This is a genomic window from Proteus columbae, from assembly GCF_002777965.1.
GTDB lineage: Bacteria > Pseudomonadota > Gammaproteobacteria > Enterobacterales > Enterobacteriaceae > Proteus > Proteus columbae.
Genome location: NZ_NGVR01000030.1, coordinates 1 through 57,671, shown reverse-complemented (window position 1 = coordinate 57,671; position 57,671 = coordinate 1). Strand labels below are relative to the sequence as shown.

The 57,671-nt window shown below is 36.4% G+C and carries 46 protein-coding genes and 1 pseudogene; 9 read left to right on the top strand and 38 right to left on the bottom strand.

Annotated features, from left to right (window positions below; all coding sequences use genetic code 11):
- Nucleotides 1-220 precede the first annotated feature (220 nt).
- Nucleotides 221-1,093 carry a pirin family protein gene (locus CBE70_RS16055; RefSeq protein ID WP_100160108.1) on the top strand — a complete coding sequence of 291 codons (873 nt, stop codon included), beginning with the start codon at nucleotides 221-223 and terminating at the stop codon, nucleotides 1,091-1,093.
- A gap of 77 nt (nucleotides 1,094-1,170) precedes the next feature.
- Here CBE70_RS16055 and CBE70_RS16050 read toward each other — a convergent pair whose 3' ends face one another.
- Entirely contained in the window at nucleotides 1,171-2,076 is a 906-nt protein-coding gene (locus tag CBE70_RS16050; RefSeq protein WP_100160107.1) for a LysR substrate-binding domain-containing protein, read from the bottom strand.
- Nucleotides 2,077-2,600: 524 nt separating this feature from the next.
- On the opposite strand from CBE70_RS16050, the gene CBE70_RS16045 reads away from it, so the two are divergent.
- On the top strand, nucleotides 2,601-4,073 hold the full coding sequence (locus CBE70_RS16045) for an anion permease (protein WP_100160106.1): 1,473 nt from the start codon (nucleotides 2,601-2,603) through the stop codon (nucleotides 4,071-4,073).
- A 106-nt stretch (nucleotides 4,074-4,179) separates the two neighbouring features.
- On the opposite strand, the gene CBE70_RS16040 is transcribed toward CBE70_RS16045, so the two are convergent.
- The 10 genes from CBE70_RS16040 to CBE70_RS15995 all read right to left on the bottom strand — a co-directional run bounded on the left by CBE70_RS16040 (nucleotide 4,180) and on the right by CBE70_RS15995 (nucleotide 13,307).
- The gene (locus CBE70_RS16040) at nucleotides 4,180-4,422 is read right to left on the bottom strand and encodes a helix-turn-helix domain-containing protein (RefSeq protein WP_332835637.1); all 243 of its coding nucleotides are present in this window, start codon (nucleotides 4,420-4,422) and stop codon (nucleotides 4,180-4,182) included.
- Nucleotides 4,423-4,512: 90 nt separating this feature from the next.
- On the bottom strand, nucleotides 4,513-5,487 hold the full coding sequence (locus tag CBE70_RS16035; protein WP_100160104.1) for a fimbrial protein: 975 nt from the start codon (nucleotides 5,485-5,487) through the stop codon (nucleotides 4,513-4,515).
- The gene (locus CBE70_RS16030) at nucleotides 5,468-5,761 is read right to left on the bottom strand and encodes a helix-turn-helix domain-containing protein (protein ID WP_100160103.1); all 294 of its coding nucleotides are present in this window, start codon (nucleotides 5,759-5,761) and stop codon (nucleotides 5,468-5,470) included. Before CBE70_RS16030 ends, CBE70_RS16035 begins: the two co-directional genes overlap by 20 nt.
- Before the next feature lie 23 nt (nucleotides 5,762-5,784).
- On the bottom strand, nucleotides 5,785-6,276 hold the full coding sequence (locus CBE70_RS16025) for a fimbrial protein (RefSeq protein ID WP_100160102.1): 492 nt from the start codon (nucleotides 6,274-6,276) through the stop codon (nucleotides 5,785-5,787).
- Nucleotides 6,277-6,288: 12 nt separating this feature from the next.
- A complete protein-coding gene (locus CBE70_RS16020; RefSeq protein WP_100160101.1) occupies nucleotides 6,289-6,804 on the bottom strand; it encodes a fimbrial protein in 516 nt (171 codons plus the stop codon).
- A 90-nt stretch (nucleotides 6,805-6,894) separates the two neighbouring features.
- Nucleotides 6,895-9,405 (bottom strand): fimbria/pilus outer membrane usher protein, encoded by a 2,511-nt coding sequence (locus tag CBE70_RS16015; protein WP_100160100.1) that lies wholly within the window; start codon nucleotides 9,403-9,405, stop codon nucleotides 6,895-6,897.
- Between the two features lie 24 nt (nucleotides 9,406-9,429).
- Entirely contained in the window at nucleotides 9,430-10,098 is a 669-nt protein-coding gene (locus CBE70_RS16010; protein ID WP_100160099.1) for a fimbrial biogenesis chaperone, read from the bottom strand.
- Between the two features lie 66 nt (nucleotides 10,099-10,164).
- Nucleotides 10,165-10,695 (bottom strand): fimbrial protein, encoded by a 531-nt coding sequence (locus CBE70_RS16005; protein WP_100160098.1) that lies wholly within the window; start codon nucleotides 10,693-10,695, stop codon nucleotides 10,165-10,167.
- Nucleotides 10,696-11,185: 490 nt separating this feature from the next.
- A complete protein-coding gene (locus CBE70_RS16000; RefSeq protein ID WP_100160097.1) occupies nucleotides 11,186-11,791 on the bottom strand; it encodes a histidine phosphatase family protein in 606 nt (201 codons plus the stop codon).
- A gap of 22 nt (nucleotides 11,792-11,813) precedes the next feature.
- Nucleotides 11,814-13,307 (bottom strand): SLC13 family permease, encoded by a 1,494-nt coding sequence (locus CBE70_RS15995; protein ID WP_100160096.1) that lies wholly within the window; start codon nucleotides 13,305-13,307, stop codon nucleotides 11,814-11,816.
- Nucleotides 13,308-13,416: 109 nt separating this feature from the next.
- Here CBE70_RS15995 and CBE70_RS15990 point away from each other — a divergent pair, with 109 nt between their 5' ends.
- The 4 genes from CBE70_RS15990 (at nucleotide 13,417) to CBE70_RS15975 (ending at nucleotide 17,199) form a co-directional block, all read left to right on the top strand.
- Nucleotides 13,417-14,331, top strand: a complete 915-nt coding sequence (locus CBE70_RS15990; RefSeq protein WP_100160095.1) for a LysR family transcriptional regulator — start codon at nucleotides 13,417-13,419, stop codon at nucleotides 14,329-14,331.
- A gap of 120 nt (nucleotides 14,332-14,451) precedes the next feature.
- A complete protein-coding gene (locus CBE70_RS15985) occupies nucleotides 14,452-15,276 on the top strand; it encodes a VanW family protein (RefSeq protein WP_232797415.1) in 825 nt (274 codons plus the stop codon).
- Nucleotides 15,277-15,500: 224 nt separating this feature from the next.
- Nucleotides 15,501-16,079, top strand: coding sequence for a YebB family permuted papain-like enzyme (locus CBE70_RS15980; RefSeq protein WP_194952682.1), 579 nt, complete (start codon nucleotides 15,501-15,503; stop codon nucleotides 16,077-16,079).
- 190 nt (nucleotides 16,080-16,269) lie between these two features.
- On the top strand, nucleotides 16,270-17,199 hold the full coding sequence (locus tag CBE70_RS15975) for a Dyp-type peroxidase (RefSeq protein WP_100160094.1): 930 nt from the start codon (nucleotides 16,270-16,272) through the stop codon (nucleotides 17,197-17,199).
- Nucleotides 17,200-17,271: 72 nt separating this feature from the next.
- Here CBE70_RS15975 and CBE70_RS15970 read toward each other — a convergent pair whose 3' ends face one another.
- The 5 genes and pseudogenes from CBE70_RS15970 to CBE70_RS15950 form a co-directional block, all read right to left on the bottom strand.
- On the bottom strand, nucleotides 17,272-17,619 hold the full coding sequence (locus CBE70_RS15970; protein ID WP_100160093.1) for a hypothetical protein: 348 nt from the start codon (nucleotides 17,617-17,619) through the stop codon (nucleotides 17,272-17,274).
- 171 nt (nucleotides 17,620-17,790) lie between these two features.
- Nucleotides 17,791-20,169: a penicillin-binding protein 1C gene (gene pbpC, locus CBE70_RS15965; protein ID WP_100160092.1), complete on the bottom strand. Its 2,379-nt coding sequence runs from the start codon at nucleotides 20,167-20,169 to the stop codon at nucleotides 17,791-17,793.
- Between the two features lie 42 nt (nucleotides 20,170-20,211).
- Nucleotides 20,212-26,154 (bottom strand): alpha-2-macroglobulin family protein, encoded by a 5,943-nt coding sequence (locus CBE70_RS15960; protein ID WP_100160091.1) that lies wholly within the window; start codon nucleotides 26,152-26,154, stop codon nucleotides 20,212-20,214.
- Between the two features lie 333 nt (nucleotides 26,155-26,487).
- Nucleotides 26,488-27,618 (bottom strand): DUF3829 domain-containing protein, encoded by a 1,131-nt coding sequence (locus CBE70_RS15955; protein ID WP_100160090.1) that lies wholly within the window; start codon nucleotides 27,616-27,618, stop codon nucleotides 26,488-26,490.
- A 209-nt stretch (nucleotides 27,619-27,827) separates the two neighbouring features.
- Nucleotides 27,828-28,592 (bottom strand): annotated as a pseudogene (locus CBE70_RS15950) (Fic family protein); the annotation flags it as partial.
- Nucleotides 28,593-29,160: 568 nt separating this feature from the next.
- Between CBE70_RS15950 and mutS the strand changes: the two are divergent.
- Nucleotides 29,161-31,725 carry a DNA mismatch repair protein MutS gene (gene mutS, locus CBE70_RS15945; RefSeq protein ID WP_100160088.1) on the top strand — a complete coding sequence of 855 codons (2,565 nt, stop codon included), beginning with the start codon at nucleotides 29,161-29,163 and terminating at the stop codon, nucleotides 31,723-31,725.
- 115 nt (nucleotides 31,726-31,840) lie between these two features.
- Here the strand turns inward: mutS and CBE70_RS15940 are convergent, their stop codons facing one another.
- From CBE70_RS15940 to cysJ, 17 genes are all read right to left on the bottom strand, one after another.
- On the bottom strand, nucleotides 31,841-32,995 hold the full coding sequence (locus tag CBE70_RS15940) for a hypothetical protein (RefSeq protein ID WP_100160087.1): 1,155 nt from the start codon (nucleotides 32,993-32,995) through the stop codon (nucleotides 31,841-31,843).
- The gene (locus CBE70_RS15935; RefSeq protein WP_100160086.1) at nucleotides 32,992-34,251 is read right to left on the bottom strand and encodes a hypothetical protein; all 1,260 of its coding nucleotides are present in this window, start codon (nucleotides 34,249-34,251) and stop codon (nucleotides 32,992-32,994) included. The genes CBE70_RS15940 and CBE70_RS15935 overlap by 4 nt, the downstream gene beginning before the upstream one ends.
- Before the next feature lie 170 nt (nucleotides 34,252-34,421).
- Nucleotides 34,422-35,405 carry an RNA polymerase sigma factor RpoS gene (gene rpoS, locus CBE70_RS15930; protein ID WP_023582671.1) on the bottom strand — a complete coding sequence of 328 codons (984 nt, stop codon included), beginning with the start codon at nucleotides 35,403-35,405 and terminating at the stop codon, nucleotides 34,422-34,424.
- Between the two features lie 688 nt (nucleotides 35,406-36,093).
- Nucleotides 36,094-37,212 carry a murein hydrolase activator NlpD gene (gene nlpD / locus CBE70_RS15925; RefSeq protein ID WP_100160085.1) on the bottom strand — a complete coding sequence of 373 codons (1,119 nt, stop codon included), beginning with the start codon at nucleotides 37,210-37,212 and terminating at the stop codon, nucleotides 36,094-36,096.
- A gap of 153 nt (nucleotides 37,213-37,365) precedes the next feature.
- Entirely contained in the window at nucleotides 37,366-37,992 is a 627-nt protein-coding gene (locus tag CBE70_RS15920) for a protein-L-isoaspartate(D-aspartate) O-methyltransferase (protein ID WP_075673789.1), read from the bottom strand.
- Nucleotides 37,986-38,750, bottom strand: coding sequence for a 5'/3'-nucleotidase SurE (gene surE / locus CBE70_RS15915; protein WP_100160084.1), 765 nt, complete (start codon nucleotides 38,748-38,750; stop codon nucleotides 37,986-37,988). Before surE ends, CBE70_RS15920 begins: the two co-directional genes overlap by 7 nt.
- On the bottom strand, nucleotides 38,728-39,780 hold the full coding sequence (gene truD / locus CBE70_RS15910) for a tRNA pseudouridine(13) synthase TruD (protein ID WP_100160083.1): 1,053 nt from the start codon (nucleotides 39,778-39,780) through the stop codon (nucleotides 38,728-38,730). Before truD ends, surE begins: the two co-directional genes overlap by 23 nt.
- Nucleotides 39,777-40,262 carry a 2-C-methyl-D-erythritol 2,4-cyclodiphosphate synthase gene (gene ispF, locus CBE70_RS15905; RefSeq protein WP_100160082.1) on the bottom strand — a complete coding sequence of 162 codons (486 nt, stop codon included), beginning with the start codon at nucleotides 40,260-40,262 and terminating at the stop codon, nucleotides 39,777-39,779. Before ispF ends, truD begins: the two co-directional genes overlap by 4 nt.
- 4 nt (nucleotides 40,263-40,266) lie before the next feature.
- Nucleotides 40,267-41,013, bottom strand: coding sequence for a 2-C-methyl-D-erythritol 4-phosphate cytidylyltransferase (gene ispD, locus CBE70_RS15900; RefSeq protein ID WP_100160081.1), 747 nt, complete (start codon nucleotides 41,011-41,013; stop codon nucleotides 40,267-40,269).
- 39 nt (nucleotides 41,014-41,052) lie between these two features.
- Nucleotides 41,053-41,343: a cell division protein FtsB gene (gene ftsB / locus CBE70_RS15895; RefSeq protein WP_036913758.1), complete on the bottom strand. Its 291-nt coding sequence runs from the start codon at nucleotides 41,341-41,343 to the stop codon at nucleotides 41,053-41,055.
- A gap of 330 nt (nucleotides 41,344-41,673) precedes the next feature.
- The gene (gene cysC, locus CBE70_RS15890) at nucleotides 41,674-42,291 is read right to left on the bottom strand and encodes an adenylyl-sulfate kinase (protein ID WP_408634020.1); all 618 of its coding nucleotides are present in this window, start codon (nucleotides 42,289-42,291) and stop codon (nucleotides 41,674-41,676) included.
- Nucleotides 42,288-43,739 carry a sulfate adenylyltransferase subunit CysN gene (gene cysN / locus CBE70_RS15885; protein ID WP_100160079.1) on the bottom strand — a complete coding sequence of 484 codons (1,452 nt, stop codon included), beginning with the start codon at nucleotides 43,737-43,739 and terminating at the stop codon, nucleotides 42,288-42,290. Before cysN ends, cysC begins: the two co-directional genes overlap by 4 nt.
- A gap of 11 nt (nucleotides 43,740-43,750) precedes the next feature.
- On the bottom strand, nucleotides 43,751-44,659 hold the full coding sequence (gene cysD / locus CBE70_RS15880; protein WP_100160078.1) for a sulfate adenylyltransferase subunit CysD: 909 nt from the start codon (nucleotides 44,657-44,659) through the stop codon (nucleotides 43,751-43,753).
- Between the two features lie 11 nt (nucleotides 44,660-44,670).
- A complete protein-coding gene (gene cysG / locus CBE70_RS15875; protein ID WP_100160077.1) occupies nucleotides 44,671-46,092 on the bottom strand; it encodes a siroheme synthase CysG in 1,422 nt (473 codons plus the stop codon).
- A gap of 205 nt (nucleotides 46,093-46,297) precedes the next feature.
- Complete coding sequence (locus CBE70_RS15870) at nucleotides 46,298-47,029, bottom strand: phosphoadenylyl-sulfate reductase (protein ID WP_100160076.1); 732 nt, start codon at nucleotides 47,027-47,029, stop codon at nucleotides 46,298-46,300.
- Nucleotides 47,026-48,756: an assimilatory sulfite reductase (NADPH) hemoprotein subunit gene (cysI, locus tag CBE70_RS15865; RefSeq protein ID WP_198585733.1), complete on the bottom strand. Its 1,731-nt coding sequence runs from the start codon at nucleotides 48,754-48,756 to the stop codon at nucleotides 47,026-47,028. Before cysI ends, CBE70_RS15870 begins: the two co-directional genes overlap by 4 nt.
- 1 nt (nucleotide 48,757) lies before the next feature.
- Nucleotides 48,758-50,569, bottom strand: coding sequence for an NADPH-dependent assimilatory sulfite reductase flavoprotein subunit (gene cysJ / locus CBE70_RS15860; protein ID WP_100160074.1), 1,812 nt, complete (start codon nucleotides 50,567-50,569; stop codon nucleotides 48,758-48,760).
- A 297-nt stretch (nucleotides 50,570-50,866) separates the two neighbouring features.
- Between cysJ and queD the strand changes: the two genes are divergently transcribed.
- Entirely contained in the window at nucleotides 50,867-51,232 is a 366-nt protein-coding gene (gene queD / locus CBE70_RS15855; protein WP_088494721.1) for a 6-carboxytetrahydropterin synthase QueD, read from the top strand.
- 78 nt (nucleotides 51,233-51,310) lie between these two features.
- Here queD and queE read toward each other — a convergent pair whose 3' ends face one another.
- Complete coding sequence (gene queE / locus CBE70_RS15850; protein WP_100160073.1) at nucleotides 51,311-51,982, bottom strand: 7-carboxy-7-deazaguanine synthase QueE; 672 nt, start codon at nucleotides 51,980-51,982, stop codon at nucleotides 51,311-51,313.
- 166 nt (nucleotides 51,983-52,148) lie between these two features.
- Between queE and CBE70_RS15845 the strand changes: the two genes are divergently transcribed.
- A complete protein-coding gene (locus tag CBE70_RS15845) occupies nucleotides 52,149-53,516 on the top strand; it encodes an amino acid permease (RefSeq protein WP_088494719.1) in 1,368 nt (455 codons plus the stop codon).
- Nucleotides 53,517-53,602: 86 nt separating this feature from the next.
- Here the strand turns inward: CBE70_RS15845 and CBE70_RS15840 are convergent, their stop codons facing one another.
- The 4 genes from CBE70_RS15840 to CBE70_RS15825 form a co-directional block, all read right to left on the bottom strand.
- Nucleotides 53,603-54,784: a methionine gamma-lyase gene (locus CBE70_RS15840; protein WP_100160072.1), complete on the bottom strand. Its 1,182-nt coding sequence runs from the start codon at nucleotides 54,782-54,784 to the stop codon at nucleotides 53,603-53,605.
- A 19-nt stretch (nucleotides 54,785-54,803) separates the two neighbouring features.
- Nucleotides 54,804-55,202, bottom strand: a complete 399-nt coding sequence (locus tag CBE70_RS15835; protein WP_100160071.1) for a hypothetical protein — start codon at nucleotides 55,200-55,202, stop codon at nucleotides 54,804-54,806.
- An 11-nt stretch (nucleotides 55,203-55,213) separates the two neighbouring features.
- Entirely contained in the window at nucleotides 55,214-56,407 is a 1,194-nt protein-coding gene (locus CBE70_RS15830; RefSeq protein WP_100160070.1) for an NAD(P)/FAD-dependent oxidoreductase, read from the bottom strand.
- Nucleotides 56,408-56,595: 188 nt separating this feature from the next.
- Complete coding sequence (locus tag CBE70_RS15825) at nucleotides 56,596-57,378, bottom strand: endonuclease/exonuclease/phosphatase family protein (RefSeq protein ID WP_100160069.1); 783 nt, start codon at nucleotides 57,376-57,378, stop codon at nucleotides 56,596-56,598.
- Nucleotides 57,379-57,671 lie beyond the last annotated feature (293 nt).

Here is a 57,671-nt window from a genome sequence, read left to right as displayed (position 1 = left end):
GAGAAATATTTTTATATCGTTTCTCTTTTGCTGTAATAAACAATAATCAATTAATTAAAAGCTCGGTAGTAGCAATTCTGATAAACACTATTCTAAAAATAGAACACTGAAACATTTTATTATTGTTCTATTTTTAGGATGATGAAATCTAAATTTGACACTACTTAAATATATTAGTCGCTCTAAAATAGAACCTATAGACATTTTATAGGAACATTTTATGAAAAAGATCATCGGTATTTATAAAGCACCTCGTCAACATTGGGTTGGTGATGGTTTTCATGTTCGCTCACTCTTTAGTTATGGTAATCATGGTAAATATTTAAACCCATTTTTACTTTTAGATAGAGCTGGCCCTACTGATTTTCCTGCATCTCAGGGACATAACCGTGGTGTCGGTGAACACCCTCACCGCGGATTTGAAACGGTCACTATCGTTTATAAAGGTGAAGTTGCACACCATGATTCTACCGGAGAAGGCGGCGTAATCGGCCCAGGTGATGTGCAATGGATGACTGCTGCGTCAGGTATTTTACATCAAGAATATCATTCTGATGCATTTACCAAAGAAGGCGGTGTGTTAGATATGGTGCAGTTGTGGGTTAATCTTCCATCTGAGGCTAAATCAGCACCTGCTGGCTATCAGTTATTAAAAGAAAGCGCGATCCCTGTACTTCCTTTGGCAGATAACGCTGGTCAATTGCGCGTTATAGCAGGGGATTATCACGACACGCATGGCGCAGCAAAAACTTTTTCGCCTGTAGATGTGTGGGATCTCCAATTAAAAAGCACAAAATCAGTGACGCTGCCAACCAAAAAAGATCGCTATGTTGGCTTAGTAGTTTTACATGGTAGTGTTTATCTTGATAATCAAACCCAATTACAAACAGGTGACTTGGTTATTTTAGATAATGAAGGTGGTACTGTTAATCTTGAAGCGACTGAAGATGCCATAGTCTTATATCTCAGTGGTGAACCTATTAATGAGCCTGTTGTAGGTTATGGTCCTTTTGTGATGAATAGCGAAGCACAAATCAGACAAGCCATTGATGATTTTAACCAAGGCAAATTTGGTCGTATTCCTAACGAGTAACACTTTTTTAAATACGATATAAAACAATAAACATTCAAACGGCTCCCTTTAATATTCGGAGCCGTTTTTATATTGTTCTACTCTTTCAATGGCGACATATTATCAGCAAGGTATTCCAACAACACCTGAATAGCAGGTAATAACCCTTTTCTTGACGGATAAACTGCATGAATAACATCTTTAGGAAAACGCCAATTTGGCAACACTTCAATTAGCGCACCGTCTTGTAATTCTTTTTCAACCACACTCAGTGGTAATCGCGTTATTCCTAATCCTTTTAATGTTGCTTTATAAAGCGTAATAACATCGGTTGTCGCTAATTTCGGGGTTACATGTTGTGTGGAAACCGTGCCATTTTCATGAGTCAACGTAAGTGTGTATTGTTGTGAGTGTTCGCTATTTGCCAAAATAGGATAATCTGCAAGTTGCTCTGGTGAATCTGGGATCGTTTGTCCTTTAAATAACAGAGGACTGGCGACGAGAACACGTCGAGAATAACCTAGAATTTTCATTGTTAAACCTGAGTCATCTAGCGGTAATGCTCTTACTCGTAAAGCTAAATCAAGACCTTCACTAATTACATCAACAGGTCGATTAATGGCTAAGATCTGAATATTAATATCCGGATATTTTTCCATAAAATCGACCAAAATATCTTGAATATAAATTTGTAATAATGCGACAGGACACGAGAGTTTAATGGTGCCATGTGGATGCCCTTGTGCTGAGCAAATAACTTCTTCCGCAATTTCAGCTTCTGCCACCACATTTTTACACTGTTGATAAAATGTCTGTCCGATTTTAGTGACATGAAATTGACGTGTAGAGCGATAAATCAAAGAGACATTAAGTTTCTGTTCTAAATCAGCGATACGACGACTTAGTTTAGATTTAGGTATACCTAATGTTTCTGCCGCTTGAGAAAAACCGCCAAACTCAACGACTTTCACAAAATAGTAGAGATCATTTAAATCATACTTCATTGTGCATCACCTATTCGGTTATTTTCAATATTTAGCTGAATTGTTTCAGACACCGATATTATGGCAAAAAATAATTGTAAATATTATTTACCATTATTCAGCTATTGTTAATAACATTATAATCACATAGGTTAATAAAATAAAGATGACCAAAAATAATAACACGATCTGTTATAACCTAATCAATTTAATCTTATAAATGTGATATGAGATAAAGTTACATATCATATTTATATTTAATTTCCACCTATTATTTAAATTAAATTTCATTATTAAAGTTTGGTTATAATAGAAAAAATAACAATAAAAACATAAAGATAAATAATCACACGATATTTTAATAACATTAAGTTACATAAAATTTCTTATTTTAAAATTAAGTTAATAAATAATTTTATTTTTATGACACTAATCAATGAATGTTTAATAATATGTTAATAAGATCGTCTTTAATAAAAATACTTATTAGCTTTACTTTTTACTTCCGATTATTTATTTAACCTGCAACCGAATGGAATAACCTGATGAATAAATTAACTCCATTACGACCCATACCTACATTAATCGCCGTTTCTATTACTCTTATTATTTGGTTTCTTATTCCCGTACCACAAGGTGTTGATCCCAATGCTTGGCATTTATTAGCGCTCTTTGTCGGTACTATCGCCGCCATTATTGGTAAAGCACTTCCTATCGGTGCTGTATCTATTATTGCTATCGCATTAGTCGCTGTTACAGGCGTCACTAATCCTAATTCAACCAAAGCCGCTATCGGTGATGCATTAAGTGGATTTTCCAATGATCTTATCTGGTTAATTGGTATTTCCATTATGGTATCAATGAGTCTAAATAAAACCGGACTCGGTGCCAGAATTGGTTATTATTTTATTTCACTTTTTGGAAAAAGAACCATTGGCATAGCCTATTCATTAGCGATTGCCGAAACAATATTAGCCCCTGTAACACCAAGTAATACCGCTCGTGGTGGTGGAATTATTCACCCAATTATGCGATCAATTTCAGACAGTTTTAACTCTAAAGCGGAAGATGGTACTAGTGGTAAAATAGGCCGCTATCTTTCGCTAGTAAACTACAATATAAATCCTATTACTTCTGCCATGTTTATTACGGCAACGGCGCCTAACCCGCTAATTGTCAGCTTAATTATTAGTGAAACAGATCCTACACATGAACTTAGTTGGTCTATGTGGGCAATTGCGGCTTTTGTACCGGCTATCGTTTCATTAATTTTAATGCCTATTGTCATTTATCTACTTTATAAACCTGAAATAACCAGCACTCCAAATGCGCCTCATTTTGCTAAAGAGCGTTTAGCACAATTAGGGCCAATTTCATTACCTGAAAAAATAACTCTTGCCGTCTTCGCTTTGTTATTAATTATGTGGGCTGGTGTCCCAGCATTATTATTTGGTGATGGATTTAGTGTTAATGCAACAACCGCGGCATTTATTGGTTTGTCGATCTTATTATGCACAGGCGTTTTAAATTGGGATGATATTTTAAAAAACAAAGGTGCATGGGATACAGTAGTTTGGTTCTCCGCATTAGTGATGATGGCATCCTTCTTAGGAAAATTAGGATTAATTAAATGGTTGTCACTCAGTGTAGGGGCAAGTATTGATAGCATGGGAATAAGTTGGGTTAGTGGTATGATATTATTGGTACTAATTTATGTTTATTCTCACTATTTCTTTGCCAGTACCACTGCCCATATTACCGCGATGTTTGCCGCTTTCTATGCTGCGGGTTTAGCCCTTGGCGCACCACCAATGTTATTAGGACTTATTTTGGCATTCTCATCTTCATTAATGATGTCATTAACACATTATGGTACAGGCACTGCGCCAATTATCTTCGGTTCTGGCTATGCCACATTGGGCGAATGGTGGAAAACGGGATTTGTGATGAGTGTAGTTAACCTTATCGTTTGGATAACCCTAGGTAGTGTATGGTGGAAGGCGCTGGGATATTGGTAAAAATAAATTAATACTAATATTATAGAAACATGATGCCTAAGTGTTTAGAGATTAGCTCATTTATATAAATGACAATCCATATCTTAGGCATTTTTCTAACATAATTTCATCGTACAAATATCGTTTCAGCCATATAGTGATTTTTCTTATTATCTACCTTATCTTTATCAGTTGTATTATCCTCGATTGATAAATCACTTAAGAAATATTCAGGTTCAACATCAAAAAGGTAAGATAAACAATAAAGCGTTTCGGCATGAATGTTAGTAGAACCACTTTCATAACGTGATTGATGCTGTTGGCTAATTCCGAGCAATGCACCGAATTCATCGCCACTCATACAATACATCTCTCTTAAACCCCTGATCTTTTTCCCAACTAACCTTGATATTTTCTTGTTCACAAAAAAGTCCTCATAAACAAATAAAAACAAAATATTTTATTCGTATAAAATATTGACTGTTGCGACTGAATTAGCGCTACCTGCGGTTATTGTATTACCTGTTTTAATATAACGGGCTTTCCAATTAAAAATATAATCGCCAGAAGAAACATTATCTTGCATGGTTAGCTTTGTATTTAATTTAATCGGATTATTATTAGCATTAACTAATTGAATACCAATACCTGTTGCACTATTAGTGCCAGATAATTTTAATTTCCCTGTATTTACATCAATATATCCTGCACTACTTGTCACAGTTGCTTTAATATTTGTTCCCGCAGCACAACTTAACGTAATAGGAACATTAACATTTTGACTCACATCTCCGATATTTTTAAATTGTGTATCGTACCAAGTTCCTAAATTTATATTGTAGCTAGTTGCTTTTGTTGTACATTTTAATGAGTTTACTTTTATTGCACCAGCTGGGATCCTTAATGTTGATAAAATCCATTGGTGATTATTAGGTAAAGTATTATTTTGTGTCATTCGAGCCAATGTTCCCCCTGTTAATGAATCAGATTGTGTGACTCGCCCTGTTTTTATTATTTCCACCGTCCAAGTAGGATTATTTATTATATACTTGTACTTATCATTATTCTTAGAAAATTGCGCGTTTATATAACCAATATTATTCATTTTTACTTTTATTCCAATTCCCGGAATATTGGTTGCTGCTATTTTATTAGAATTAGGCACCCATCCATTAATAAAATTACCATGAATAACAGCATTTCCACATTCACCATTATTTCCGCTATATGAAGTTATATTAGCCGGCCTATAATTAAGTGTAATTGTATCAAGTGTTCTTGTTGTCAAATCATCATATTGAATATTAAAAACGCGATTTGGTACATCAACCATCACATTATTATAATTTGGATTTTGTATACATGCAGCAGTGGAATAAGTAGAATAAATTAATATTCCACTTACTAATAATGGTTTAATTATTATATTTTTCATTTTTCATCCCACTCCTTCTTAAGAGAATATTTTTTATTTCAAAGTTGTCTTTTTCATCGAGAATAAAAAAATCTTTTATATGAATATCAAATAGCTGTGCATATTGATTTAATCTATCCAAATTAATTCTATTAATCCCCCTTTCATACCTTGATTGCTGCTGTTGACTGACTCCAATTATTGTGGCTAATTCATCCAGTGAAATACCTTTCATTTTCCTGTAATAGGTAATTTTTCTACCTATTGCTTTTGATACTGGATATCGACTACTCATTTTCATTTTCCCCAATGAAAAATTTAATTATAAAGTAATGTAAATTCAAGATGACTTTTGAATGTTCCTGTGCTTATTCCACTACCAGTTTTAACTAATCTTGCTGATAAAGGGTATTCAGCTGTTTTTGTTTGACTATTAATAACAGCTTCTAATTTTGTACCATTTTTTATAATTGTTTTATTTCTATTTTCTATTAAATTTAATGCTACATACTTTGCACTGCCGTTATTTAAAAAATAATCTCCATTATTAGAATCAGAGACACCCGCTATTGTTATTGTCGCTTTTTGTGTGGTTATTGGACAGTTTTTCAATTTTATTGAAAAATCAATCCAATCAGTATTTGTATTATTTTGCAATTCCCTCATATTTATTTTTTTAAAATCGATTAAATAATTTTTATTTTCGACTTCACAGGGTGATACCGTCACTTTTCCATAAATATTGATATTAACCGAGCTAGCCATGGCCATAGATGAAAAAAACAAAAGTAAAAAGATAGTGGCTTTCATATTATTTCCCTTCTATAAATAGACAATATTTGCAGTTACTTTTGCTGAGATTGTTCCTGGCATCCCTTTCCCTGACGGACTAAAAGCGCGTGTTCGTAACCATAATCTGACATCGGTTCGCCCACCTAATGTAACAACCAATGATTTTTGGTTTCCAAGCTTTATTGAACCAGGCCCATTTTCTAATTGCACCGCAATATTTTTAGCAGTTCCTTGATTTTTGTATAAACTATTTACATCAGCCGTATCAGAAACACCTGAAAAAGTAACACTAATTTGATTAATCGCCGTAGAGCAATCTGTAAAAGTAATATAAAAATCATTCCAATTTGAACCTGAATTTGCCTGTTCAAAATTAGTTGCAGGAATATTTTTCAAGTCAACATTAACATTATCTCCATTAGAAATATTACATGTAGCAACTCTAATATTGCCTGTGAAATTTAAATTAACGTTATCCGAAGCCAAAGATGGAAAGCTTATTATTAGGGCGTTTATTAAAAATAATTTATTGATTATCATTTTCATTTTCATTTCCTACACGTAGCAAATATCAGCCAGCTATATTTTTGTTAGCTGGAATGATGTAATTAAGTTAATAAAAGTATTTATGCCAATTTATTTTTGGCAAACTACGGTAGCTTTATAAAGTCCTAAATAATGAGAAACTCCTAATAAATTATAATTTGCACTACATTGCTGATCATTATATTTAACAATAAATTGTCCTTTTTCACCTAGCCCAGATAAATAAACCTCACCATCGTTGCCAACGATGTTATTTAATTGAGGATTATCTTTAAAAATAACCCGTGCTCCAAAAGGAACTAATTCATTATTTTCTAATGTCAGTGTCATCAATGCACGGTATCCCACATTAGCAGAGAAATTAGCTTTTACTAATGCTCCACGGCTAGGAGAAACTGTCTGACTTGTCAACGCCATTTCTGTATTTTCTGGTAATGCTGAAGTATCAATATCAATCGTATTTTTACGATATGGTGTAACATAAGGTACTAAAGCATAACCATAACTGTTAGTTTCCACCCCTGCTTGATTTAAAACAGCAACATCACCAGCTTCAGGAATATCCACAATTGCCGAGGTTTCACCAAGCTGTTGACCTAAAACAACACCGCCAGAATGCGCGACTAAACTACCATTAACACCATAATATAAATTATAATTGTCTTTACTATATCCACTTCCTCCTGTCATCTCACCGTACTTACCCTTATAAGATGCGTTTAAATTTCCAGAAGATCCTTGATCTTGGTTTGTAAATGCTTGTTGTAGGCTCCAATTTAATCGATTATTTAATTGAGATGCGGAAAGCCCCACACTTCCTGTACTTGGACTTTGACTACTACTCGTCGTATTAAAGTTGTAATAAAACGTATCATCAAAGAAACTAAACGGCACACTCACCGATAACGCTAATTGGTGGTCATCATTACTTTTAGAGTAACTGTTTGAACTATAAGAATAATTATTTGTATTTTTATTATAAGTATAATTTAAACCGTAACTAATGCCCTGCCAGCTATTGTTATACCCCACAGTGGCTGACTGTGTTTTTCTATCACTGTTCCAATAATTTTCCCTGATGTACCCTAAAGAAAGAGAACCGAACTTCTCTCCTAAATTCTGATTAATTGTAATTTCAGCACGATTACGGCGACGTTCTATATCAGGCGCATTAGCACCATTTCGATATTCGTCAAAAACCTCCGCCAAACTATAATATCCATCAGTTGAATAACGGTAACCTGCTAGGGCAATATTCGTTCCAATCGTATTTAGATTTTTGTTATATCTGAAACGGTAAGACTGCCCGCGCGATGTATCACCATTATTTAATTTTGAGTTTGCTTGAGTCACATCTATTGAAATTGCGCCTAATGCACCTAAATTTTGTCCTACACCAATAGAATATGCTTGATAATTATTGCTAAGCTGGCTTCCACCATAAGCTGTTGCTCCGTAAGGCAAACCATAAATTAATGTTAATTGACCAAATTTTTGTTTTTCAATTTCTTTATCATAAGCGCGATATTCACCCCCAGTAATACTATAAGAAACATAGCCTTCGCGTTGTAAAACGGGTAAAGAAGCAAAGGGTATTATTTGGTGTTGTTCACTTCCATTTGATTCTTTGATTGTGACATACAAATCACCACTACTTCCTGTTGGATAAAGATCATTAATTTCAAAAGGACCTGCTGCTACTTCTGTTTGATAAATGGTATAACCATTTTGTCTAATCGTAATTTGTGCATTGCTACGCGCAATACCACGTACTACTGGCGCATATCCACGTAAACTTTCAGGATACATATCATCATCAGTACCGAGTTGTACGCCTCTAAAAGGCACACTATCAAAGACAGATGAAGGTGATACACCATCCCCTAAAATTAATTGGCTTTTTAGTTGATTAATACTACGCGATAAATACGTATAAACAGTGTCCCATTTACTAGATTTATCATCACTATTAGACCAAGTAGTGTAATTTCTTAAACGCCATGGCCCTATATTTAGGCCTGGTCTTAAATTTAGATAATTCGATGTAGTATCTGAACCATCATTTTTACGATCATAATTTTTCGAACCGCTATAACTGTAATTTAATAGCAGTGCAGTAATACCGTTATCTATATTATTTAAATCAACAAACCCTCTAGGATTTTTATTCATCGCTATTTGTGGAATACTTAAATATAATCGCTGAGAATTAAATTCGAATTCGCTTGTTGCATTAGGGATAGCTGATAAGTTAATACAGTTATTTTCTTTTGTTTCTAAGTTTGGGTATTCCTTTGTTTTTATACCAAAATTATTGAGATCAGCTATTGATAAACAGGGCATTAACTTGCCATTATCTATCTTCTCAAATTTAATATTTTCAGTTCCAATTAAATTAGTATTAACATAAATATCAACATAATATTTACCTGGTAATTGCTCATTATTTTCAAACTGAGATAAATCAATTGAGCTTTTATTGGGTAATTCTAAAAAATCAGGATCAAAATAAAGATTATCTAAATTGGAACCTTCTGCATACAGTGAGGCCGTATAGCCTAAATATAAAAGTAGGCTAATACATATTTTATTCATTTTCATATTAAAACCTAAGTTTATAGAAGGTTATATTTTAACCTCTGATAAATCAGTAACTGCACCGTAATCATTAATTACTTCCCAATTAATAATGCCGTGTATTTCATCATTATTAATTTCAAATGACTTTACTGAATAAGGTGCAACATAAGAGACATCATTAACGGATTTATTATTAAAGTTAATTGTTTGAAAATTAAAAAAATAAGGTGTCGGATTTTTTACATTTATTTTATTCCCAATTTTTGACCACTCTAATTTTTTCTGCTCTTCAATAAAATTAACACCTTTTAATTCTTTAGGTCTAAAAATCAATTTCATCTGTGTTTTAAAGGCGATTTGTAAAGAATTTTCTGTTCTCTCTGTTGCAGGAATTGTTTTTATATTTAACCAAAAAAGAGATTCTCTATCGCTAGGTAAATTATTTTCAGTTAAAAAAATTCTCAATGCATTTGTATTACTGCTATTTAATCTAAATAAGGGTGGTGTTATCGTAAAACTTGATTGTTTTTTTTCACTAACATCATCAATCCAAGATTGAATCAAATAAGGAATATTATCTGGATTTTCAACACTTATACTGACATCCTTTTTTCCCTCATCATATATAATACGCGTACCACCAATGACAACACCTGCATTTGCAGTATTTAAAAAAATAAACAAAGAAATAAAAGAATAAATAATAGCCTTCATATTCTCACCATTAATTGAGTAAAAAGGTTCAAGTCCCTTTAAACCTTTTTATTTTTTTAATTAATTTTAATTATAATTGATAGTAAATGTTGCATTACCGTTTGCAAGACCTGCGGTTACTGTATCGGATTTAGCAATATAACGTGCACGGAAGTCCAAATTGTTAACAACATTGGCTCCTGTTTTTAATGGATATTTTTTCGATTCAGTAAATAATGGAACAACCTTATTTGCATCATCTGTAATTTGAATACCAACACCTGTTGCTACATTAGGTTCGTTTTTCAGAGCAATGACACTACTATCACCAGAATAAGAATCCGCATCAAATTTTACAGCTGCACTACTTGCTGTTACTGGGCAATTAATTAACTTAATTGTGAATTGTGTTGCCGAAGCCGTACTACCTGTAGTTGGTAATGCAGTTTTAGATACTTTACCAAGATTCACTTTTAAAGCATCAGAACCAGATGCTAGCTCACAGGCGTTATCAATAATTTCACCTGTAAAATCAATAGTACCATCCTCAGCTAATGCATTATTAACTACAAAAATAGAACCACCAGCAATAAGCATTGCAAGTAAATTTTTCTTCATTTATTTTTCTCCAAAAATTATTATTAATATATTTATATATATATTTATATATACTGGTTAATACATGAATTTAATCTACATCAATAATTAACTCAATATATGAGTATTATTATATTATTTTTTGGAATAAACAAGTTTACCTTAATACAGCATTAAATATACATTTATATGATTTAATAAATATTAATTTTAAGGTTACACACTATGAGTTATTAAATGAACTTAAGATCTAAATATCTTTCTTTTTTTAAAATCGTTGCAGATCAATAAAAACAAAATAATTTTTTAAAACTAAAAATTAGTTTTGTATGTGATTTAATTTTGAATCATAACCTATAATGTGTAATAAGTTTATTTTTTATTTTCAATAGAAATTAGCATAAAAAAGAGCAAGGTTTCCCTTGCTCTGATTTAATATCGGAGTGTTTTTTTAGATATTTTTATAAAGTAAAAATATTACGATTAATTTGAAAACCACTTCTTATTAATCTTAATCAGCGACATTCTTATCCGGCATATAAGAGCCAATATTATAGGCTTCTAATTTTGGCGCTTTATCAGAATTAAGATCAAAATTAAATATCGTTATTGTACCTGGTGTTGCGGGTAATAAAAACTCAGGAGACAGATTTAAAAAGACTTTGCAGGCTGCTCGAATAACACCACTATGCACAACTGCTAATAAATCACTGTCTTCTTTATGTACCCATCCTTGTAATGCAGCACCAATGCGATCACAAAAATCAAACCAGTTTTCACCTTTAGGTGGCGTATATGTTCCTGCTCGCCAATTTTTGTATTTGTCTGCATGATGTCTTATGAGTTCTGGTTTTCGCTGTCCTGTCCATTCCCCCATATTTAACTCGCGCAATAACGGTTCTTTAACCGCTTCGGGATGACCGACAATTTCTGCGGTTTGTACTGTTCGCCCTAAATCTGACGTAATAATCCTAGCGGGTGATAACAATCTAATACTCTCTTTTATCGCCATTGCTTGATTAATGCCTTTTGGTGATAAACAAGAATTAGCATGTCCTTGTAAGCGTGATTCCATATTCCATAAGGTTTCACCGTGTCTTAATAAAATTAGTCTCATTATTATTCCTTAATTTAATGGCTTAAAGACCATATCCAAGAATTTGGAACCAAGTGAATATCGCAATAGAAATTACCGATGCACCAACAAAACAGGTAATTAATCCATATTTCATTTGGTCTAACACACTAAAGTAACCACTTGAAAAATAGATAGTATTTACTTTTGAATGTGGCGGTAATGTAATGGTATATGTGAGTGTAAATGACGCGGCTAATGCTAATGTTACCGGATCCATGCCTAATGTTTTGGCAAGCGCAATAATGGCTGGAATTAGTATGGTCGTTTTCACGGTTTTACTCGTAAAAATTAAATGGCTATACATACAGATAAAAACAACCACAATATAAACCATCGTCGTACTCATATTTTCGAGTCCGAGCCCATAAACCATTTTACCAATTAACCATTGCGCACCTTGTGTGGATTCTAAAGTATTACCTGCCGCATAAGCACCTGCTGCAAATATCATAAGATCCCATTTGATATTGGCTTCATTCCACGTTAATAAGCCAATACGAGGCATCAGGCAGAGAATGGCAGCAATAACAGCGGTCATATAAACGCTAATTTTGAAACCAAACATATCTTGGTGATAACTTTCGGTTGCCCATAAGAACACTGCCATTAAAAAGATATACATGGCTTTTTTCTCATTCTTAGTTAATGCACCAAGTTGAGAACGTTCTTTTTTTAATTTCTCTAGCGAGCCTTCAAAATCCACTTCCCCTTTAAAAGAGAATAATTTTAATCCAATAAAAAAGGAGATAGTCATACCAACAATAGCTAATGGGAAAGAAGCAATTAACCAATCCATATAACCAATAGAACCACCAGCTTGTGAATTGATAAATCCAACTGCAATAATATTAGCCGCAGTTCCCGTCATTACACCGGATGTTGCCAAAGCATCAGCTTGTACGCCTTGCAACATCATTAATTTCCCGTAATTACTTTTTCCAGGAATTGCCTTATGTATCTCTAATAAGATCATACAAATAGGCACCATTAATGTCGCGCGTGCAGTCGTTGAGGGAACAAAAAAAACTAAGCTGAAGTTAATTAATATAAGGACAAATAACGCTTTTTTGGGTGTTTGACCAAATTTGGTGATCATCCATAAAGCAAAGCGTCTGGCAATGTTCGATTTGATCATGGCGGATGTTAAAACAAATGCTGAAACCATCAACCAAATAACGTCATAACCTAATGTACCGAAAACCACTTTCTCTTTTGCAACAGTTCCCGTTATTGGAAGTAAAACAATAACGAGCATTGAGGTTAAATAAATGGGTAAAGATCCGCACACCCATAAAATTAACGCTGCACAAAAAATAGCTATGGCTTTTTGCCCTTCAATACTTAATCCATCTGGTGTTGGCATAAAAAATAAAACGAGTAATACCAATAAAGCTAAAGGTATTCCTATTGTTTTTAAGGTTATTTTCTTACCGTTTTGTTTTGGTGATGATGGAGCTGGTTTAGCGATATCATCTCGCTTCACAGTCTTTTCCATAACCGATTCCTCTTAATATGTAGGGTAGGATGTTCAGTATAGAAATATTGAGGTATAAAGATAATTGTATTAATATATTATAACTATAAAAATAATTTATGGTGTTGAGATGAATTTAAGCCAACTTGATGCTTTTCTACTACTTGCCAACGGTTTTAATGTTACTGAAACCGCAGAACGCCTATTCTGTACTCAACCAAGTGTGAGTATTAAAATCAAAAAACTAGAAGAAGAATTACAAACAGTATTGTTTGAAAGGATCAATAATCGGCTTTATTTAACACCTCAAGGTAAGGTTTATCAGCAGTACGCTACCCAAATTATTAATTTAGTAAAATCCTCTTCTGAGCACATGCGACAATTTGATGATCCTTCTAAAGGTGAAATTAAGTTTGGCGCTAGCCATTTTGTTGGCGTTTACCTATTACCTCAAATTATGGCGCAGTTTAGAGAGCAGTATCCCGATGTGAAATTAAGCATGGATATTTCAAGTTCAACACAACTTATCCATAAACTTGATACCCAAGAATTAGAGTTTTTGATCATGTCAGATCATATCTATTTAGATCCGACGGAATATCATCTTGATACTTTTCTCATCGATCCCTTAGTGCTTATTTGTTCACCTGAACATTGGCTGGCAAAAAAGAAACATTGCAGATTTTCTGATATTGCCTCGGAAGTTTTTCTGATCAAACCCGAGCACTCTGCTACCCGTGATTTTTTATTAGATAGGATCCAAGAAAATAATAAAGAACTCAAAAATGTGATGGAAATAAATAGCTTGGAAGGAATAAAACAGGGAGTTATTCACGGTTTAGGGATCTCAATTTTATCCCGTTTGTCTATTATGCAAGAATTAAAATCAGGTCTTTTATGTGAAATTGCATTTGATGATATCCAATTTAGCCGGGGTATCCGTTACTTTTATCATAAAGAAAAATATATCTCTCCAGCCACTAAAAATTTTTTATCTGTCTTACAATCTCAAGCTCAAATTTTAACGAAAGATATCAATAAATAAATTTATTGGCTAAATTCTTAGCCCTATTATTTTAAGGATATCAGCGTATCAATATTCTCATTAAATCGTTATCATACTCAGGTTTATCTCTTTCTATTAGCTATTGTTTAAAAGGATTTTATGCGTAGAACACTCTCGTCTTATCACCCTATTCTTTATACTTTGAGAGTGGCACAACGTCGTTTATTTCGCTCTCTTAGTTGGCGATTTTCAGGTCGAAAATACAGTCGAAACGTTCAACCAGAACAACGGCTTTCACACCGTTATCTAAAACACACATCTAAACTAATTAGTCGCCGTGGCGAAAGTGATATCCAATTACAATACAATAAAATAACGAATCTTAAATTAGTTGAAAAAGCATTAGATGGTATTGTGATTAAATCGGGCGAGTATTTCTCTTTTTGCTATTTAATCGGGAAACCTAGCTATAAAAGAGGTTTTATTGATGGTATGCAACTCTCCTATGGTGAAGCAAGAAAAGGTGTAGGTGGTGGAATTTGTCAGGCCAGTAATTTAATACATTGGTTAGCACTACACTCTGAATTAAAAGTGATTGAAAAGGCAAATCATAGTTTTGATCCCTTTCCTGATGAAGGGCGAGTACTTCCTTTTGGCTCAGGAGCCGCTATTTTTTATAATTATGTAGATTTAGTCTTATATAATCCAACGCCTTATGATTACCAAATTAGATTACATGTTGCTGAACATCAGTTAGAAGGCGAACTCCTTTGTAGCGAAGCAAGGAAATATCGTTATCATATTTATGAGAAATCTTCTTCTTTTATCAAAAAGGGAGAGCATGTGTATCGTTGTAATGAAATTTGGCGAGATATTTACACTAAAAACAATGTGGGCGCTTTTCCTCAATTAATTACATCAGAATTGCTTTATAAAAATAGCGTAGTTGTGAAATATGATGTTTCAACCGAACAACTAAGTTGATTTACTTAAATATCTTTTTTATTAAATTAGAATATTAATTTAATATTCTAATTTTATCTTTTTATTCTGAATAAATAAAATTCTTCCTCTTTAAATTAAGAATACCTTAAGTTGGCGTGTTCTTTATTTATTAAAATCATTGAATTCTCAAATAGAAACCTTATCTACTTATTATGGTCAAAGAATGGTGATTATGTTTCTATTTAATAGGTCATATAATGATGATAAAAATTGATTATCCACAAAAACTAGAAGTTGGTGATATCGTATTTACGTGTATTGGTACCTCTTTATTTCGTCAAATCTCCTCCGCCTCTTTATGTTGGAGTAATCATGTTGGCATTATTATTGGTCATAATGGTGAAGATTATTTAGTTGCCGAAAGTCGAGTTCCACTTTCAACCACGACCACACTAACCCGCTTTATTAACCGTTCCGCGGGAAAACGCTACGCAATACGCCGTCTATCAACACAACTCTCTGATGAACAAAAAAATGCACTTGTTGCACAAGTTCCTGAAAGATTAAACAAGCTTTATCACACAGGTTTTAAATACGACTCTTCCCGACAGTTTTGCTCTAAATTTGTTTTTGATATTTATAAATCAGCACTTTCTATTCGTGTTGGTGAAATAGAAACATTCCAAGAATTATTAAGCAAAAATCCTAATGCCAAATTACAATTTTGGAAATTATGGTTTATTGGGCAAATACCGTGGGAAAGAACTACTGTTACTCCTGCAAGTTTATGGCAACATCCACATCTCTCTTTAGTTTATCAAAGTCATGAGAATATTAATTAATACAGTGTACTAGCATCATAAAAAACAGAGAAAATAATAGCGTTTCCGATACTATTTTTTCATAAAAATCTGAATATAGATCAATCCCTCTCTTTGTAATAGAGAGGTTTTTGGTGTAAAACTAAAAAACAATATTTTGTAAATATAGCTTAATTACTATTCATCTATTATTCGTCATTTAGGGATCACTATGAAATACCAAGATGTTACGAAATCACCCTGTGAGAATGCTTATTTTTTAGTTTTTAACCTCACCCTCTCATCTGAAAACCGCGATACTCTGATCGATTTTTGTAATAATTTTTCTGGTCTGATACGTAGTATGAGAACACGTTTTCCTGAATTGGAAACAAGTTGTGTAATGGGATTCGGTGCAAATGCATGGACTACATTATTTCCCAATCAGCCAAAACCAAAAGAGCTAAATACCTTTAAAGAAATTAAAGGTGACACTTATACTGCGGTTTCTACTCCGGGCGATCTTTTTTTCCATATTCGAGCGCTCAAAGTTTCAGCCTGTTACGAATTAGCGTCTATCATCAGCCAAAAGCTAAAGAATATTGTTACGCCTGTTGATGAAGTTCATGGGTTTAGATATTTTGACGGGCGTTCTATTATTGGTTTTGTCGATGGAACTGAGAACCCAGAGTATGAAGATGAGCGTGCTTCTTATGCCGTTATTGGCGATGAAGATCCTGAATTCACAGGAGGTAGCTACGCCTTTGTACAAAAATATATTCACGATATGGAAGCATGGGAAAAACAGCCTCTTATCGAACAAGAAAAAGTCATTGGTAGACACAAATTCAATGATGTGGAATTAACCGATGAAGAAAAAGAACCCGGTTCACATAATGTTGTAACCAATATTCAAAATGAGAATGGCGAAGATTTGAAAATTGTCAGAGCTAATATGCCTTTTTCCAATCCATCCAAAAATGAATATGGTACTTACTTTATTGGTTATGCTCGTTATTTTTCAACAACTAACCGTATGTTAGAAAATATGTTTGCAGGCACACCTGAAGGCCATACGGATAAATTACTTAAATTCAGCACCCCTATAACAGGTACATTATTCTTTGTTCCATCACCTGAATTTCTAGATGATCTAGCGTAATTTATTATAAGTAGATATATAGACTTGTTGCTTATATATCTACTTTTTATTATGACTTTTTATTGAGATCAATTATAAACCGAAAACATTAACGTAAAATTCTTTGCCATCATCTGTACTTTCAATAGTATAAGTAATCGGAATTGAATTTTTACCGCCTTTACCTTCAAAAGAAAGTTCAGCAGCACATGAGTAAGTATCTCTTTTCTCATCATGTTCACGAGTACGTACGCTTTCTACTTTGATCTTAATTTGATCGATTACGGCTGCCATCTTTTGATCGCGTAATTCATCTTTTGTAATATCAATCACTAAATTTTTGGCTTCAGAGCTATTACAGTTAGGTGTTGCATCACTACATCCCACTAAAGGTAATGCTAATGTGCCTAATAAAGCTAATTTTAGAATTCTAGTTTTCATGTTGATTATTTCTTCCTTGCTCACTAGATAAAATAAATTTTTCAATATTTTACCTAATAATTATCTCGCAACAATATAGTGAGTTAACAGTCAGAACAAGATAACAATAGAAATTAATATTTTAGTGTTAAGGCAATCATTAAGTAAAACCTACAAACTTTAACTTCAATATTAATGAGCTTCGATTTCTTGTTTGTTAATTACACCAATAATATCAACACGAATATTTCGTGTATCCGCTCTTCCTTTATCGTCTACTGCGCGAATACGATAGCGACCACTCTCTTTGGGATACCACTCTATTGAGCGCTGATTTGTACTATTCCCTAGATAAGCATCATCAATAAACCAATAAATAATATTGCTGTCATTATCCGTTGTTGCATTAAATATAATTGGTGTGTTTGGTGATGAAGTACGTCTTAAAGTATAAGTAGTATTACGCAGTGGTGATAATATACGAGGAGGCATTCCTGTAATAGCCATATCTCCATTTTTACAATGAGCAGTAGAAGGCGGTGTTCGCTTTGGCAGTCCAGCTTGAGCAAATACTTTAGCTAAATCAGAAGGCCAATATTCAAAAACTTCAATATTGACCTGATCTTCATTATAAGGCGGACAAACAACTTCTCCTGTCGCTTTATCAATTGCTAGAGGCCTATAAATTGTATCAACTTTAATTGGTGATTTACCGGGAATAAACCATGTTTTACCTTTACGTTGACACCATGGCGTAGGTAAATTACCGCTTGCCAAACAAATATCGACTTGTTTAATATTTTCAGGAAGCTTAAATCTAGACTCTTTTAAGTTCGGATAATCTGCAACAATATTATCTATGATATTAAAAAATAGAGGTGCGGCAGCTTCTGCTCCGATTAATGCACTATTCCCTTTACCATCAAAATTACCTATCCAAACAACTAAAACATAAGGTCCAAAAATTCCACTACTCCATGCATCACGAAATCCCCATGATGTGCCAGTTTTCCAATAAATGGGTATTGTCATGGATTTTTGTGCCAATGTATCATCAGGTCTTCGATGTTGGCTTAGCATATCCAGTGTAATAAAGCTCGCTTCTTCACTTAATAACTGAATAGGTTTAGTAACTGCATCCGTACTTTGCTTTCTTAACGGTTTAAGTTGGCCTCGATTGGCTAATATTGCATAAAGTTTAGCTAATTCTTGTACTGTAATTTCCCCTCCACCTAACACCAATGATAGACCGTAATGTCTCTCACTCGCCATATTGCTTATACCTGACATTTGTAGAAACTGGTAAAGCGTTGGGTTTTTCAGTTGAGAGGCTATCGACACAGCGGGGATATTTCGGCTGTAATTTAACGCTTGAGTGGCAGAAATCGGCCCTAAAAAGCGTAAATCAAAGTTTTCTGGTGCATAGCTACCAAAGGTAGAAGGTACATCTTTTAAAATTGTTCGAGGATGTAAAATGCCTTGATCTAGTCCTAATGCATAGATAAAAGGCTTTAATGTTGAACCTGGTGAACGCTTCGCATTAGTACCATTAACTTGTCCATGAATATCAACATTATAATAATCAGCTGAACCAACTAACGCTTTAACGCCCATATCTCGTGTATCAACAAGGATCACTGAAGCATTTTTAATACCAAGGTGTTTATTTCGTTCAATAAACGCATCGATTTGTTGCTCAACTAATTTTTGTAATGGGAGATCAATCGTTGTGATTATGGCTGTGGGTTTTCTTGGATTAAACTTTTCCTGTTTTTCAATTTGCTCGATTAAATGAGGTGCTATATAAGGCATTTTTTCAGGCTGGCGTAGCCGAAGTGGTAATTGAAACAGTGCAGATAAATCGGCATCATTAGAATGTTCTTCCAACCAATAATCATAAAGCTGATTACGCGTTTTCATTAAAGAAAGGCTAATGCCGTCACTATTTGGCTCGATTCGATAACTCGGTGATTGAGGTAATACAGCAAGTGTTAATGCCTCAGGTAATGTTAATTCTTTAGGATTTTTATTAAAGTAAATCAGGCTTGCAGCACCAATGCTTTCTATATTTCGCCCATAAGGTGCATAGTTGAAATAAGCTTCTAAAATATCATGCTTTGAATAACTGAGCTCTAATTGAATAGCTCGTAATACCTGAACAAATTTTCCCCCAACTGTACGTGTATTTAATTGCCAGTGCATACGAGCCAATTGCATGGTAATTGTCGAGCCACCTTGCAATCGCTCACCATAAATATAACTGACAAAAAAACCTCTAATTAAACTGTAAGGATTAAATCCAGCATGATAATAGAACCAACGATCTTCATATCGCATGGCACTATCTATCATCAAAGGCGAAATATCATCTAAATCCGTCCACAATCGATAACGTTCATCATTAGCCAGTGTTAAACGTAGTAAATTTCCATTGCTATCATAATAGGCCGTTGAAGATAAAAAACCTTCTGATAGTGCTGGATGTGGAAAAAGGCGAAATCCTACACAAAAGAGGGCGACTAAAAAGCCACCCATCAATATATTTTGTAAAGCTCGCTTGCTTCTCGTCATTCTAAAACAACCAGAAAAAAGCGTCTGAAACCCAGACTAATTTCATTTTACATTGCCATTATTTTGCTTCGATTTATTGACAGTCATAGCGCCTTTACCAATCGCTAATGCCTGTATTTCCCTATCATACATAGCTTCTGCAAATGCTGGCGGTATAGAGAATATTCCCGAATTAGTGGCTTTAATTTGGTAGACGAACTCTTGTACTTGTTGAGTTGCAGTACCATAAATAATGACACGATCTTCTCGAATATCGCTGTATTCTGGTGACCAGCGTGTTCCTTTAGTTCCCGTTGGTGATAACCATTCGACATCAGGACTATCCACATTGTCCATCGACTGTTGTACCACTTCAAAACCACCAGGAAGTAAGTCCACCAGCACGACATTATTCACACCTTGTTTTGCATTCGCTCTGATTTTTATATGTACATAAATCTTTTCGCCTAAAGTTGCACTATTAACAACCTCACCTTTTTCATTCACATAATCACGAGAAATTTCTAATCCTCGTGAAAGTGCTTCTTTAGGTTGTTCGCTATCAAAACCAGATTGTGTCACAACATACCAAGCTGCGTTATCAGTTGGATTATTAAATAAGATCTCTTTAATGCCCGCTTTAAACTGACCTATCGCCGTAGCATTTGTCATAGATGAAATAACAACAGGTGGATTTTCACCACTTTTTACACTCACAGTTAATGGTTGTGTCGGTGTTGTCATATTTTGGATCTGTTTAGTGTAATACTCTAACGCCAAGAGACTCATTGCAGATGATTGCGTGGTATAGCGCTCATCCTTAAAGCTCATTACCATATTTTCCAGTAGTTGTGGCGGAATATCCTTCGCTTTTTCTGGGAAGTGCTTCACAATCAAATACAGTCTTGTACTGTCTTGGATCAGAGGATCTAAATAATTATGTGACCACCACGATTTGCTATAAGCTTTGCTTAGCTCTTGCCACGTAGGTTTTAATAATTCATCCGCTTGTTTATCCATCTTTAGCATTTTGTAAGAAGCCGCTAGATATAAAGCGCCTAAGTCACTCTGCCATGTTTTTGGATGATTTTTTTGCATTCGCGTTTGAATAGCCGCAATTTCCCCCGTAGTCACTTTACCTTGGCGTGTTAATAAATAGACTGCGAAAGCACGCATTCTAAGTTCATCTTGATTATTTAGCCCTGCATTGACGGCAAGTTTAGTTAAATATTCATTGGATGATCGTAAAAGCGTTTCAGATACGGGGTAATTCGCTTCTTGTGCTTCAAGTAAAAATTGAACGACATATAAAGTCACGAATGGATCAGTCGATGGTGTTGAACGCCATGTTCCGATAGCACCTTGACCATTTTGGCGAGTCAATAATGTTGCCATTGTCTGTTCAAGTTGAGTACGGATTTTATCTTGTGAATATATCGCCTTCATTTCAGGATTACGTTGATGGAATAACAACGGTATTGCCTGACTTGTTATTTGTTCTGAACAATTATAAGGATAATTAGCAAGATATTGCGCCAATGCACTGCTTAGTACTAAAGGTGAGTAAGAAACACGCGCATCTCTTTTCGCATAGTCATCATACATTTGGCGAATATACGTAACACTCTGCTCGTTACCATCCATACGGCCTAAGCTTGATTGAGTGCGATAAGCTGAAGCTGGGCGAATAGAGAGATTCACTGTCCTTTGGGTAGCTTTGCCTTCGGTATTCACTGAGAATGTAATAGCACCATTACCCAATTGTGATTTTGCTTTTAGTCTAAAGGAAACTACCGTTTCTTTTTTCTCACCTAATTCCAGTTGATAACTGTTTTGTCCTATAACCTCTAATTGAGGCTCTGGTGTTATCGTCACATCGAGTTTTGTTGCAACACCATTAAGATCAGTCAGGTTATTTGCAACACCTAAAGTGACATCAAATTCATCATTAGGTGCCACAGTCGTAGGAATATGAGGACTTAATACAAAATCATCACGTACAGTCGTATAACGCTGTGCATTCCCGATACGATTTGGTGTAACAGATACTGCCATAACTCTTATTTTGCCATTAAAATACTCTGGCACTTTGTAATTAAAGACAGCTTCTCCATCTACGTTCGTAATACCAGACCAATAAGCGACAGGCTCTTCTTTTTTGCGCTTGAATGGATTTAGATAGAGATCAACGCCTTCTCCCGCATCACCACCCGGCGCTGAAGCCAGTGACATCATTTTGCTAAATTCAGGCAGAATAAGATCCAATATTTGAGTGCTTTCAACTTCTAATGAACGCTTACGGAAGAAGTAATCCAATGGATCTTTTAATTTATATCGAGCGACTTGCAAGATACCTTCATCAACAGCAAAAACAGCAACTTGTTGCGCAGTATCTGTTTTTATCGTAATCGGTAAGGTGTCACCAGGTTTGATAACATCTGGTGACTCTAATTCGATTTGAGCTTGGAAATTTTCACGACTGACTTTAAACGGTACAACACCATAACTAAGTGGGCTCATAAATATTTCGTCAGAGTTTATATCTCTAACAAATTGAACATTGATGTAGCCATTACCCACCAATTGCGCAGGAACACGGATTTTTTGCACCGAATTTGTAGTTGAAGATGTAAACCATTGCCAATGATAAACCTTATCTTTTTCTATCGTGATAATGCCACTACCAACATAAGGGGCATTAATAGCAATTTCGATTTCTTCACCAACTTTATATGTGTCTTTATTCAAAGTGAGTTGTAACTCTGCTTCACGATCAAGTGAGCGAGTCACATTCGCATTACCGGCAACGGTATAATTAATGCGATTAAGTACACTACCCTCTTTATTTTTGACTAATAATACAAAGTTACCCGGAGTTTGTGTTTCTAGTGCAAAAGCGCTTCCCTTTTCATCAATAGAAAGAGGAACATTATCAATAAACACTTCTTTGAGTTTAGATTGATATTTATAAACACCTGAATCTTGTCGAGTTAAAACAGAGAAATATTTTTGCTCATAGCGTTCTAGCCTTAATGCTTCTTGAGCAATTTGTTTTAATGTCGGATCAATTGCAATGAAATTGAGGTTGCGCTGTGCATTTTGATTAATATAGTCAAGTGTTCCATCTGCTTTTACACCAATTAGATAATTATGAGGAGATACCATAACCCGCGCAGCAGCCGTTACAGAACGACCACTCCCAGCATCAAACGCCTCAGAGATGAGTTGTAATTGATAAGTAGCATCATCATAAGATGTTAACCCTAAATCAATTTCAGCCAGCCCTTCTGCATTCGTTGTTGTTTCTTCTAAATCGGTTTCAAAGCTGTCGTGATTACGACGGTTTTCATAAAATAGATAATCAGAATAACGTGAAAAATTAGGATAAATTGGCCTTAAGGTTAATTTGGAAACAACACGCCTATCTTGTACTGGAGTGCCAAATAAATTTTGCACATCGATTGAAGCTTTTAATTCAGAAGGTTTTACCCATCCTTGTTGTCTATCTGGCGTCAGATTAAGTGCAACTTTAAGCAAGTCGGGTTCAAACTCTTTAACTACAATCGTTGTACTGCCTAATAAACTGGCATCTTTATTATTTTTACCAACTAAATAGAGATAGATATTCCAATCTCCAGTAGGCGAGTTTTCGGATGTGGTATAACTTAGTTCATTGAAACCAAACTCGTTTAATACCATCGATTTATTTAACATCAATGTATTACGAGGATCTCGAATTTCAACGCGTAAAGGTATACCTTCAAGGGCTGTTTTCCAGTCAAAGGTACGTGTAATAAGACCAATATTGAAGGTTTCACCCGGTCGATAAACGCCTCTATCAGAAAATAAGAAACTGTCGAGAGCACGGGGATCTCTTGGAGTATCATCACCAAAGATATCAAAGCGAGATAGACTAAGCTGTCTATCGTAATAAGCATTTGTTGGTAAAAATGAAACATCGCCATCTTTTTCAACTAAAAAGAGGACAGCTGTCTGCTCATTTCTAAAGTCTTTAAGATTGGGAAAAGCGACATGACCATCAATACTAGTCATTTTACTCAGTAACGTTGTTCCGTTTTTAGCAATAACTGAGACTTTCGCATCGCTAACAGACGCACCATTATAGATAGATTGTACGAAGACATCTCGAGAACCATCAATCGATGATTTCGCAATGATCCCTAAATCAGTCACAACAACAAAGCGTGCATCAGAAAGTTCTTCGTCATCATCTTCATCGTAATCATCGTCATCTTCGTCTGTTCTAGATACTTTATTAGGATCCCATGAAGAGAGTTTTAATAAGAATATCCCACGTCTAGCATTAGGATCAGAAGATAAATAGCGACTTAAATCAATCCCTTTATACTGAATTTCACCTTTGTTTTCATTATTCAGTGCTGTTTGATAAGTAAAGTGTTCCGTGAAATATTCATCATTAAGGCGATCAAATCGTGTTGAAGTAAAGTATTTATCTTTAAAGGAAACAATGTGTTGTAACTGGCTTGGAATAACTCGTTTTATATCAAGTTGTAGCCCAGGTAAATTACGAGCAGAAACAGTGATCTGCTTGTCACCCGTCATGGAAAGCAAAGCACCTTCAGAAACAAAGTTCAGCATTTTCGGATAGTCAGGCACACTGACGATTTGGTAGCGATCTTCTTTTAATTGGTATCCGCCCACAGATATTATCCCGCTTGGGATTTTAACCAATATATGGCGATAAGCTGGCGCATTATATTTAAAAGCAAAAGTGGCTTGATTTTCTTGCTCATTCTCATTCATCTCAAGCGTTAACTTCTCTGACTGAGCAAAAATAGTTTTACTAACATCATTTAGATTCCAATCGTAATAATCGTCTTCATCTTGGCGAATGTCAGTATTTTCTAATTCTAAATTGTGTTGAGGCAATAACCACGCAGAAACTTCATTTTTTATCTCTTTTTCATTTAATTCATCACTTAATGAAACGATAAGCACCCGCGCATCTTTTCCATTTTCACTCTCAACCAGTTCACTCTCTATATTTGAAACATTAAGGCTGTATAGACTTGGAATTTCAACATGATATGTTTTTTCTTTTGATGTTGTATTCGCGGTTACTGTTGTCGCAATACCCGGTTCAATTTTAAGAAAAACCTTGCTATTAATGTCTTTTAGCGCTAATTGCTCTGAGTGAACCCAAGCCGTTAATTTTTTATTATCGTAATTAATGACATATTTCAGCTTTTCATTATCGCCATATTTCATTGAAAGGCGTTTTTCAAAACTTTGAATATCGACAGGAGCATTAAAAGAAATCTTGATTATGGCATGTTTTTGAGATGGATTTTGAGGGTCTTGATAAAACTCACTATTTCCTAAACTGTAATCGAAAGATATTGTTTTAAATTCATACTTGTTTGATTTTAATGAAAATTGTGGTGCTAACAATTTAGTTTCATCAAGCTGAATTTTATATTCACTCCCCATAGCAAAAGGCTTTTTAGCTGTGAAAACAAGAGTTGAACCATTTTGCCACTGCCAGTTACCTTCAATCGCAGGTGTTAATGTCACACCTTCAGTTACCTCTTTATCAATAAGTGTAATAGGTGCCGCAGAGCGAGAAAAAGATAAAATGATTTTCTGTGATTGAGGATTATCACTTGCATAATTGATTTGTGCTGGGCTAATAAGTTTCACATTAACATTTTGTACAACAATGGGAGCTACATCGATAGGAACCGGTCGATTGAGATAACTGTGATAACCATAATAACTGCCAAATGACGCAACAATAAGAAAAATAATAGAACCTAATGCGGTTTTAGGGTGACTAACTATACCATTTTCAATCTTTCGTAAATGGCGGGTAACAAAGTTAATCCAAACGGGCGTACTCCATTGTATCTGCCCTATAAATGGGCTGAGTATCCTCTCTAAAAGACGGATACAAAAAACAATGATCCACCCAAATAAACGGATAAGTTTAAAAGGGAGGGAAAGTAAAAAACGTAGTACGTCCATATAGATAGTCCTATATTACACTGACAAAAATATATTTTTTGTCAGTAAAATTAAGCCAAAGAGCAAAATAAATAGCGCAACTATAATAAAGCTAGAATGTAAAATAAGAATGAATACTTATCATTAATTTATAATTTTATTATATAAAGACAGATTACATTCTTAATACTTTTTTCCTAGCATTCCACGCTATTTCAAGACTCTTCTGAGCATTAGTTTGGATCATCTTTTTCTAACAATCATTTAGTGTTTAATAAAACACAGTAAAAAAGATAAATTTTGCGAGAGAAATCGCACTATTAAAGTGCGATTTACATTTTTATAGCGTAAATATTACTTCGCAATTAAAGAATTATAATTCTCTATCAAGTATTTATATTCATTTGAAATCGAATCAATGCTACTTGATACATCTTTATTCTCCTTGAGTTTTTTCTCTAATACTTTTAACTCAATAACAAGCTGTTGGTATAATTTTAAATACTGTTTAACTGAATAATCAGTACCTTTCATATTTTCTTTATTCAGTAATGCTTCATTACCAAATATTTTTTCTAATTCAATTGATTGTGCTTCAATTTTGCTAATTGCAGCAGAGAGTGCAGCCACATCGACTTTATCTGGATTCATTGAATCAAGTGTATTAGTTACTGTATCCAATGATTGCATAATTTGATAACGAACAATCAAGCCTTCTTTTTTCACTAATTCAAGCTCTTCAATATGCATTGCTTGATAATAATTTTCATATGCCTCAGCGGCTTTTTCTTTCTCATCGATTAGTTTGGTATAAGCATTTTTCACATCTTCATACAAAGTACTCGCTTGTGCAAAATCATCTAAACGATAAGTTTCTTTTATAACCAGATAATCACCCAACTTCAGTAGTTTCTTATATAAATCAACATAACTTTCACCATAAGCATTACCCACAGCATCTAATTCTGGGAGTGTAGGCGAAAATGTTTTCATAAATTCAAACGATTCTTGGGCACGTTCTGCACCTGATTCACTCAAATGCATAGAGAAAGCACTTCTTACTGACATGACTGAACTACTTGCTTTCATTCTTTTTATTTGATCAGTTTCAGTCTCAAGCACTTTAAAAGGTGTTATATCAATTGTTTTACCTTTGTCAGAACTTAAATTTTCTAGAATATTCTTGGTATTATCTAAAAGATTAACGTTAATTGTGCCTGAAATTCTGCCCGTTTTTTTCTGTATAATGGTGCCAAAATCTTCATTAAACGTTGCTAACCACAAATTACCTTTTTCAATTTTCCGACTAAACTGAACTTCATCAGATTGAGTGTTTTTTGAATCAGGCTTAGATTGTGTTGTTTGCTCTGTTTTATTTTTATCTTGTGAAGGTGTTCCTGTATTCGAATTTTCATTTGAATTATCACAACCTACTGCTGATATTAATAAAAGACTTATTATCGATGCCAATATACTCTTTTTCATAATCCCTCATTATATTATTAAGTAACCAACTCGCTATAAACTATAATGAGTTTAATAATTAATGACTATTATTTATTAAATTAATTTGAAGCGTCGCAACAATACTCTCTATAAGAGTATTGTGAGTTGATTAATAAGGTATATTTACTTAAATATAACGTTATATATTTATAAATATTTTTTAAAGAATGTATAGATATCCTATATTAGCTATTTTCAATTCCTTCTTTTAACGCTTGAGCAATAAGCTTTAATATAAAATCAATAAAGCAGGTACTGTCACTTAATTTATCGGCCTCCCCCAATACTCGATAATAATCATCTTGATGTTGCTGGATAAGTGTTTCAACAGGCAACCAAGCTAACTCTGTACGCCATTTGCTTAAAATAACAGATTGCCATAATCGTCCCATACGACCATTTCCATCAGAAAATGGATGAATAAATTCTAATTCATAGTGAAATACACAGCTTTTAATTAACGGATGAATATCAGTGGATTTTAACCAATCAAATAAAGATGCTATCAATCTTACTATTTGGCTTGAAGGTGGTGCCATATGAATTAATTGGCTATCACGATAAATACCGACATTACCATTACGCCAAGCCTCTGGATAGTCGATAAGCCCTTGCATTAATAAAGCATGAGCATTAAGGAAATGTTCTGCATTATTACCATCCCAATCAGGTATTTTTTCATAGGCTAGAATGGCATTACGGACTTCTTGGATTTCTTTAACAGGTCCTAAGACCTGTTTTCCATCCATAATTGCAGTGACTTGCTTAGTGGATAAGCTATTTTGCTCTATCGCTAAAGAGGCCTGAATGGTACGAATACGGTTTTCTTTACGTAATTGTGGTGAGGCTAATTTTCCCGTCGCTGACCAATACCCTAATAACTCACTAATTTCTGCCACAGTGTTAAGAATTGAAGGTGTAATTGTATAAGGTGGTGAATATTTGCGACTCATAATGTGGCTCTTTATGTTTATTTCAAGAAAATCTAGCGACTGTAAGACTATGACTAAAAATATTATTAATCTATTTTTTGTTTAATTATCCATAAGATACCTTATGACTTTTATTCTTACTCTTACTTGATTTTTTTACATCTATTAAAAATCGAAAAATAGCTAACAAATTCCTTTTATGCGAGTTGTACCGCAAAAGAAATGATTTTCTTATGTTTAGTATTTAAATATCTTGTCTTATTTTTGTAATTTGCGTATTTATATTTTATGTGTAAATGGTATCTCACTTTATTTATCAGTGTAATAAAATATCATTTAAATCAATATGTAATAAATTAAAACTAAAGAATTTTCAGAAAAAGTACAAATTGCCATTAATGGTTAATCAACGATATTATAGTATGTAAAATTATTTGGTTTCGATCTAAAAAGATATTTGGATCATTAAAACAACAGACTGAAACCTTGTGATATGATCGAACAATGCTTGTGAAATAGAACGAAATGCAGTGTAACAACAGATTTTCACAAATAACTCAAAATTCAATACGTTAAGACAGACAACAACATGACTGACATTCAACACTTAGACTCCCACACACCAATGATGCAGCAGTATCTTAAGATTAAAGCAGAACATCCTGAAATCTTACTGTTTTATCGTATGGGTGACTTTTATGAACTGTTTTTTGATGATGCTAAAAAAGCCTCTCGCTTATTAGATATTTCATTAACAAAACGGGGTCAGTCCGCAGGCCAGCCTATTCCTATGGCGGGTGTTCCACATCATGCTGTTGAAAACTATCTCGCTAAATTAGTTCAACTAGGGGAGTCCGTCGCTATTTGTGAACAAATTGGCGATCCTGCAACCAGTAAAGGCCCTGTTGAACGCAAAGTTATTCGTATTGTTACACCAGGTACTGTCACTGATGAAGCCTTACTTGAAGAACGCCAAGACAACCTATTAGCAGCTATTTGGCAAGATAAAAATGGCGCATTTGGCTATGCGACGTTAGATATCACATCCGGACGTTTTCGTGTTACTGAAATGCCAGATAGTGAAAGCATGATTGCCGAATTACAACGCACTCACCCAGCCGAATTGCTCTATCCTGAAACCTTTGAATCAATGACTCTTATTGAGCGTCAGCAAGGTCTACGTCGCCGCCCTATCTGGGAATTTGAACCAGAAACAGCAAGGCAACAACTGAATCTGCAATTTGGTACTCGTGATTTAACCGGCTTTGGTGTTGAAAATGCACATTTAGCACTCTGCGCTGCAGGGTGCTTATTGCAATATGTGAAAGACACACAACGCACTGCATTACCTCATATCCGTAGTATCACGATGGAACGCCCTCAAGATTCAATTATTTTAGATGCGGCAACTCGTCGTAATCTTGAATTAACGCAAAATCTTGCAGGGGGTACCGATAATACACTGGCATCCGTACTTGACCTTTGTGTTACCCCGATGGGCAGTCGTATGCTGAAACGTTGGATACACTCGCCGTTACGCCAACGTGAACAACTTATCAAACGCCAAGATGCAATTAGTGCATTACAACCGCTCTATTTTGAATTGCAGCCTTTTTTACGCCAAGTCGGCGATTTAGAACGCGTATTAGCCCGTTTAGCGTTACGATCAGCACGTCCTCGTGATCTCTCTCGTATGCGCCATGCATTTCAGCAATATCACGATATTCATCAAGTGCTTGAACAAGCCGATATGCCTTACATTAAAGAATTACAAAAGCGTATTAGTCAGTTCGATGAATTATGTGAACTACTTGAAAATGCCATTGTTGAAACACCGCCTGTATTAGTGCGTGACGGTGGTGTTATCGCCTCTGGTTATAATGCCGAATTAGACGAATGGCGAGCCTTAGCCGATGGCGCAAGTGATTACCTTGATAAACTTGAAATTCGTGAACGTGAAAAATGGGGTATTGATACCCTTAAAGTTGGCTTTAATGGCGTACATGGTTATTACATTCAAGTCAGCCGTGGACAAAGCAATTTAGTGCCTATGCATTATGTTCGTCGCCAAACGTTGAAAAATGCTGAGCGTTACATCATTCCTGAATTAAAAGAGTATGAAGACAAGGTATTAACGTCTAAAGGTAAAGCATTAGCTATCGAAAAAATGCTTTATGAAGAGATTTTTGAAAAGCTATTACCCCACCTTACTGCATTACAAATTAGTGCTGAGGCTTTAGCTGAAACAGATGTTCTCTCTAACCTTGCAGAACGTGCTGAATCATTAAATTATACTCGCCCAGAATTGAGTGAAAAAACAGGTATTCAAATCACAGGGGGACGTCACCCTGTTGTTGAACAAGTCCTTAGCGAACCTTTTATTTCAAACCCATTACAGTTAGCACCTCAACGTCGCTTATTGATCATTACAGGCCCTAATATGGGGGGTAAAAGTACTTATATGCGCCAAGCTGCACTAATTACTTTACTTGCTTATGTTGGTAGCTTTGTACCTGCTGAAAAAGCCTTAATTGGCCCGGTCGATCGTATCTTTACGCGTGTAGGAGCTTCTGATGACCTTGCTTCTGGTCGTTCTACCTTTATGGTTGAAATGACCGAAACCGCTAATATTTTGCATAATGCGACTGAAAACAGCTTGGTCTTAATGGATGAGATTGGTCGAGGTACATCAACTTATGATGGATTATCTCTGGCTTGGGCATGTGCTGAAAACTTAGCTAATCGTATTAAAGCAATGACACTCTTTGCAACCCACTATTTTGAATTAACCACGCTACCTGAGAAATTAGAAGGTACTGCAAATATTCACTTAGATGCAGTCGAGCATGGCGACACAATTGCCTTTATGCACAGCGTGCAAGAAGGTGCAGCCAGTAAAAGCTATGGTTTAGCTGTTGCTGCATTGGCGGGTGTCCCAAAAGAAGTTATCCGCCGAGCTAAGCAGAAATTAAAAGAGCTTGAAATGCTATCAGGTAACTCTGGCTCTGGTCATGTTGAAACATCACAACTGATGCTATTAACAGAAGCGGAGCCTTCAGCGATTGAACTAGCGTTGGATAAAATCGATCCTGATGCCCTAACACCACGACAAGCATTAGAACAACTTTATCGCTTAAAAGAGATGGCAAAATAAGCCATAACAAGTACAACATACTGATAATAAAGAAAGGCTCTGTTTGATTTCACGGAGCCTTTTTTATGTTTTTTTATCATTTTTCAAGCTAAGAGAGTCAGAGATAAATATAACTCTATTTAATTAAAGCATGGCTATATTTCAGCCGTTCACCCAATAACAGTAGAGTGTCTTCATCGCCGTAATTGTCAAACAAACGAATAAATGAAGATAAAGCAGGATTAAACATCATATCGTCATTAATTTTCTCATAAGAATTATAATCTTTTGTTTCTAATGAAAAAACTAGCGTAATTTTATCATCGTTACGGCCTTTATTTAAAATCAAACTATCATTACTTATCATCAAATCATTTAGATATTTATAACCACTTTCATAGAAAGTTTCTAAATCTCCATCAGCTTGACGCTGAACCACAAAATAGAGATCACGAGAAGCATGTTGAGCAATAAAATAGATATCACCTTTATCATTTTGAGCAACGTCTTTAACACGCAAAGGGAGCCAGCGTGTTTTTGTTACTTCTTTATTTACTAAATTTAGCGTGATTTCTAACGTGTTTGTTGTGTAATGATGATTGTAGAAAATAATAAGAGAATCACCTGAAAGAGCATAATGAAATTGTGTAAACTCACCGAAATCCTCAGCGTAATACTGCTTCACCAGATCTTCTGTATTAACTGAATATTCCCAGCTTTCACCTTCATCTAAACTTGTCATTATCGTCTTATTATCAACTAATACTAATTGTGATGTTGTTTGTGAAAAGAGTAGTTTTCCACCGATAAGCGCTAAAGGAAAACGATAATAGCCATCTTTAGTCTCTTGCCAAGGTATTAAATCTGCTACTGTAAACTCTGCTAAATCTATACTTTGGCGTCCTTGCTCTGTAAATAAAACACATTTATCAATAATACAATAAGCGTTATAAAAGCTACCTTGGCCTTGTGATACAAAGCGTGTGCCTTCTTTATCAGAAAAATACAGCGTATATTTTCTCTGATTATCTTGACGATGAAGTCGACCATAAATATCTACGTCATATCGCCCACTATCAGATTCAGTTTTAATTAATATCCCACTAGAAGCATAAAAAACCTTACGCCAATCATAATGAGAATAAGGATATGAAGATAATTCAGCGGAGTTTTCATTTTTCCATTGCCACTTAGAGGCAAAACCATGAAAAAGCACACCATAAAAAAGTAGTAAGCTTAAAATAAATAAGCTTGTGGTGATGATAAAAGGCTTACGGAAAAAAGGATTCATTGGCGCAGCTCCGTAATATACAGCGGTCGTTTGCTTTCAATACATTGCTGCTGAAGTAAAAAATGGGTTTGATAACTGCTATTACCTTTTTCTGATAATACAATATAAATGTTTGAAAATAATGCAGTTAAAAAGGCAAAGCCACTCATGATTAAACCATAGATAATACCCATTCCTAAAAAGGCATCACCAATAGAATACCAATCCCATTTATCCCAATAATTGCCATTATCATAAACATCGGAAATAGAAAAACCAGCAACAATTGAGAATACAAAAACACTGACTAATGCGATTATTAACAGCGATAAACGATATGTGCGCTGATGCCCAATATACATTTGTCCTGAAATTGAATAAGCGCCATTATCTGTATGATTATAACCCCCTAAGACAACAGGCCCTGAGTTCTTATCTTCAGCTTGCCAAAAGAACAATTCAACATCATCACCATCAGCAAGAAATAAGTTATGATCAGAATAAAATAAGCGCTCTCTATAACTTAATACAAAAGGATGTTTATCAATCAGACAGGATATTTGCATTATCACAGTCTCACTATTGCGGGAGTGTATTTGAAGTCTATTAATACTATGAATTTTTATTATTCCTCTAACTCGTTGCACTTTACTTTGCTTTATTTGAGGAAACGACTTTTTACTCAAGGTAAATGAAGGTAATGGTGATGATTTTACTCCAGTAATAATGAGTTGCTCGCCATCTGGAGCTATCAATACTTGCTTGGCGATGACTTTATCCAGCGCCTTTATTCTCTTTCTATGTTTAGGTCTGGTACGCTGAAAATAGCGATAAGCCTTTTCTCCGATATAACTGATCCCCCCCATCACTGCTCCGCATGCAATAACCATGGAGACAACGATAAAGAAGTTCACTTCAAGATTGAGAATCGAAAAATAACTCCAATAACCGCCAACAAATACCAGAATAAATGCAAGTAATAACCATTTTTGTTGTTTTGCTGTTAGCGAGAATTTTCTTTCAGGCTCAAGCCTTCCTTTTGTATCATGATAAATCCATTGCACCCAGAAACTGCCATCTTTCAATAATTCGGCGCAGATTTTAAGCTCATCACCTTGTTTTAATCGTTTAAGAAAATCTTGAGAGTTAGCAAAATCTGCTTCATTAAGATAAAAGTTTTTACCTGATGCCATTAATCTCACCATTCCCTTCGGAGAGATTTTATTTTGGTTAAAATCGCAACGCTCTAGTGTAACGTTTAAAAAATAATCTTTCATATCTTCCTTTATTACTTTCATCAGGCTAACGAGGCACAAGACTGCGCTCTTGTTTTATCGTTTTGGATCGTATAATACAAGATAAAGAAAAGCCGATTAGCAAACCCACTAATCGGCTTTGGTAATAACAATATGTCAATTAAAGCTATAAACAGAAATTGGGTGGCTAACTATGCTTTGAAAAGTGCTTCAATACATAATCCCTGACTTTGCAAAATGTCTTTTAAGCGACGTAGTCCTTCAACTTGAATTTGACGAACCCGTTCTCTTGTTAGACCAATCTCTCTACCAACATCTTCTAAAGTTTCTGCTTCATAGCCTAATAACCCAAAACGACGTGCTAATACTTCACGTTGCTTAGGATTCAATTCAAATAACCACTTTATGATATTTTCCTTGAGGTTATTATTTTGAATTGTTGCTTCCGGTCCTTCTTCATTTTCGTCAGAGATAATATCAAGTAATGCTTTATCTGAATCGCCGCCAATTGGGGTATCAACAGAAGTAATACGTTCGTTTAAACGTAGCATCTTACTCACATCTTCAACTGGTTTATCCAATGTTTGTGCAATTTCTTCAACACTAGGCTCGTGATCGAGTTTATGTGCTAATTCTCTTGCCGTTCTTAAATAAACATTCAGCTCTTTAACGATATGAATGGGAAGGCGGATAGTACGAGTCTGGTTCATAATGGCACGTTCAATTGTTTGACGTATCCACCATGTCGCATAAGTTGAAAAACGGAAACCTTTTTCAGGATCGAATTTTTCAACAGCACGAATAAGACCTAAATTCCCCTCTTCAATAAGATCAAGAAGAGCAAGCCCTCGGTTTGTATAACGACGAGAGATCTTAACAACTAAACGTAGGTTACTTTCTATCATTCGTTGTCTTGAAGGAATATCGCCACGTAACGCCCTACGGGCAAAGAAAACTTCTTCTTCAGCGGTCAGCAACGGAGAATAACCAATTTCTCCTAAATAAAGCTGAGTTGCATCGAGCGCACGCTGGTTGACTCCTTCAATAAGTTCAATTTCATCTTGAGCATCAGACTCATTTTCTGCCTCTTTTGCAGCAACTTCATCGAACTCTTCCATGTTCTCTTCAATTTCATCTGTATATAACTCGTCTACTCTTAGCGTACTTTGGCTCATCAGCTGCTCCTACCCTTGATAATTTAGGTAAACGACTCATGATTAAAGTCTGTTTACCAGTTTATCGCTGTGTCACGACACAACGGGTTTACTGATTTTCCCTTGTAACGAATTACAAAATAAAAGATAACATAATCTATTTTACTGTTAATTTTATTCTTTCTTTATTCAATATATAACTTAACTATTGAGTGCAGGTTATTAACAGTTTTTTTATTATATTTTACGTATATTTATCTATACGTGAAATTACTCTATTTGATGCGCTATTTGTGACTACTTACATCTAAAAAAAACAAATAAAAACCCATAATAATAAAATAATATCCAATAATTTATATTACGTACTATTATTAAAAAGATAATCTAATAAAAAAAATACCCACCTAAACAAGGGGTTGTTTTATAGTCCATCTTTTAATAACAACGAATCTTTATTCATTTTTTATATAACAATTTTTAGCATACGCATTCATTGGTTGAGAATCAACCGTCTAATTTAACGTTATCTATAATTTTATATTGACCTCTCATTTTTAATCGACTTCAAATAAGCACTTATACTTAGGTAAAATCTATTCTGTTTCAATATTTTAATTAATTACAGATAAGAAAAAGCCCTCTTCTTTTTGTAAAGAAGAGGGCTTAACTTTAGGATTATTCACTATACGAGTAAAAAACCACTTATCTATTTCTTAGGTAAATAACTCATTGGGTTGAGTGACTTTTCTTTATAGCGGATCTCAAAGTGTAGTCGGACAGAACTAGTTCCAGAACTACCCATTGTGGCAATTTGCTGACCCGCATTCACATTTTGCTGTTCACGCACCAAAATGGTGTCGTTATGTGCATATGCACTGAGGTATTCGTCATTATGCTTAATGATAACAAGGTTACCATAACCGCGTAATGCGCTACCTGCATAAACTACTTTACCCGCAGCCGTTGCAACAATTGGCGAACCTTTTGTACCACCAATATCGATACCTTTATTACCACCAGGCGCACTTGAGTAACTTTCAATGATATTACCTTGTGCAGGCCAAATCCACTTACCAGAAACTGCCGTTGGTGCCGGTGTTGCCGCAGTTGTGGTATTTGTATTTGTTGTTGGTGGCAGAGTCGTTGTCTTTGGTTGTGTTGTTGCTGGCTTAGTAATCAATGGTCCCATAGCACCATTGTTTGTTGGTTTAGTGTGTGCAGTTTGAACACCAGCGCTACTTGATTGATTAATAACCGATGTATTGACATTGGTATTAGTACCCGTGTTGACCTGACGGTTACCAATATTCAATACCTGCCCTACGTTTAAGCTATAAGGTTCTGGGATGTTATTCATTGATGCCAGTTCTTTTACATCACTATCTGTTATCCAAGCGATATAGAACATAGTATCACCGCGTTTTACGGTGTACGTATTACCGTTGTAGTTTCCTTTCGGAATACTGTCGTAGTTACGGTTATACACAATTCGTCCAGAACCATTAGTGCTTACATTTTGAGTCGCAACTGACGTTTGAGCACGAGGCTGGCTTTGAGGCTGATCCATGCCTCCATTAGACGACGCAGAGTTCACCTTAATAGAAGGAGGAGGTGACGATTGTAAGGGGGTAGTTCTTTCAATAGGTGTCGCATTACTGTTAGTCATCACAGGTGCGGTTGATACCGTATTATTTGAAGAGCTATCATTTACAGAGGTAATTGGCGCAGGACGATAAGGTGTATCTGCACAGCCTGTTAATGCAAATCCAATTACCGAACACATGATTGCCCAGCGGACATGCTTAATTGGGCTTTCTGAATTCATACTTCCTTCTCCCTTTAAAAAGGCATTAGCATCTAGCAATTTGTCGAGTTAAACAAAAAGACTGCAATTTTTTGAAAATGTTTCATTTATTAGTGCAGATTACGACAAGCTATTAAAAAGCAGTAATAAAAAACGGTCAGATTTATCTGGAAGTTATGCTAACTCGCCTGCGATTAAAGGAACAAATCTAACAGTTTCTATAGATTGATAGTGAAAATCATTACCTAAACGTCGGATAAACTTCAGTATTTGTTGTTGCTCACCAACAGGTATGATCATCCTGCCACCATCGGCTAACTGCATCAATAACTGTTGCGGTACTTCTGTTGCACACGCTGTCACTATTATGGCATTAAAAGGGGCTTTTGATGACCAACCTTCCCATCCATCTCCATGACGTGTCGAGATATTATGTAAATCAAGATGTTTAAAACGTCGTTTAGCTTGCCATTGCAATATCTTTATACGCTCAACGGAACTAACATGATGAACTAAATTTGCTAATACTGCAGTTTGATATCCCGAACCTGTACCAATTTCTAATACAGAATCGGTACTTTGTAATTCCAGTAGCGTTGTCATTTTGGCAACAATATAAGGCTGTGAAATAGTTTGCCCATTGCCAATAGGCAAAGCCGTATTTTCATAAGCCTTATGAGAAAGCGCTTCATCTATAAAAAGCTCTCTTGGTACTTTACTCATTGCTTCCAACAGGCTCTCATCCTTGATGCCATGCTGTTTTAACATTGTCAGTAAGTCTTTCATTGACCGACTTAACATGTTTTTTTGACCTCTGCTTTGTTTAACCAATTTTGTAGTAAATCGAGTGCTTTATAGGCTGTTAAATCGACATGTAATGGGGTTATCGAAACATAACCTTCGTCAACAGCAGCAAAATCTGTATCGGGACCTACATCATTTTTTTCACCTGGAGGCCCAATCCAATAAAGACTATTTCCTCTAGGATCGGTATGTGTATAAACATGTTGTGAAGCATGACGACTACCACAACGTGTAATACGAAAACCTTTTACTTCATCAAGAGGAATATCAGGTACGTTAATATTGAGAATATTTCCTGCTCTTAACGGTACTTGTTGTAACATTGCCAAAACTTCACAAGTCACTTGAGCGGCTGTCTCAAAGTGCGTTTCACCATCAAGTGAAACAGCAATAGCAGGTAAGCCTAAAAAACGCCCTTCTGTTGCCGCTGCAACAGTACCTGAATAAATAACATCATCACCCAAATTAGGGCCGTGATTAATACCAGAAACCACAATATCAGGACGAGGACGTACTAAATGGTTCACACCAAGATAAACGCAATCTGTTGGTGTACCCTCAACAATCGCAATGTCCCCATTCTCAAGCTCTTGCTTACGTAGAGGTCTGTCAATTGTTAAAGAATTAGATGCAGCACTACGATTACGATCGGGTGCAACAATTTGTACATCATAACGCTGGCGCAATGCTTTAACGAGAGTCTGTATCCCCTTCGCCATCACACCATCGTCATTACTCACCAATATTTTCAGCATCATCATTCCCTAATAAAATTAATTCGCGTACAACGCTAGTTGCAAAGCTTCCTGCGGGTAAAAAGAATGACAGAGAAACAGTGGTGTCGTCTACCCAATTCCATGACATATTTTCTGGTAATACATTGATAGCACGTCTTGTATTATCAACTCGTTCTTGTCGAGCCAGCGACCAGAAAGCTTCATATTCTGCCAGATTTTCAGTTTCAAAATCCAATGCTTGTGATTGTGTACCTAAATCACCTTTACCCGGCAAAGGTGCAGTAATATGAACATCATGCTCTTCATAACGGGTTTGTGTTTGAGCCAGTTCGGCTTCATCAACAACAAACCAGCTACCTCTTCCATGAAGTTGCATTGCATCACCGAGTATCACCTTTGAATATAAATCACATTCCAATCTTTTGCTGACGATATGATTAAACATCGCACTACGGGCTGCTGAAAGATAAAAACTACGTTTTCCTCGTTCTTTTACGCGAATTTCATCTGTTGCCCAACGCATGGCTTGTCGTAAATTATCACCATTACGACCAAATCGTTGAGCACCAAAGTAGTTAGGAATACCTTTCGCTTTTATTTGCGCTAATCGAGTATCAACAAAATCGCGATCAGAAATTTCTCGTAACACCAATGTAAAGTGATTACCTTTTAGCGTTCCTATACGTAATTTACGTTGTTGGCGAGTCGTTTCTAAAATTTCGCAACCTTCTAAAACAAGCTGGCTAAAATCGGGCATCTCTTTACCCGGCATTCGCAAGCAAAACCACTGTTCAGTAACGGCATTTCTGTCTTTTAGTCCGGCGTAACTGGCATCACGAGGATGGATCCCAACAAATTTTGCCAATTTTTCAGCAACGAAAGCCGTGTTACAACCTGTTTTTCTGATTTTCACCATGACATGCTCGCCTTCACCATCAAGGGTGAAACCAAGATCTTCACAGACAATAAAATCTTCAGGAATTGACTTTAATAAGCCTGTTGCTTGTGGTTTTCCATGTAACCAATGGAGTTCGGGTAAATCATTCATTCAGGTAATGACTCTTTCATTAATAAAACAACGGCTTCACAGGCAATGCCTTCTTTTCTACCAACAAATCCAAGCTTTTCTGTTGTGGTGGCTTTCACATTGATATCATCAACATGGCAATGAAGATCTTCAGCGATATTGACGCGCATTTGCGGTGTATGAGGTAGCATTTTTGGTGCCTGAGCAATAATTGTGACATCTAAATTACCAATTCGGTAACCTTTTGCTCTTACGCGTGAGAATGCTTCACGAAGGAGTACACGACTATCTGCGCCTTTGTAAGCCGGATCAGTATCAGGAAACAATGTGCCAATGTCTCCCATCGCCACCGCGCCTAAAATAGCATCTGTAACCGCATGTAATACGACATCACCGTCAGAGTGAGCTAACAGCCCTTGTTCATAAGGAATTCTGACGCCGCCAATAATAATAGGACCTTCACCGCCAAATTTGTGTACGTCGTAACCGTGTCCAATTCTCATTTTATTATGTGTTCCTTATACTGGTGATTTGGCGTGAGAGGAAAAACTCTGCAAGCGCTAAATCTTCTGGCTGAGTAACTTTAATATTATCTGCACGACCTTTAACTAATAAAGGTTCATATCCAGCAAACTCCATCGCTGAGGCCTCATCAGTGATCGTTGCTTTTTGTGAGAGTGCATTTTCTATATTTTGTTTTAATAACAAGGCAGGAAAGAATTGTGGCGTTAAAGCATGCCATAGGGTTGTTCTTTCTACTGTTTGTTCAATATGATTATCTTGCTGATGACTACGTTTCATTGTATCGCGAACAGGTGTCGCAAGAATGCCACCACAAAATTGTGGATCCATAACGTTTTCATCAATTAATTTAATAAGATGATCAAGATCGCCAAAATGCAAGCAAGGTCTTGCTGCATCATGAACTAACGCCCATGTATTTTCAGAAAAGTGTTGAGTGACATACTCTAAACCTGACAATACAGAGTCAGCACGTTCACCACCACCATTAACCGTAATTATTCTTTGATCTTGCGCTAAAGGTAAAGAGTGAAAATAGCTGTCATTAGGGCTGATCGCCACGATAATTTGCGTTATACGTGGGTGTTTTAATAAGGCATTAATGGTATGTTCAAGAATAGTCAATCCACCAATCTTCAAATATTGTTTTGGACAGACTGATTGCATTCGACTTCCAATACCAGCCGCTGGAATAACAGCAACAATAGGAAGAGTTGAGTTTGTTATATTCATTATGATATTTGTATCAGGACACACTATTAATTCAATAAATTAACGACGTGGTTGAGATTTATCGCTCACAATACGGAAAAATGTCTCATTAGGCTTTATCATTCCTAATTCACTACGAGCACGTTCTTCTAATGCTTCTTGCCCGCCATTGAGGTCATCAATCTCCGCAAATAGACGATCATTACGCTCTTTTAACTGCGTATTTTGCGCCAATGCAGATTCAACTTCTTGAGTTACTTTGTTGTAATCATGGATACCATTTTTACCTAACCACAATGAATATTGTAGCCAACCAAGTAAAATCAGAAGTAAGACTGTTAATTTCCCCATTACCACCCCCAAGATTAATGGGCTAATCATCCCACAACTCAACCACAGACGCCACAACAGTGCTGGAATATATTACATTATTATTCCTATTCTCCTCACTATAAACGCGGGTAACTTCTATAAAAATCAGACTAAGGTTTGATTTTTTCTTATTAAGATGAAGTGCTATGGGGTTAATTTATAAATAAATGAATGCTCAATTAAAGCGTGAGTTGTATTTTAAATGGTATGCCGGAATCAGCGTTTTTACTCTAATTGCATACATTATCTCTACACATTCCCCCTTTTTATGGGAGGTTCGTGCAAAGATAATTTAATGTCATCATCAGATTAACGGTAAATTTGGTTTTGCCGTAGATATGCGAGAATTTGTTGGATTAGTTCACTTATAGAAAGTGTACCATCTAAATGTAATTCAGGATCAATGGGCGGTTCATAAGGCGAATCTATACCTGAAAATTGCTTTATTTCACCACGTCTTGCTTTTTGATAAAGCCCTTTCGGATCTCGGGCTTCACAAATAGAAAGTGGTGTATCAACAAAGATCTCAATAAATCTTCCTTGCTCAAAACGATCTCTAACTTGTTGTCTGTCTTTTTGGTAAGGCGAGATAAAAGCTGTTAAGACAATAAGCCCCGCATCGACCATCAATTTAGCCACTTCCCCCACACGGCGGATATTCTCATGCCTATCTTCTGCGCTAAATCCGAGATCACAACATAATCCATGGCGTAAGTTATCCCCATCTAATAAATAAGTATGAATAGGCGAATGTTTTTGTGAATACTGATAAAGCGCTTGTTCTAGTGCATCAGCAAGTGTGGATTTACCTGAGCCAGATAACCCTGTAAACCAAAGCACACATCCTTTGTGTGCTTGTTGTGATTCGCGTTCATTTAATCCAATTTTATGAGGATGCCAAACAATATCGTTGCTTATCACCACTATTTTCCTCCAAGAAGATCTCTCGCTCCCCAATGGGGAAAGTGGCGACGGATAAGCTGATTTAACTCAACTTCAAAAGCATCATATTGCGTCATAGTTTGTATGGCGTTATCTCTCGTTTCTCGAATAAGTCCAGCGCCTACGGTGACATTGCTTAGTCGATCAATAAGAATTAATCCTCCAGTATCAGCATTAATTTGATAGTTATCCAGCACCAGAGGCTCTTCAAATGAGACTTCAACACTACCTATCGCATTTAAACTTAAGTTATCTGTTACTTGTTGAGTGAGCTTATTTACATCCACTTGATAATGAATATTCTCTATTTTTGCACGGCTTTTTTTACCTGCAATTTTGATATCCAGAGTATGACCTTGCACTAAAGGCTGTTCTGACATCCACACCACGTCAATTAACGCATGAGTGCTAATATTGGCGGTTGTATCGTTATCATCAACGATAATATCTCCACGACTAATATCAATTTCATCTGCCAGAACCAGCGTGATTGCTTGCCCTGCTTTAGCTTGCGTTAGATCACCATCAAAAGTGACAATGCGTTTAATCGTTGTATGTTTTTCTGAAGGCAATACTTTGATTTTTTGCCCTTGATAAAGCACACCTGAAGACACCGTACCGCTGTATCCTCTAAAATCTAGATTTGGGCGATTCACATATTGCACAGGAAAACGCAGTGCTTGCGAGTCTGAACCCAATTTAACCGGCGCATCCTCTAATAATGAAAGCAACGTTTTTCCTTGATACCAAGGCATATTCAATGAGGGAGAAACCACATTGTCACCATCAAGGGCGGAAATAGGGACAAATTCAATGGTAAGATCTGTTGGCAGTTGATCGGCAAATTTAAGATAATCTTGCTGGATCGAATCAAAGGTCGCTTGCTGATAATCCACCAGATCCATTTTATTGATCGCAACAATTAAATGGCGGATCCCAAGGAGTGTGCTGATAAAACTGTGTCGCCGTGTTTGTTCTTGTACACCTTTTCGAGCATCGATCAACAGAATAGAAAGTGAACTTGTTGATGCTCCTGTCGCCATATTGCGGGTATATTGAGCATGTCCTGGCGTATCAGCAATAATAAACTTACGCTTTGAAGTTGAAAAATAGCGGTAAGCAACATCAATAGTGATCCCCTGCTCTCTTTCTGCTGCTAATCCATCCACCAGCAAAGCCAGATCGAGCTTTTCACCTTGAGTGCCGATCTTTTTACTTTCATTTTGTAATGTAGAAAGCTGATCTTCATAGATCTGCCTTGTGTCATGAAGTAAACGCCCTATTAATGTACTTTTTCCATCATCGACATTCCCACAGGTTAAAAATCGTAGTAATCCTTTATTCTGTTGGGTCTTAAGATAGCGATCTACACCGCCCTGTTGTGCGATTTCACCCGCGACAAGTTGATTCGTTTTTACGGCTAAAAGTCCCATATTTCCTCCGATTAAAAATAACCTTGGCGCTTTTTCAGTTCCATTGAGGCTGACTGATCACTATCAATTAAACGCCCTTGTCGTTCACTGCTGGTGGAAATCAGCATTTCTTCAATAATGGCGGGTAGAGTTTCTGCTTGTGAAGGAATAGCACCCGTTAATGGCCAGCATCCCAGCGTTCTAAATCTCACTTTTTGCTGTGTGATCACCTCACCCGGTTTTAGATCAATTCTGTCGTCATCTACCATAATTAAGGTGCCATCACGTTCAATAACAGGTCTATTTTTTGCAAAATAGAGAGGAACAATGTCGATATTCTCTAAATAGATATATTGCCAAATATCAAGCTCCGTCCAGTTAGATAGCGGAAATACACGAATACTTTCACCTTTATTAACCTGTCCGTTATAGTTTTTCCATAATTCAGGTCGTTGGTTTTTTGGATCCCAGCGATGCTTTCTATCTCTAAACGAATAAATACGCTCTTTAGCTCGTGATTTTTCTTCATCACGACGCGCTCCACCAAATGCCGCATCAAAACCATATTTGTCTAAGGCTTGCTTTAGTCCTTCTGTTTTCATGATATCGGTGTGTTTTGCACTACCATGAATAAACGGATTAATGCCAAGTTCTACCCCTTGCGGATTGCGATAAACGTTAAGATCAAAACCATATTCTTTAGCCGTTTTATCTCGAAATTCATACATTTCTCGGAATTTCCAGCCAGTATCAACATGCAACAAAGGGAAAGGTAATTTCGCGGGATAAAACGCTTTACGAGCTAAATGCAACATCACCGAGGAATCTTTGCCTATTGAATAAAGCATGACGGGATTTTCAAATTCAGCGACAACTTCGCGCAGAATATAAATACTTTCTGCTTCTAATTGCTGAAGATGGGTTAATTGTGTTTCATTCATAACAACCTCGTTTAGGCAAAATGAACCAAAGATGAATGGATTGATGATGTTGATTGGAATTGTCTATCGCCAAACCACGCAAGTTGGTGATGTAATGCGGCAACTTCTCCGACAATCAATAAAGCTGGCGTAGGTGCTTTTTCTGCTAATTGTGCGAGTTGCGTTAAGTTTCCTGTCAGCACTTGTTGATCATGACGTGTACCACAACTAATGACAGCAATCGGCGTTAAAGGTGAACGCCCCAACTCAATTAATCGTTGGCTAATAAGCTCAGCTTGTGTTGTTCCCATATAAATTGCTAGCGTATGGTTCGCCTGCGCTAATGAAGCCCAATCAGGCTCTATCCCATCGGGTTTACAATGCCCTGTCATAAAGGTGACGCTTTGTGCATATTGACGATGCGTTAATGGAATACCTGCGTATGCACTTGCGCCACTTGCCGCAGTAACACCGGGAATAACTTGGAATGAAATGCCATGTTGTACTGCGATCTCTAGTTCTTCGCCGCCTCGTCCAAAAATAAAGGGATCACCACCTTTTAATCTGACAACGCGTTTACCAAGTTGCACATATTTCACGATCAGCACATTGGTTTCTTCTTGAGAAACACTGTGGTGTCCCGCTCTTTTACCTACACAAATAGTGTCAGCATCACGACGAACAAGCTCTAAAACCTCCGGACTCACTAAACTGTCATAGAGCACAACTTCGGCTTGTTGAATAACCTGCAAACCGCGCAGTGTTAATAATCCTGCGTCACCGGGACCTGCCCCAACTAATGCTAGTTCACCTTGTTGGATCTCTTTTTGTTTCAATTGTTGTTCAAGCAAAGCTTCTGCTTGTGCTAATTGATCGCTTGCTACTAAAGAGGCGAATTTACCACTGAAGGCTTGCTCCCAAAAACGACAACGAGCTTGAAAAGTTTCTAAACGCTGTTTCACTTTATTACGCCATTTTCCAGCTATTGTCGCCATAGTTCCCAATGACGCGGGTAATAAGGCTTCTAATTTCTCACGTATCATTCGTACTAAAACGGGTGCTTTTCCCGCAGATGAAATTGCAATCAAAATAGGGTTTCTATCGATAATGGCAGGAAAGATAAATGAGCATTGAGGCTGTGAATCCACCACATTAACAAAAATATGTCGTGCTTGTGCATCAAGATAAACTTGCTGATTAAGCGCACTATCATCCGTTGCTACAATCACAAGCATCATTCCTAATAGATGTTCAGACTGATACTTGGCTGATACCCATTCAATTTTATTTTGCTGATAAGCAAGATGTAATTCATCACATAACTGAGGTGCAATCACTCTTAAGCGAGAACCCACTCTTAACAACAGCAAAGCTTTACGCGCAGCAACATGACCACCACCAACCAATAACACTGGGCGTTCTTTTAATTCCACAAATAAGGGTAGGTAATCCATACGCGTATTTCACCTTCGTTGTTCACTTTATAACTAACGACTATAAAAGGTGCTTTAAGGGTTATGAAATGACAAAAAGCTATGTGATGGAACAGAAAGGAATAAGAAAAAATAAAATATTTTCAAATGGTTATAATTTTAAGAATGACAAAAAGGGCAATAGATAAACTCTATTACCCCAATTATTTATTGGTAGATAATGACGTTATTCGTGTAATCCACACTCACGTTTTAAGCCAAAAAATCGTGTTTCTTCTTCATTCATACCCTCTTCCCATTTTCGGGTTGTATGAGTATCTCCCACAGAGAGATAACCTTGCTCCCATAAAGGGTGATAAGGTAAGTCGTTTTCTTTAAGATATTGATAAACTTTCTTATTATCCCAATCTACGATGGGTAAAAACTTAAAGATCCCTTTTGCGATTGAAAGCACTGGTAAATGTTCACGGCTTTTAGATTGCTGACGACGAAGACCTGCAAACCACGTTTGAGCCTGTAATTCACGTAAAGCTCTTTCCATTGGCTCTACTTTGTTTATCTGATTATAACGTTCAATACCCTCAATACCTTCTAACCAAAGTTTACCGTAACGCGCTTCTTGCCAAGATGAAGATATTTCAGCCCGATAGACCTTCAAGTTAAGTTGTAACTGCTGAGTCAGCGTATCAATAAATTGGTAAGTTTCAGGAAATAAGTAACCTGTATCAGTCAAAATTGCTGGAATATCAGGGTATTGCCTTGTTATCAAATGCAGGCAAACTGCTGCTTGAATACCAAAACTAGAGCTTAATACATAGGTTTTAGGTAAATGTTCTAAAGCCCAAGTAACCCGTTCAATAGCACTTAATTGCTCTAACTGTTGATTAATCTGGCGCAAAGCATCTGTCTGCTCTTCAACAGGTAACTGTTTTAGCGAAGCAAGCTGAAATAAACTCATATCGCCTCCTGTACTTCATAAAAATCAATTGCTGAATTCAGTACAGGTTTAACCACATTAGTACGAATAAGAAAATCACCAAACCCCTCATTGTTATGACGAGAAACCGCCCATTCACCAATCAGTGAATCAAGTATTGCGATGATTTCTTGCGAGGTAATATTTTCACGATACATTCTCGGAATACGTGTCCCGATGCGATTACCGCCTAAATGCAAGTTGTAACGATCAGGCGCTTTACCCACCAGCCCCACTTCTGCAAGCATCGCTCGACCACAGCCATTTGGGCATCCTGTTACGCGCACAACTATATGCTCTTCACTCACACCATGTTTAGCCATTAAACTATCAAGTGTATCAGTGAATGAGGGTAAAAAGCGCTCAGCTTCTGCCATCGCCAATGGGCATGTTGGAAAAGAAACACACGCCATCGCATGTTCACGCAATGGTGTAACATTATCGCTAATCAAACCATATTGACGTGCAATCGCTTCAATATTGGCTTTTTCGCTTTCAAGTACACCTGCGACAATTAAGTTTTGATTTGCGGTAAGACGAAAATCACCTTGATGAATTTTAGCGATTTCAGCAACACCTGTTTTTAGCGGAGAATCTGGTGTATCAATCAACCGTCCACTTTCAATAAATAAAGTCAGGTGCCATTTATCATCAACACCTTTTAACCAACCAATTTGATCGCCTCGATGGGTAAATTCATAAGGTCGAATAGCCTCAAATGTAACACCTGAGCGGCGTTCAACCTCTTGTTTAAACGTCTCTATGCCAACACGTTCTAATGTGTATTTTGTTTTTGCATTTTTGCGTTCAGTCCGGTTTCCCCAGTCACGCTGAGTTGTCACAATCGCTTCTGCAATTGCTAATGTATTTTCGATAGGGATATAACCAAACTCACTGGCTAAGCGAGGAAAGGTATTCTTATCGCCATGCGTCATGGCTAAACCACCGCCAACAAGCACGTTAAAACCCACTAGATGCCCGTTTTCAGCAATCGCAATAAAATTCATGTCATTTGCATGAAGATCAACATCATTATGGGGAGGGATCACCACTGACGTTTTAAATTTTCGTGGTAAGTAGGTTTCCCCCAAAATAGGCTCTTCGTCTGTGGTTGCAACTTTCTCTTTATCTAACCAAATTTCCGCATAAGCATGAGTGCGAGGTAATAAGTGTTCTGATATTTTTTTCGCCCACTCATACGCTTCTTGGTGTAGTGAAGATTGCACTGGGTTTGAAGTACATAAGACATTACGGTTAACATCATTCGCAGTAGCTAGAGAATCCAACCCTGTTGCTGCAAGCATTTGATGTGCGGGTTTTACATTGCCTTTTAAAATGCCATGAAATTGAAATGTTTGACGATTAGTAATACGAATACTGCCATAAAGCGTATTTTCAGTCGCAAACTTATCAATACTAAGCCACTGTTTAGGCGAAATAATGCCACCGGGTAAACGGCAACGTAGCATCATTGCATGGCGAGGTTCTAGCATTTGCTCCGCACGTTCAGCACGAATATCTCTGTCATCTTGCTGATACATGCCATGAAAGCGAATTAACAAAAAGTTATCGCCTTCAAAACCACCAGTTAAACCATTTTGTAAGTCTTCTGTAATAGTGCCGCGTAAAAAGTGACTCTCTTTTTTCATGCGTTCACTATCAGCCAGTTTCCCTTCAACCACTAAGGGCGCTTGAGTGTGTGATTTCATTTTAATAGACATCCCTCTGATAACGCCGTTCTAGACGTAGCTCACTTAAGTATTCATCTGCTTCTTCAATATTTTTATTGCCATACTCCATCACAATATCTAACAATGCCTGTTCAACATCTTTTGCCATTCGTGATGCATCACCACAAACATAAAGATAAGCACCCTGCTGTAACCATTGCCAAATCTCATTACCACGTTCACGCAATTTATCTTGTACATAAATTTTATGTGCTTGATCGCGTGACCATGCTAAATCGATATGAGTTAACAGACCGCTTTTGACATAACGTTGCCATTCCACTTGATAGAGAAAATCTTCTACAAAATGAGGATTACCAAAAAATAACCAATTTTTACCTGTTGCTGCGTCATTTTCGCGCTGTTGCATAAAACTTCTAAAAGGTGCGATGCCTGTACCTGGACCAATCATAATGACAGGTGCGGTGTTATCCTCAGGGAGACGAAAATGTGCATTTTTTTCGATAAAAACATTGACGCTATCGCCATCTTTCAAGCTATCTGCTAAAAAACCAGAGGCTCCACCGGTATAAGCTCGGGCGTTAACGTCGTAACGTACAACGCCTAAAGTAAGGTGTACCTCGTCTTCTACTTCTTGTTGTGACGATGCAATAGAGTAAAGGCGAGGAGTAAGTGGACGTAAAATATCAACAAAATCTTGTGCCGTGGGCTGAGCACAATATTGGCGCACCATCTCATTAATAGGGTGTTTTTCTGCATATTGCTGAAGCTTGGTTTTATCAGCCACCAATGACAATAGATCTTCATGGCGTGTCAATTGGGCATAGGCTTTTACGATAGGTGCGCTATTTTGAGTTAACTCGCAATGGTGCAGCAACGCTTCTTTTAAAGTAAATGTTTGAGATTTTAACGAGACTGGTTCATCACCCTTTAGCCACAACAAAGCAATAAGTTCATCAACTTTTTCAGATGAGTTATTAAACCAAACTCCCAGCGCATCACCCGGTTGATATTGCAAATCAGAACCTTCAAGGCTGATTTCAATATGGCGAATATCTCTATCTGAATTTCTACCTGTGATTTTTTGATTAGTCAGTAATGTGGCAGTAAAAGGCACATCTCTATGATAAATAGAGGTATTAACCGTATCCGTCGTGCCTGACTGTGTTTGTTGTAAGATTTGCGTACTTTGTGCTGGCACTCTTGCTTTTAAGAGTTCTGTAAGCTGTTTTATCCATTCATCCGCAACAGATTGATATTCAACATCAGCATCAACTCTTGGTAATAAACGAGTTGCCCCCAGTTGTGCCATTCGCTCATCAAAGTCTTTTCCTGCCTTACAGAAATGCTCATATGAGGTATCCCCTAAACTCAATACTGCATAAGCCGTTTCTTTCATTTCAGCGGCTTTTTTAGAATTCAGATATTTATAAAACGCTATCGCTTCTTCGGGAGGATCACCTTCACCTTGTGTCGATGCAATGATGATCAAGGTTGTTGTTTTATGGATCTGCTTAAACTTATATTCACCTGCAGAATATAGTTCTACATTCAATTTGTGAGCAACCAAATTATCTCGTAACTGTTCTGCAAGATGACGCGCATTACCGGTTTGAGAAGCGGAGATCAATGTAATGGTTTCCTGCTCTGGCACTTGTGCTGAAGTAACCGTTGTCGATGTAGGTACGACTGAAGGATTAAGCTGTCCCCACAAATAACCAGATAACCACGCCATTTGCGCTGTTGAGAGATCTTTTGTTGCGTCCTGTAATTGATTCAATTGTTCCGGTGTTAATGGAAGCATTGATAATAATGGAGGTTGATTGCTCATTTATCCTGCCTTAAAAAGCGAAGCACTTATCTGTGCTTTATTGTTCTTTGATAATATTTCTAATATTGAGAGGGTATCCCACGACTAGAAGGTGAATTAAAGACCTGTTGGCTCTATCTAATAACCTTAAATGCTAAATTTATTTATTGATTTCCTTTATCGATATAATAGATAAGCACTGAGGAGGCTAATAAGTGATTAAGATTAACGGAGATTAGGCGTGATACGCTAAATCGGCTACACTGGTAGCCAATTCGTTCTATCGGTTTCTTTTTTACTAATTAAGTCAAGAGAGTTTTGATGACAACCACCATCTTTAAAGATTTTCAGTTTGAAGCTGCCCACCATTTACCCCATGTTCCTGAAGGCCACAAATGTGGACGTCTTCATGGGCACTCTTTCCTTGTTAGATTAGAACTAACAGGTGAAGTTGATGCACATTCAGGTTGGCTTATTGATTTTGCTGATGTGAAAGCCGCATTTAAACCTACTCTTGAGCGCCTAGATCACTACTATCTTAATGAAATTGAAGGTCTAGAAAATCCGACCAGCGAAGTGCTGGCAAAATGGATTTGGCAACAAGTAAAACCCTCATTGCCATTATTATCTGCAGTGATGGTGAAAGAGACGTGTACAGCAGGATGTATTTATCGCGGTGAGTAAATCGGGTTTAACATTAAGCCTTTCCACCTAAAAGAAAATCAGCCTTTTATTGGCTGATTTTTTATATTAAAAACATGATCACGCAATATTTAAATATTTATGCGTTTGCATCGAGAAACGCCAATTACGTTCAATACAGGTTTTAATACATAATGCTGTCGCGCGCTCTTTACAACTAATGGGTTGTAAGGCAACAACAGGTGCAGGGTATTTTGTGCGTAATGTCAGTAAGGCATCTAACGTTTCAATATCTTTTTCACGCCCAACAGGATGTTTTATCTCATTTGATCGATTGATTGCACTGGGTAATACCGTAAATCCCCCTTTCATGCCTACTTTTGGGGAAAGTGTCACCCATGTTTTCTCACTACATAAAATATCGTGAGTACCACTGGTTTCTATCTGACAGGCAAAACCAGCTTGCTCTAGTCCTTCTGTTAAAGGACGTAAATCATATAAGCAAGGCTCACCTCCCGTGATAACCACATGTTTTGCGCTATAACCTTGCTGTTGAAAAAGTGATAAAATCTGAGCAACACTGGCTTCTCCCCAAGTATCGCTTTCTTGCGTTTTAATAGGAATATCGCCAAGAGGAACTTTTTTTTCGTCTTCTTTTTCCCAAGTATGTTTGGTATCACACCAACTACAACCTACAGGACACCCCTGTAATCGAACAAAAAGTGCAGGGACGCCAGTAAAAACACCTTCACCCTGTAAGGTTTGAAACACTTCATTAATGGGGTATTGCATAAGAAACTCTGATATCCAATGAATGCTGATGATTATTACAGATAACTATCTCACCGTAAGAGGCTTTATGATAAGGTACATGGTTTGTTTTGAATAGCTAACGTGCGAGAAGACACTGAAAAAGAGGATAGAGTTCCTCCGTTGGACAGAGATGGGAATACTTTAGATGCAAAAAGAGAATCAACTTTCACGAGGATTATCAGGGCGGCACATTCGTTTCATGGCGCTAGGCTCTGCAATCGGTACAGGTTTATTTTATGGCTCTGCGGCTGCTATTGAGAAAGCGGGTCCGGCTGTATTGCTTGCTTACCTTATTGGTGGTGCAGCAGTATTTATGGTTATGCGTGCATTAGGTGAAATGGCAGTTCATCATCCTGTTGCAGGCTCTTTTTCACAATATGCAAGCCATTATATGGGGCCTTTAGCAGGCTTCTTAACGGGCTGGAACTACGTTTTTGAAATGCTGATTGTCTGTTTAGCTGACGTCACCGCATTTGGTTTCTATATGAAACTCTGGTTCCCAGATGTTGATCAATGGATATGGGTATTAGGGATAGTTTGCTTTATTGGTGCCTTAAACCTTTGCCATGTGAAGATATTTGGTGAAATGGAGTTTTGGCTTTCTATCGTCAAAGTCACTGCAATTATTGCCATGATAATTGGTGGTGTTGTCATTATGATGTATGGCTTTGGCCAACAAACTGAACATCCTATTGGTATCTCTAACTTATGGGAGTTTGGTGGTTTTATGCCAAATGGAATTGAAGGGGTTATCGCTTCGCTTGCCATTGTGATGTTTGCGTTTGGTGGGATTGAAGTCATTGGTATTACTGCCAGTGAAGCTAAAGATCCTGAAAAAACCATTCCTAAAGCTATCAATGCCGTACCTTTTCGTATCTTATTATTCTATGTACTGACGATTTTCATTCTAATGTGCATTTTCCCTTGGCAACAAATCGGCCATAACGGTAGCCCATTTGTACAGATTTTCTCAAATCTAGGGATCAATTCAGCAGCAAATATCTTAAACCTTGTGGTTATTACAGCAGCAATTTCTGCGATCAACAGTGATATCTTCGGCGCTGGCCGTATGATGTACGGTATGGCTCAAGAAGGACAAGCACCAAAATCCTTTATGAAGCTCACCCGCAATGGTGTGCCTTGGATGACGGTACTAGTGATGTCTGTCGTATTATTGCTGGGCGTAGTACTTAACTACCTTATCCCAGAGCAAATCTTTGTTTTAATCGCTTCTATTGCGACATTTGCAACAGTTTGGGTATGGTTAATGATTTTACTTTCTCAAGTTGCTATGCGTCGTAAGATGAGTGCAGATGAAGTGAAAACACTGAAATTCCCAGTTCCACTATGGCCTGTTGCTCCAGCACTGACTATCGTCTTTATGGCGTTTGTTATTGCAATATTAGGCTATTTTGAGTCAACCAGAATGGCTTTGGTTGTCGGGATGGTATGGGTAGCTATTTTAACTATCGGCTACTATGTGGGTATCAAACCAAGAATGAACCAGAAATAAATCACTTTTCTGAGTCAACAATTCTGAGCTAAACAATAAAGGCTGTGGATTAATTCACAGCCTTTTTCTTTATTATGCGATCTTCACTAAGCCAGTGCTTGTTCTAAATCGGCAATTAAATCTTCCACATCTTCAAGACCAATCGATAGTCGAATCAAACCATCACTAATACCATGCCTTTGTCGTTCTTCTGCACTATAAGTAGCATGAGTCATTGTGGCGGGATGTTGAGCTAAAGATTCGCAGTCTCCTAAACTCACTGCTCGACTAAAGAGATTTAAGCGATTCAAAAACTCTCTGCCTGCTTTTATTCCTCCCTTTAATTCAATGGCGATCATACCTCCAGCTAAACGCATTTGACGTTTGGCTAGTTCATATTGAGGAAAAGAAGCCAGCCCAGGATAATGAATAGTTTCGACTTTAGGATTATCTTCAAGATATTGTGCGATACGCTGTGCATTTTTGCAGATCTGCTCCATCCTTATGCCTAACGTTTTTATTCCTCGTAATATTAACGAGGCATCATGAGGAGACAGACAAGCACCAGTCATATCCTTTAGACCTTCAACACGTATTTTATCTACTAGGGCGTGCGTGGTAATAATTGCTCCTGCTGTAACATCTCCATGGCCTGATAAATATTTGGTCATAGAATGCACAACAATATCAGCACCAAGCCCTAAAGGCTGCTGTAAATAAGGCGAGCAATAAGTACTATCTACCATGACTAAAATATGATGTTGATGCGCAATTTCTGATATTTTTGCGATGTCACTCACTCGCATATTAGGATTAGCAGGAGTCTCAAAGAAAATGAGCTTAGTTTTCTCTGTGATCGCTTCTTTTAATTTTTCAATATTAGTTAAATCAACATGCTTTATTTTAACACCAAATTTAGCAAGCCCATGATTGAAAAAAGTAAAAGTGCAGCCATAAAGCGTCATATCGGCAATAAGTTCATCACCAGGCTGAAGTAACGACCAGCAACTAGAGGTAATTGCCCCCATTCCTGAAGAAAAAACAATGGCGCCTTCACCATTTTCTAATTGTGCTAAACGCTTTTCTAATAACTCTAAAGTAGGGTTTGAGATACGAGAATAAAAATGCCCTTTTTGTTTTCCGGCAAAGCAATCAGCACCATATTGTGCCGTTGGAAAAACAAAAGTGGATGTTTGAAAAACAGGAGGCACTAATGCCCCCTGAGAATCTAACGGAGAATAACCATAATGTATTGCTTGAGTATTAAAATGTTTATTACTTTGCGTCATTATATCTCCTAATTATTAATTAATTTTCTATTCTTTGGTTATTTTCCCCGATAATTTGAACTGTTCTTAGAATAATTGAGATCCCTTTAAGGGTATCAGGATTTCTTAATAATGCGAAAGTTGAACCTAATGTATATTTTTTATCTTGATAAATAGATTCTTTCTTTGCCATATTATAAGCAGCACTTAACTCCCATACTGGAATTAATGTTTCTTCAAATGCAACCGAAAGTTTTTCAACCGTTGCATTATCCATAATATCTATTGAGTCAGATATTAAAGATAATAAATCGACGATATTATCAAAGCGCTTTAATGCTAATAATGGTCTTGCTTTTTCTAATAAATGTTGAAGATGTAATTTATCTTCATCAGATAATAGTTGAGTATCTGCTGGGCTTAAATTATTTTCACTCATTATTGTATCCCCTATAATAAACCTCTAACGGTTGCCCAATATAAACCTCGGTTATAACTATTACGCAGTAATCCACCCAGCTTTGTTGGTGGTGTAGGAATTACGTCATGTTTATAGTCATACTGTAATGGCATACCTGCTGATAATCCCATTTGTGCGACCGCTTGCACACGACCATCATAAATCGCAGCAGGGTAACCGTAGCGAAGTTCACCACAGATGTTATTTGCAATTACACCAGCTTGGTTATGACAACTACCACCAGCTTTACTAATCGGTAAATCAACCGTATCACCAAGAACATACACTTGATTTAATCCATAGACTTGCAATGTTTCAGGATCAGTAGGTAACCAGCCTTCACCGTTATTATGTTCACTCAAACCTGTATTACGAATTGCCTCAACGGCAGTAATAGGTGGTGTACTCATAAGGATATCAAATGGCTCTTCTTCGCCTTCTTTTGAGTAAGCTATTTTCTTATCAGGATCAACATGACTCAATGTAAAGCCTCGTTTAGCTTTAATATCACGCTCCGAGAATACTGCTGGAAGAACTTCACAAACTTCTTGTTGCATAAACAGACAGTTTCTTAGAAGTTGAGAAACCGTAGGATAAGTATAAACAATTTCAATATTATTTCTCACTCGACGCTGGCGAAGAAGCTCATCCAGCATCAATGTTGTCTCCATAGGAGCAATACCACATTGATGAGGTACATTCGGTGTTTCAGGGAAGCTAACAGTAATAAATACACGACCTTTTTCAATTTTAGCTAATTTATCAGCAAGTGTTCTAGCGGCTTCATATTGATAAAAATGATTTCCTGCTTCTTTTAATCCTTCAATTCTATGAGGACTAGGAACACAACCTGTTGCTAATACTAAAAAATCATAGTTATATTTTTTATTAGATTCGCAATAAATCACTTTATTATTAAAGTCAAAACGTTCTGCTTTATCGATTACAAATTCAATTTCAGGTCTTAATAAACTTCTTTCTGATCGCATTAACTCTTCTTTTAAAAAAAGATTAAATGCAATATACATAAATGCAGGTTTATAATAGTGATTAGGATTATCTGAAATAAGTGTAATTTTAATTTTATTTGAAAATATTTCGTCATTTAATTTTTTAGCTAGGATATTAGCAAGAATAGTTCCGCCGGTACCACCGCCAATAATAACTATATTTTTTGTTGGCATTTTATTTCCTAAATCTAGTGATATTAGATAGACAAACAAAAAAAGTATAGTAAATGACGTTAATATAACAAATAGATTAAATAGATAGATTAGTTAAGTACAATATAATTATATTAATAAATGATAGATATAGTCATACAAGATATAAATATTAATTATTTAATATTTACAAATGTTATCATAACCTATTAATAGAATGTCGCAATTAAAGGATGATGGTCAGATGCATCTGTGATTAATACTTCGGCTTTATTCAACGATAATCCTCGATAGAAAATATAATCCAAAGGTTTACCAAAGGCTTTTGTACGCCAATCGTTATCAAAAATAACTTCTTTAAGTCTTAACGTTCTTGCAAAACGTTTTAATACATTGACTCTTGGGCGGCTCCACGCATTAAAATCACCCGCTAAAATAACAGGCCCTTTATGATGCATGATGTGAACAGATAAATTACTCAATTGACGCTGATAAACATCAACACCAAAACTAAAATTAATCGCATGTACATTAATTACCATTAAATGCTCACCCGTAATTAATGGATATACTGTAATTAATGCTGATTTAGGCAGTCGTAAAAACGGCTCTTTCTCTCGGAGAGGACAACAATAGATAGGATGGGAACTTGATAATGTCATTACACCTGCTGGGTGTTGTTGAAAAGCTAAGGCAGGGACTTGATCTGCAATTAAATGATGAGTTCCAGCAAAACGGACAAGCTCTGGTGTGGTTTGCGCTTCTTGTAACAAAAGCAAATGCGTATCTGTTGAGAGTGTTTCCAACATATTACGCCAATTGAGTCGTTGCTGTTTATAGATATTCCAAACCGCAATTTTTAGAGTGCCTTCTGTGTAAAGTGGCATTCCGATTAGAGTATCCTTTCTTTCACTTAAAGGCGGGCTGGGCTCAATCCTCTCAACAGGTTGACCTGCCACAAAACGCACTGAATAATTCGGTTTTTTCGCCATTAGCAACCTCAGATAAACAGCAAGATATCTTGCTATAACTAAAGTATACCAAAGGCAAGCTCTGCTCTCATCCTTTAAAAGGGCACCATAATCAACAAAAGTAATTATTTTTATACATAATAGTTATATTTACTTAAAATGTTCCGATTAATTTATACTTTGCTCTAAATTTTAAGCAAAAAAAAACCTAAGTCGTTAGACTTAGGTTTCTTAATGTTGGCGGAACGGACGGGACTCGAACCCGCGACCCCCTGCGTGACAGGCAGGTATTCTAACCAACTGAACTACCGCTC

What these genes read in the sequence shown, in the direction of transcription:
- CBE70_RS16055 (WP_100160108.1), top strand. Translation starts at nt 221, where the DNA reads ATGAAAAAGATCATCGGTATTTATAAAGCACCTCGTCAACATTGGGTT.
- CBE70_RS16050 (WP_100160107.1), bottom strand. Translation starts at nt 2,076, where the DNA reads ATGAAGTATGATTTAAATGATCTCTACTATTTTGTGAAAGTCGTTGAG.
- CBE70_RS16045 (WP_100160106.1), top strand. Translation starts at nt 2,601, where the DNA reads ATGAATAAATTAACTCCATTACGACCCATACCTACATTAATCGCCGTT.
- CBE70_RS16040 (WP_332835637.1), bottom strand. Translation starts at nt 4,422, where the DNA reads ATGTATTGTATGAGTGGCGATGAATTCGGTGCATTGCTCGGAATTAGC.
- CBE70_RS16035 (WP_100160104.1), bottom strand. Translation starts at nt 5,487, where the DNA reads ATGAAAAATATAATAATTAAACCATTATTAGTAAGTGGAATATTAATT.
- CBE70_RS16030 (WP_100160103.1), bottom strand. Translation starts at nt 5,761, where the DNA reads ATGAGTAGTCGATATCCAGTATCAAAAGCAATAGGTAGAAAAATTACC.
- CBE70_RS16025 (WP_100160102.1), bottom strand. Translation starts at nt 6,276, where the DNA reads ATGAAAGCCACTATCTTTTTACTTTTGTTTTTTTCATCTATGGCCATG.
- CBE70_RS16020 (WP_100160101.1), bottom strand. Translation starts at nt 6,804, where the DNA reads ATGAAAATGATAATCAATAAATTATTTTTAATAAACGCCCTAATAATA.
- CBE70_RS16015 (WP_100160100.1), bottom strand. Translation starts at nt 9,405, where the DNA reads ATGAAAATGAATAAAATATGTATTAGCCTACTTTTATATTTAGGCTAT.
- CBE70_RS16010 (WP_100160099.1), bottom strand. Translation starts at nt 10,098, where the DNA reads ATGAAGGCTATTATTTATTCTTTTATTTCTTTGTTTATTTTTTTAAAT.
- CBE70_RS16005 (WP_100160098.1), bottom strand. Translation starts at nt 10,695, where the DNA reads ATGAAGAAAAATTTACTTGCAATGCTTATTGCTGGTGGTTCTATTTTT.
- CBE70_RS16000 (WP_100160097.1), bottom strand. Translation starts at nt 11,791, where the DNA reads ATGAGACTAATTTTATTAAGACACGGTGAAACCTTATGGAATATGGAA.
- CBE70_RS15995 (WP_100160096.1), bottom strand. Translation starts at nt 13,307, where the DNA reads ATGGAAAAGACTGTGAAGCGAGATGATATCGCTAAACCAGCTCCATCA.
- CBE70_RS15990 (WP_100160095.1), top strand. Translation starts at nt 13,417, where the DNA reads ATGAATTTAAGCCAACTTGATGCTTTTCTACTACTTGCCAACGGTTTT.
- CBE70_RS15985 (WP_232797415.1), top strand. Translation starts at nt 14,452, where the DNA reads ATGCGTAGAACACTCTCGTCTTATCACCCTATTCTTTATACTTTGAGA.
- CBE70_RS15975 (WP_100160094.1), top strand. Translation starts at nt 16,270, where the DNA reads ATGAAATACCAAGATGTTACGAAATCACCCTGTGAGAATGCTTATTTT.
- CBE70_RS15970 (WP_100160093.1), bottom strand. Translation starts at nt 17,619, where the DNA reads ATGAAAACTAGAATTCTAAAATTAGCTTTATTAGGCACATTAGCATTA.
- pbpC (WP_100160092.1), bottom strand. Translation starts at nt 20,169, where the DNA reads ATGACGAGAAGCAAGCGAGCTTTACAAAATATATTGATGGGTGGCTTT.
- CBE70_RS15960 (WP_100160091.1), bottom strand. Translation starts at nt 26,154, where the DNA reads ATGGACGTACTACGTTTTTTACTTTCCCTCCCTTTTAAACTTATCCGT.
- CBE70_RS15955 (WP_100160090.1), bottom strand. Translation starts at nt 27,618, where the DNA reads ATGAAAAAGAGTATATTGGCATCGATAATAAGTCTTTTATTAATATCA.
- mutS (WP_100160088.1), top strand. Translation starts at nt 29,161, where the DNA reads ATGACTGACATTCAACACTTAGACTCCCACACACCAATGATGCAGCAG.
- CBE70_RS15940 (WP_100160087.1), bottom strand. Translation starts at nt 32,995, where the DNA reads ATGAATCCTTTTTTCCGTAAGCCTTTTATCATCACCACAAGCTTATTT.
- CBE70_RS15935 (WP_100160086.1), bottom strand. Translation starts at nt 34,251, where the DNA reads ATGAAAGATTATTTTTTAAACGTTACACTAGAGCGTTGCGATTTTAAC.
- rpoS (WP_023582671.1), bottom strand. Translation starts at nt 35,405, where the DNA reads ATGAGCCAAAGTACGCTAAGAGTAGACGAGTTATATACAGATGAAATT.
- nlpD (WP_100160085.1), bottom strand. Translation starts at nt 37,212, where the DNA reads ATGAATTCAGAAAGCCCAATTAAGCATGTCCGCTGGGCAATCATGTGT.
- CBE70_RS15920 (WP_075673789.1), bottom strand. Translation starts at nt 37,992, where the DNA reads ATGTTAAGTCGGTCAATGAAAGACTTACTGACAATGTTAAAACAGCAT.
- surE (WP_100160084.1), bottom strand. Translation starts at nt 38,750, where the DNA reads ATGCTGAAAATATTGGTGAGTAATGACGATGGTGTGATGGCGAAGGGG.
- truD (WP_100160083.1), bottom strand. Translation starts at nt 39,780, where the DNA reads ATGAATGATTTACCCGAACTCCATTGGTTACATGGAAAACCACAAGCA.
- ispF (WP_100160082.1), bottom strand. Translation starts at nt 40,262, where the DNA reads ATGAGAATTGGACACGGTTACGACGTACACAAATTTGGCGGTGAAGGT.
- ispD (WP_100160081.1), bottom strand. Translation starts at nt 41,013, where the DNA reads ATGAATATAACAAACTCAACTCTTCCTATTGTTGCTGTTATTCCAGCG.
- ftsB (WP_036913758.1), bottom strand. Translation starts at nt 41,343, where the DNA reads ATGGGGAAATTAACAGTCTTACTTCTGATTTTACTTGGTTGGCTACAA.
- cysN (WP_100160079.1), bottom strand. Translation starts at nt 43,739, where the DNA reads ATGGGACTTTTAGCCGTAAAAACGAATCAACTTGTCGCGGGTGAAATC.
- cysD (WP_100160078.1), bottom strand. Translation starts at nt 44,659, where the DNA reads ATGAATGAAACACAATTAACCCATCTTCAGCAATTAGAAGCAGAAAGT.
- cysG (WP_100160077.1), bottom strand. Translation starts at nt 46,092, where the DNA reads ATGGATTACCTACCCTTATTTGTGGAATTAAAAGAACGCCCAGTGTTA.
- CBE70_RS15870 (WP_100160076.1), bottom strand. Translation starts at nt 47,029, where the DNA reads ATGAGTTTATTTCAGCTTGCTTCGCTAAAACAGTTACCTGTTGAAGAG.
- cysI (WP_198585733.1), bottom strand. Translation starts at nt 48,756, where the DNA reads ATGAAATCACACACTCAAGCGCCCTTAGTGGTTGAAGGGAAACTGGCT.
- cysJ (WP_100160074.1), bottom strand. Translation starts at nt 50,569, where the DNA reads ATGAGCAATCAACCTCCATTATTATCAATGCTTCCATTAACACCGGAA.
- queE (WP_100160073.1), bottom strand. Translation starts at nt 51,982, where the DNA reads ATGCAATACCCCATTAATGAAGTGTTTCAAACCTTACAGGGTGAAGGT.
- CBE70_RS15845 (WP_088494719.1), top strand. Translation starts at nt 52,149, where the DNA reads ATGCAAAAAGAGAATCAACTTTCACGAGGATTATCAGGGCGGCACATT.
- CBE70_RS15840 (WP_100160072.1), bottom strand. Translation starts at nt 54,784, where the DNA reads ATGACGCAAAGTAATAAACATTTTAATACTCAAGCAATACATTATGGT.
- CBE70_RS15835 (WP_100160071.1), bottom strand. Translation starts at nt 55,202, where the DNA reads ATGAGTGAAAATAATTTAAGCCCAGCAGATACTCAACTATTATCTGAT.
- CBE70_RS15830 (WP_100160070.1), bottom strand. Translation starts at nt 56,407, where the DNA reads ATGCCAACAAAAAATATAGTTATTATTGGCGGTGGTACCGGCGGAACT.
- CBE70_RS15825 (WP_100160069.1), bottom strand. Translation starts at nt 57,378, where the DNA reads ATGGCGAAAAAACCGAATTATTCAGTGCGTTTTGTGGCAGGTCAACCT.